Source organism: uncultured Ralstonia sp. (assembly GCA_913056305.1).
Classification (GTDB): domain Bacteria; phylum Pseudomonadota; class Gammaproteobacteria; order Burkholderiales; family Burkholderiaceae; genus Ralstonia.
Genome location: CAJXMR010000011.1, coordinates 1 through 55,519, shown reverse-complemented (window position 1 = coordinate 55,519; position 55,519 = coordinate 1). Strand labels below are relative to the sequence as shown.

The following is a 55,519-nucleotide window of genomic DNA, read 5'->3' as shown; positions in this document are numbered from 1 at the left end:
ACGTCGAGCGCCGCGCCGCCGGCCGACTGCGCCTGCACGCGCCGGTCATACATCGACTCGCCATAGGCCGGCGGCACGATGAAGCGGCCCGCGTTGGTCGCCTTGATCCGGTAGACGAACTCGCGCACGTCGCCGCTGGCGCTACCGTAGATCACCACGCGGTCTTCGCGCACGTCCGCGTACTGCGGCTGCCAGGTCGACCCCGGCAGCCCCACGGGCGAACGCCACGGTGCCGGTGCCGCGTTGGCGGCGGCATCCTGACCAGCCTGCGCATCGCCGTCCGCCGCGTCAGTAACGGGCGGCGGCGTGGTGACCGGGTCGAAGCCACCCGGCAGCAGATCGACGATCGCCACGTTGCCGAGGGTCTTGTTGTCGGTCGCGCGGATCTTCAGGTGCACGTCGATTTCCTGGCCGAGCGTGACCTTGTCGAGCGGTTTGCCACTCGCATCGGTGTACTCGCGGATGATCTCCAGCCCGTTCTTGATCGCCTGCGTGGGCGCGGTGCGGTCATAGCCGGTCTGGCTCGTGATCTGCCATGCGGGCAGGCTGCTGCCGTTGACGAAGCGCAGCTGCGATGCTGCCGCACTCCACGTGCCAGAGCGCATCACGCTGCCCTGCGCCGACGAGATGTCCTTCGCGCTGTCGTCCGCGCGCACCTCCTCGATCGCCAGCTTGTCCAGCCCGGCGGCGTTCTGCGAGGCATAGGCGTCGAGCGCCAGGATCGTCATGGCCGACGACAGCGTGTTGAACCGGTTGTGCTGAATCGGCCCGGCCAGGTTGTCCAGCACACGTGGCGGCAGCGCCTGCGCGCGGTCCGGGAAGTGCTTGGCCAGCAGGTACAGCACGCTGGCATCACGCGTGAGCGGATCAAAGTAATAGCCATAGCTATACGGCTCATCTCGCGACGGCTTGCGCTCCAGCACCTCCTGCGGTCCGGCGATCAGCCGGGCGGCTTCCTTGTCCTGTTTGAGCAGCTGGTACGACGCCGCCAGCCAGCCCGCGGCCAGGTCGCTCTTCCAGTCGTTCGGGAAGGCGTCCTGCAAGCGCTTCTGCACAGCTGCCAGGCTGTTGGTCGTGACATTGCCCTGGCGCGTCAGCAGGTATACCGCGTAGGCGCGCTGCCGCAGTTGGTCGAGCGTGCCGAGACGCTCGTTGGCGGCAAGCTGCTGCAGGTACTGGGTGCCTGCGTCCAGCATTTCCTTCGGCACCGCGATGCCACGCTCGCGCGCATCGATCAGCACGTGCATGGCATACGCCGACACGAACGGATCGGCATCCGGCGTCGCCGTCCACACGCCGAAGCCGCCCTGCCCGTTCTGCCGCGCGCGCAACACATCGAGGAACTGCCCAATGGCTGCTGCGTTCGCGCCCTTGTCGTCGACAGGCTGTGATTGCAGCGCATTGCGCAGCGACGGCGTCGACATCCACTTGGCCGCAAACAGGCGCGGCACGCTCGCGCTGACCAGCTGCTCACTGCAGTAGTGCTGGTAGTTGACGAGGTAGGACGCCAGCCCCTGCGACAGCACCAGCGGCCCGGTCGACATGCTCGCCTCGCGTGCCGCATAGGCGTCGTACATCTTGCGCAGGTTCGGCAGTTTCTCCTTCTTGTCGGCATCGATGCGCGACACGTCGAGCTGCGTGCGGAAGGCCGCCGCTGGGCGGATCGACACGTCGACCGCCTGCTGCGCCGCCTTGCCGCCCGCGCGTGCACTGAAGCTCAGGTTGCCCGAGCCCAGCGTGTCGGTGGCCTTCACGCGGAACAGCGCCACGCCTTCATGCATCGCGGCAAGCGTCAGGTTCTGCGTGGCCGGGCCGACCACCTGCAGCTGCGGCCCGACCTTCAGCGCCACGGCAATCGGCATCGGCTTGTCGCCGGCGCCGGCCACGTTGTTGGCCACGCCCACGCTGACCTCGGCCTCATCGCCCGGCGCCAGCGTGGTCGGCACGTTCGGCGACAGCACGAAATCGCCGCGCACGGTGGTCGCGCCCTCGTAGGTGCCGACCAGATCGGGCGACACCGAGACCGCCATCACCCGCAGCTTGCCGTTGAAGTAATCCGGCACGGTGTAGCTCAGGCGTTTGTCTCCGTTCACCTCGACGATGCCCGACCAGTAGACCACCGGCTTGTCGCGCTTGCGCTTGAACGGGTTGAGCTGCCGGCCGATCGCGTCGTCGGCGTCACCGCCCGGGGCGGCCATCGACATCAGCTTCTCGAAGTCCGGCAGGATCAGGTCGAGGATCTGCGAGGTGCCGACTTCCAGCATGCGCTTGCGGAAGAAGTACTTGAGCGGATCGCCCAGCTTGTAGTGCGCCACCTGCAGGATGCCCTCGTCCACGGCAAACACCACGACCTTGCCCGGCCGCGTCGAGTGCACGTCGAAGTTGACCGTCTCGCCTGGCTTGACCAGCGCCGGCGCATCGACCTTCAGCACATTGCGCCGCGCATCCATGTTGACCGAGAACGGCACCACGCCGTAGCTCAGCGGGCTCATGAAGATCTCGTCGGACGACGGATCGCGGATGTATTGCACGTTGATGTAGCCGTTGCCCTCGAAGCCGGCGGGCACGGTGATGCGCTGCACGGAGCTGGTCGTATCGGCATGGAACCACGCCTGCGCATAGACCTTGTCGCGTTCGATCGTGATCAGGCCGCTGCCCGCATACGGCGCGCGAATGGCCACCTCCACCGACTCGCCCGGCTTGTAGTCGTGCTTGCTCAGGCTGATCTGCAGCTCGGTGTTGCGATCGAGCGAGCGCGATACGTTGGCCTCGCCCGTCACCAGGTACTGGATGCGGTTCACCTCGGTGCGGTCGGCGTTGCGGATCACCAGCGCGTAGTTGCCCGGCTTGTCGGTACGCAGCGCGTAGTCGAGCCCGGCGGCGGGAATCGCCAGCGGCTTCTCGTCGATCGGCACTTCCTTGAGCCGCGAGTCGTACTTGTAGGCGCCGGAGTCCTGCTTGGTCAGCACCGACACATAGCGCAGCTCGACCAGTTGCGCGCGCAGGTCCTTCAGGTCGATGGCCTTGGCATTCGGGTCGATGGCGACGAGCTTGACCGTGCGCGGGCTGCCGCGCTTCACATAGCCCAGGTCGTCGACCGACTTGTAGCCGACCAGCCATGCGTTGTTCGATACCAGCCCCTGCGCGTTGGCGGCCACACTGCGCCCTCCTTCGGGCTCGAACGCCTTGCTCTGGAAGTACAGCTGATACGTGGCATCGGCGTACTTCTTCAGGTCGAGGTCGAATTCGGCATGCCCCTTATCATCGGTCTTGCCGTCCTGCAGCTGGGTCGTATAGCCCTCCTTGGCGCGCCGCGCGTCGAAGAACTGGTAGCCCGGCCAGCTGCGGAACGACGGCCAGGCCGGCCGCAGCGTGAGCGATGCGGTCACGCGCCGGTTGGCCGCCGGCGTGCCGAACAGGTTCTGCGCATCAACGATGCCCTTGAGCTGATCCGGCTTGACCCAGCCCTCGGCCACCTGCGCCGACAGCTTGGCCTCGACCTTCATGCGGTCGGGCAGGAACTCCTTGATCTGCACGGTGGTGCTGCCGATCGGTGCATCGACGGCCAGGCCGTTCTTGGTGATGTACAGGTTGACCGCCCAGGTGCCTGTGGGCGCCGTCTCGGACGGGGTGTAGTCGAGCTCCGTGAAACCCGAGGCGTCGACCGTCACCGGCTGCCGCTTCACGGTCATGCCGCGCGGGTCGACGATTTCCGCCTGCAGCGGAACGCCGGCCGGGCTGCGCGCCCAGCTCGCGGCACGCACGATCAGGCCGATGTGGAATTGGTCGCCCGGCCGGTAGATGCCCCGGTCGGAGAACAGGTAGGCCGACAGTTGGCCCTGGTTCGTTGCATTGCGCTCGCCGCCGACATCGAAGCGCGAGAAGTCGAGCTGCCGGTCATGGCTGGCGATCGGCAGGAACGACAGGTCGTCGCCCTTCTTGACGATGTACAGCTTGGGACGCTTCTCGCGCTCCAGGCCCTTGAAGGTCGGGAAGTGGACGACGCCGTCGGCGCTGGTCGTCTGCGTGTAGAGCGCCTGGCCATTGACCGCCAGCACCGACACCGTCGCACCGGCCACCGGACGCCCGGTGCGGATCGACTGCACGAACACGTCCTGACTGCCGTCCAGCGCGCGCTTGACCAGCATGCCGAGGTCCGTCACGACGATCAGGCGCGTGTCGGTCGGCACCTGGCCGTCGCCGCCGCTGTTGTTGCTGTCGCCATCGTTGTTGCCGGCTTCGGCATCGGCGCTGTTATCGGCGTCACCGCTGGACTGCGCATCGCCATCGACCGACTTCTTCTCCTTGGCGGGGTCATAGCCCGACAGATGCAGCAGAAAGACGCCGCGCTTGCCGTTCTTCAGGTATTGGCCCAGGTCGATGCCTTCGTAGTGCGCCTTGCCCGCTTCCGTTTCCGGGAAGGCGAGCTTCTGCTCGAAGCGCTCGACAATGTGGTCTTCGCCAAAGTTGTAGGCCAGCTCGGGCCGCGCATAGCTGCCCTGGTTGAAGCTCACCAGGTGCTGCAGCTGGTCGGGCATGACCCGGCCGATCTCCAGCTTCATCCCCGGCAGGTTCCGCGACACCACCGAGATGCGCTTGCTGCCGCTCATCGAGAGCAGCGAGCCGTCGGCCATGAAACGCAGCAGCTTCGGATAATCCGGCACATCGAATACCTGCTGCACCGGCTTGCCGAGCAGGTAGCCGCCGAATGACTTCAGACCGGCCTCGACCCGCACATAGATGCGCTGCCCCGGCTGCGCGCGGTACTTGAAGCTCTGTAGCGGGGCATACTCGCCCTCCGTCGCGGTCAGCTCCAGGTTGAGCGGCTGCGATTGGCGCAGCACGTCTTCGCTGATGTCACTCACGGCCCATTGGTACTGCTGCTCGTAGTCCGGCCAGCCGGCACTGGCCTTGTGCTTGGGCAGTACCCAGGCCTTCGCGAGGCCAGCGAGATCGCTACCGCGCACCGCGCCGCTCATCTCCGCCAGCAGCACCTGCTCGGGTTCATAGCGGTCGTTGTCGACCAGCGTTGGCGAGAGCTGGTTGACCGTCAGGCTGTACAGGCCCGGCACGCGCACGGAGGCCTCCAGCGGCGCCTTGGTGCCATCGCCGCCACGGGCGCTGCGCACGCCGCTGTCCAGCGTCAGCCGCGCCGACAGATCGTCGCGAGGAACATCGAGCTGCTGCGAGTGCACCCACGCGTTGAGCTTGGCCGCGTCGTAGGTCACGCTGAAGCGCAGCGGCGTGGTCGACTTGCCGTCGCGACCGACCATCACCAGCGCGATGCGCTTCTCGAACTGCGCGGCGTCGACCGGGTAGTTGAACTTGATCGGGAAGATCGTCTTCTTGGCCGCGGCGTTCTGCGGGTCCTGGTAGAACTCGCTGGCGCCGAACTGCACGTCAAATGCCGGCACGTTGAAGTCGAGATGGTTGTCCGCCAGCAGCACGTGCGGCGCAAAGACCTGCGCTACGTCGAAGTTCACCTCGACGTGCGCGCCGATTGGCCAGTCGGCGGCGGGCGTGAAGCGCAGGGTGCGGTCATTGACCCACGTCCACTCGCCCTTGAGGGCCGGCTGCATCGAAATGCCGTTGCCGGCCGGCTTGCCGACCTGCTCGATCGGCGCCGCCGAGCGCGAGAAGTCGATCTCCAACGGATGGATGGTGACCTTGGGCTTGCCCTCGTCGTCCGCATAGCTCGTGAGGGCGGGCGCCCTGACCTTGAAGGTGATGCGCTCGGGCTCGACCGGCTTGGGGCGGTGCTGATACCAGTGCCAGCCGAAGGCGCCGGCCACGGCCAGTGCAATAGCGGCCACCACGCCGCCACCGAGATGCCATGGCCGGCGCCGTGCCACGGCCGCCGTTGCGGGGATCCATGCAGGCGCCGACCAGGCAATGCTGCCGAATATGGGGCGCAAACTCCGCGCAATCAAAGACAGCAGGAAACCAATGACCCGGACGGGCAACCGCAGCAGAAAACGCAGCAAGTCCATTGTTATTATTCCTTAGCAGAACGTTGCCACGTTCAGGCACGCCCCTGTGTCTTCAGTTTGTCGCGTCTTGGCATCCCCTATTTCCTGGGGTCCAAGTGCACGCAAAATTATCCATCAGCCGCCGGGAAAATATTCGACGGCCTATGCGTGCGGCAAGAAAAACAACGTTTTGGCAACACGCGTCGCTCGTCGGCGCCCTTACCCCGCAGCCCCTCCATATTGGGTATATCCAGGCGCCTCCAATTCATGCATATCGAAAGGGCCAGCACCACTCACGTGTGCGCCCCGGTCAAATATGTCATCGCGCGTTATCAATGATTCAAACCATTCCCGACACCCTTCTTACATGGTTTTGATGAACAAAGAAAACCCACACAAAGCGAGCTTTCTCCAATGCCGTGGAGAAGAACATGACGCCCACTCAATCATCATTAGATCGCCAAAACCAGCGTAGCTAAAGGAATTTGCCATAGTCGACCGGACGCTTACCGTCGCTTTAACGTGACTTGCACAGAGTTTTTACTGATGTTGGCAATGGGTGAATTGCGAGGCGATGAACTGGCACTATCCGTGTATCGCCTCCGGAAATACACGAGCGCCGAGGAAATCCACGAAGACGCGCAGCTTGGGCGACAGCGGACCGCCTGAAGGCCAGAGTACACGCAGGGTGACCTGGCGCCGCGCGTCGAGAAAATCGTCCAGCACGCAACGCAGGTGGCCTTCGCGCAGCGCTTCGCGGACGGCGAACTCAGGCAGGTAGGCGATGCCGCGGCCGCGCAGTGCGAAACACAGGCGCGTCTCGATGTTGTTGCAACTCATCGAGGTCGGTAGTTCCGGCACAGCGCCGGTTTCCGTGCGAAGCGGCCAGACTTCCAGCTTGCCCGTGTGCGCGAACCGATAGTGCAGGCAGTGATGAATCGCCAGGTCCGCGGGCCGCTGGGGCACGCCATGACGCTCGAAATACGTCGGCGCACCGACCAGATATTGGCGAAAAGTACCGAGCCGACGCGCGGCAAGGCGCGAATCGGCCGGCTCGCCCGTGCGCACCACGGCGTCAAAGCCTTCATCAATCACGTCCACCAGGCGGTCGCTGAACTCCAGGTCGAGCTCGATCTCGGGGTAGGCCGCCATGAAGTCGGATAGCACCGGCAGGACCAAATTGCTGACCACGGGCAGGCTGACCTTCAGGCGGCCGCGGGGCGCCTGGGTCCTTTGCAACAGCGCCTGCTCCATGGCGTCCACCTCACCCAGGATTCGGCGGCTGCGCTCCAACAGCATCGCGCCCTCGCTAGTCAGCGTGATGCTGCGCGTGCTGCGATGAAAAAGGCGCACGCCCAGGCGTTGCTCCAGGCGGGCGATGCTCTTGCCTACGGCGGAGGCGGAGATCCCGAAATGGCGCCCAGTCGCCACGAAGCTACGGCTCTCCGCCGCCTGCACGAAGACGGCATAGCTGTTCAAACTCTCCACGGCGGCCCCTCAATTAAGGACATTAATGTCCGCATAACCAAGAACTATAGCTTCTTTTCTCCTCGGTACAGGCCTGCTTAACATTCGGCTCATCCCTTTACGGAGTGCCGTCATGTCCCTAGCAGACGCCGTTTCCCCGCAGCGAACCCGATTCCCGCGCGCCTTGCCACAGAGCCTGGACTCGGTGATCGACCAAGCCTTGGCTGAACGCCGGCTGGTCGGCGCGGTGATCCTGATCGCTCAGGATGGCGAACGGATTTACCACCGCGCCGCTGGACTGGCCGATCGGGAAGCCGGCCGCCCGATGCACAAAGATGCCCTCTTCCGCCTGGCCTCGGTCTCCAAGCCCATCGTCTCGGCAGCAGCCCTGACGCTGATCGCCCAAGGCCGCCTGCGGCTGGACGACCGGGTCGACCAGTGGCTTCCCGCCTTCCGCCCGCGCCTGCCCGACGGCACGGTGCCGGACATCACGATCCGGCACCTGATGACGCATACGGCGGGCCTCAGTTATCGCTTTTTCCAACCAGAAGGCGGGTTCTACGCGCGCGCGGGCGTGTCTGACGGCATGGACCGCGTGCAGTTCGGCCTGGATGAGAACCTGCGCCGCATCGCGGAGGCGCCGCTACTGTATGCGCCGGGCACGGCTTGGGCCTACTCGATCGCCACGGATGTGCTGGGCGCCGTGATCGAACGGGTCGCAGAGGCGCGCCTGGATCAGGCCGTGCGCACCCTCGTGACCGCACCGCTGGGCATGGACGACACCGCCTTCGTGGCAGTCGATCCGCAGCGCTTGACGGCAGCCTATGCCAACGCACAACCGGCGCCGCGACGCCTGGCGGACGCGGACCACATCCCCTTCGTCGACCGCACGGCAGGCTTCCGGCTCGCTCCCCATCGCGCGCTGGATGCTGCCGCTTTCCCCTCCGGCGGCGCGGGCATGGTCGGCAGCGCGGGGGATCTGCTGCGTCTATTGGAAATCCTGCGTACGGGCGGCGCGCCACTGCTGCCGGCGAGCTTGGTCGACGAGATGGCACGCAACCAGATCGGGGATCATGCGATGGCTTACTGGCCCGGGTGTGGCTTCGGCCTGGGCTTTACCGTGCTGAAGGATCCGGTGGCGGCCGCATCGCCGGAGTCGGTGGGGACGTGGCGCATGGGCGGCACCTATGGGCATGCCTGGTTTGTCGACCCCGCACGCAAGCTCAGTGTCGTGGCCCTGACCAATACCGCGCTGGAAGGCATGTCCGGCGCGTTCGTGACGCAACTGCGCGATGCCGTTTATGCCGGGCTGGCGGAGGCGCAGCGATGAACGCCGGGCGCGCGCTGTTCCTCATCGCGTTGAGGCGGTTCTGCCTCTACACCAACGAATTTGGCGTGGTCGGTGGCTGGGTGTTTGCAGCGCTGGCGATGGTACTGATCGCGACCAAGGTGCTTTGCTTTGGGCGCCGAGGCAGGGCTGCGTACAGCTTGGCTACAAAAGGAGGCTGACCGGCTTGCCCCTGCACGCTGCCTATTGTTGCCGGAACCAAGCAGAAAAAAAAAGCCCGCTAGGACGCGGGCTTTCAGGAAGTTGGCGCCACCGGATGCCGGTGGCTGCCAGAGGCGGAATTATTCCCACTCGATCATCAATGAGCCTCGCAAACCCGCGTGGTTAAAGGGATTGGGCCTGATCGACATGGGGCACTACCGTCGCTTTTACCGTCAAGGGCGACCATCTTTTGCTGGCGCGGGAGATGGAGCGCTTTGCGCGGGAGCTGGGTTTTCGACACCATCATCAATCAGCTCTCAGGATACCGGAGAAATCCCCAACCGTCAGCCGACGTAAGCGCAGGCAGGCGAGCACCATCCGGTCGCTGGGACTTGGAGCGCGTCTAGGGATGCTCCCCCGATTGCTCGGCGTCCCAAAAGTGCCGCATCGCTTCGAAGGCTTTTCTCTCAACGTCCTGCATTCGTGCCAAAGCATCAGGCTCGGGTACGGGCCGGAAGCTTGACGACAACTGTTCAACGTCGCGTCGAGCGGCTAGCCAAGCCTGCAGCAGAGGCTGCCACTGCCGATCCCAGTGGCCGAAGGGCCGCGAGTCAGGCGATGACACTTTGCGTAGCGCCTGGTGCATCACGGCACCGGCGGTCCGCGTCGGGTCGTCCCATTTGGCCGGAACGCTCCAGCCGGCGTCGCGGACGCCACTGGCGCTTCGGAGGTCAGGGCCCACCATGGGAACAGGTGCGCCCACGACAGTTCCGAATCCGAAGAGCTTGTGATCGATGCGATCGCCTTCCTCAAGTGGGCAGTTCGAACTACTCATTCGGGTCTCCTCTCTTCATGCAATTTCATTGGCTTTGTGTGGACACTGCTCAAACCATAAACGCCGGTTGAGCGATAACGACCGGGCTGACCACGTCGCGAATCTCACTAAGTCCCGCAATAAGCAGGTCGTATTGCTCTGTGCGTCGTCCTTGGTCCCAGATGATCGGAAGCACTTTGCGATAGGGGCTGCCCCGCTTCAGGTAAAGGCTGACGTCTTCACCAATCTGCGAAATCAGGTCCTGCGGCGTGCTGCTTTTTCGCCAATACTTGACCTCGATCACCAGGTGCAGCGACGGGACTACTAAGTCTGCCCGCGGTTTCTTTTGCCCCACCGACGCAAGCCACTCTTCATCACGCAGATCGGGCAACACTGGCGAAAGCACCGCGCACAGAAGATTCTGAAAGTGATATTCGTTTTCAACCGCCCACTTTTGCGCGGTCGAGTTCGGCGTCTTCTTCTGTTCGTCCCAGGTCCACCGACGCAACCCGGATGGGAGCCGGCGAAGCAGCAGTCCGACATCGTCTAGGCTCGGTGCGCGCAGATCGATCTGCGCCGCGCCCTGGGCGAGATAGTGAAACGCTGCCAGATCCAAGGCCGCCTGTTCAGGGTCGTCATAAACAACCGACTTGATGCGGCTAAGCAACTGCGACGCAAAGTCGTTATCGACCGCCGGCGAAGCATCCGCCAAGCGACGTGCGACGTAAATAGCTGCGCCCGCGGTGGCGGGCACCACCGCCAGCTCGCCCTTCAATCCCACCTCGGACCGCGTCTTGATCATGGACAGCAGTTCATGGCGCCAGCCGACTTCCGCCGGCAACAGCGGCTGCAGCTTTGCATAGAGCGACGCGAACCATGCGCCGAATTTCGACCACCGCACATCATCGGATGTGGCCAACAAACCCACCAGAACGCCGGTATGCGCTAACGGCTGCATCAGACTGACGAGAGCCGTTTGGGAATCGCCTCTACGCCCCATCAGCCAGTCCACGCCCTGCGCGAATGAGTCGCGGCATGCATCACTCAACGTCGGATCGATGCTCAGCAGGAACCCCAAAGCCGCCACGGCATGAATCGACCGACCACCGCCGGAAATCTCTTCGCACAGGTCCCGCGCCATCGCGGCGCTCTGCTGGGTGGACAACCCTTCGGCGAGCACCCAGTGATAAAAGGCAATCGACAGCGGGCCCGCAGTCGTCAGTGTCTCGGCCTGCCCCGCTACTGCGCGCAGCGCTTCGTGCAGCATCGGGTTGCCGGCGCTCATAGAAACCACCGCGTTGTGCCGATCTTGCCGAGCATCACACTCGGACTCCACCGGCTACCCAAACGGTCAAGCCGCCCTAAGAGACCCGCGACAAGGTCGGAGTAGTAGATGGTGACCGGCATCGCCGCCGGCAGGAAGCTGCGCCAGGAATGGTTCGAAAACCAATAGACCTGTTTGGTGAGATAGATGATGTCCGTGAACGTCGAATCGCGATGCAGGCTTAGCAGTAGCGGTTTGGGTAGGCCATCCGTCGGGCGCTTGAGCTGCTGCGGCCCCGTCAACGTCAACAAGGTCTCATTGTGTCCGACTTCCGCAAAAAGACCTCGAACCGGCGTCTTCTCTCCCCTGCCCTTGGTCCCGATGGAATCATCGTCAAACAGCAGATACGGATGGTCCTGTTTGACGTGCAGGAAGGCGAACTGCAGATCGAATTCAGAGAACTCCTTCAACGCCGCCTTGACCGATTCCACCTCGGTATTGCGCATTGGCTTGAACGCATGAACGATCACGCGTACCGAATCGCCCCTGATCCAGTTCATCTCGTTGCGCACGCGCTGAAGGGTGGCCTGCAATGATTCGGTCAGGGCCTCTCCGTACTTCGACATGGGAACAGCGTTCGACAGATTCGATAGCAGATAGCCGCCGTCACCGCGAAAGACGCTGGTAATGCCGACAATGCGTTCTTTCCTTGAAAAGCGGGATTCGCCAATCGCTGCGCTGCCTAGGCCGATGACCACCTCGTGCGCGATACCCTTATCCGACTTGATCAACCAGGGAATGCCGCCGAGCTTGGCATAGACCGCAAGGGCGAGATTGCTAAGGGTGTAGGCGAGATTGAGCGGCGCCATCGAGAACGTCTCGAACGCGACGAACTGCGTGGGGATCTGATTGGAGAGAAACGCCGCCTTGGCCACCAGATACGGATTCTTCGGCGGCGCCAATTGGCGTGAGTCTCGCTCGGTCTGCACCAAGGCCAGATGCCAGGGCGCGCCCTCGGCGCCCATCCGGACCGCCTTGGAAGCAGCCGCATGATAGGCGTCGGCCGTGAAGGCGTCGGCCTCCACAAACGTCAGGTTGATGTCCTGCAGTCCGTAGATGCCGAGAAACCCTCGCCCAAATGGCAGTGACTTGCCGTCGACCGTTAGGCCATCCCGAAACTTCCGAAGGAACAGTTCAAATTGACCACGCCGCGCGCGGTCGCAGATCACGCAGACATTAGGCCGCGTGGGCGTGAAGACGTGGCGACTGTAGGGACCGAACTTGCTTAGACCGACCGCAGCCCGCGACTCCGACTTGAGCGTCCCGGCGTCGAAAACATAGGTCGGCGTCGTGCCCTCGGTGAAACGGGGGAAGTTCTGCGCATCTTTCTCGCTCAGCAGGTTGCCGATGCCAACGCTGAGACCTTCTTGCAGCTCGATCTCGCCGAGGCCGCGGAGCCAGTCCGAAATCCGGGCAATGTGCTCCATGCGCGCACGCCCTCTGCTGTTCTCGAACACGATCTCATCGATCTTGCCCTGCACCCTGCCCGACGTATTCCGCATGAAGTGCTGCAGCAGGTGCCGAAGATTCTCAGGTGAGGCCTCCAGGTACAGCTCGTCGAGTGGAAGCAACTCCTCTACATTCTGAAACCGCTCGGACAGGCGCGCGTGGCCGTCCGTGAGCGCGCCGACTCGACCCACCAGCCGGCGATAGGGCAGCATGCGCACATCTTCGACCGGCACCAGGCGCTCGACCGTCAACCCATCCAGCCGAACGCCTTGCGCATGCAACACGGCAAGGCTGGTTGCGCAAGTCTTCTGAATCTCGATGTCCCACAAGAGACCGAGTGGTTCTGCGTCCGGTAGCTTTAACGAGCGGATCGCGATCAAGACCCGCGATTGCAGATGAAGATGCCGGTCGGCTTCGATGAAGCCCGTCGGCAAGGTGCGCCCTATGGTGGTAATCGGGTTATAGCGCGCCACCGGTCGCCGATTGGAACTGAGCAAGGTCACGAGACGCTGCTCAAGCAGCGGCCGGATGAGCGAAGCATGCTCAACCACCGAAACAATCTTTTCTTCGCCGATGGGCGACGCATTCAAAGTAAGCGGCAGCGCCACGATGTGATCTGATCGACGGGTCACGGCGTAGTGCGCGCGGTGCTCGTCGCGCAGATTCCGGAACTGCTGCGCGTCCTCAAAGGGCAACGCCTGCAGCCGAATGGCATCACCGCGCACTCGCAGCGGCGTGAAATTGAGCTGCAGCTGTCGTCCCATAGGCCCTCACATCCTCTTGTTTCGCCGGATCAGCATCCGAATTTTTAGAATTGATTTCTCGATGAACCACATCCAGCGCATCCGCAAGGACGGCTTCCCGAAGCCGTTGTCGATGCCACCAATAAGCGCCTCGATGATCTGGCGGTTCTTGCCGGGATAGATGCCGTTGTCGTGCAACATGACCAGCAGGGGCTCGATCGAGATGGCGCTCGAATAGCCGGTCTCCGCGTCCTTGCCATCCATCACGAGCGCTTCGACAAGCACCCCCAGCAAAAAGCCATATTCACTCAATACGGGGCCACCGCTAAAACCACCCCTCGCCGGACACGAGATGATGAAATGCGGGTGCGGCCCACTGTATTTGTCCATCACCGCGTTGACCTCTCCTTCCGACGCCAGGAGCACGGCCTGCTGCGAAAACGGAATCGGCGGATAGCCCATGAGCAGCACTTTTGAGAGCACCAACTCGTCGCCGATCCAGTCGTCCAGATGCCCACCGATCTCGATATGGTCAGTTTGCACAAAGCCTTTCGGTGAACCATGAATCGTCGTCATGTCCAGGTAGTGCGACAGATCCAGATCGGTCTTCATCAGGGCCAGGTCGATGCGATCGTCCTTGTTGAAGATCACCGACTGCACGGTCAATGGCACCGACGCATGCTCGGACACCACTTCCTGCACGACACCATCGCGCAGCACATGGGCCGCCGTGACCAGCCAACCGTCACCGATATGGAAGGCGGTGCCGGTACTCAAATCGCCCACCGGCGTCTGCACCGTGATGCGCACCAAGGCTGGCTTGTAACTTTGGAATAGCGCCCGCAGGTCCATGACCGTCAGCCTGGTTACGGGATCAAGGTCAGCAGAACCTGCTGAGCGACGCCACTGGTGGCGCCGGGGAACCACCCCGGTGCGGCCACGGTGAAGCCGCCGGCCACGACCGGCTGATACGGATCGGTCTTGATGTCGATCTCGTAGTAACGCAACTGATTGCCAAACTTCCCCAGCGCAACGCCCGTCACGGAGGCGGCACCGGCTTTGCGCAAGAAGGCCGCGGCAACGCCAAACGACACACCGTAGGTCGTGCAATCGTCCACAACGATCACGTGCTTTCCGACCAATCGTCCGCTCTGTTTGTAGAAAGGGTTCAGGTGGATGGTCGAAATTTGGCCGGTCGGATCGGTTCGATCACCGCCACCACCCGCCGAGCGCTTCGGCGAAGGGGTGTGCCGAATGAATAGCGGCTCTCCCCGCTTGGAGAAGCGAACGCGGGAAACCGTCGTTCGCAAGCGATGCGTGAAATCGCTAAGGATCTCGTCATCGTCGTTAGCACTCTTCGACGACGGATAGACGCCCCATACCAGTCCATCCAGTTCGTTCACTTTTTCCATGAGCAGCGAACGCGAGGTGACGGCCAGCAAAGCGTTCAGTCGCGCGCCACCGCCTTTGACGGTGGCGGTCAGCCGCTGCGCGAACAGTTGCTGCGTGACACCTTTGCCAAGGCCGGACAAGTCGCTAAGCGCACGCACCCGATAGCGGCCAGCGTCGCCTGCATACCACCACTGCCCCGACCAGCCGGCCGTCAGGTTGATGATCTCTTGCAGCTGCGCGGCGCTGTCCACGCGAATGCCCAGTGAGGCGACCTGCTGTGCTGCCGACCATCCGGCTGCCACGAGGATCGCACCGCCGTTCTTCCCCATCTGGACGTCTTCGTCCTTTGCCGCGAGAACCAGCGCATCGAAGGGATTGAGCGCAAACTTCTTGGCGTTCTGCGACACGATCTCGCCCGATTGCCGCCCTCGACTTTGCAGGAACTGAACGCCACTGGTGCCAAACGTCCCGTTAAACCAGGCCGGTTCCGCATGATTGGAAATCAAGCCCACCGGATTGCCCGCCGCCTTGGCGTTGATCAACACCTGGGCGAGTTGCGGGTCGGGTTGGCCATTACGCAGGACGGCGTCCGGAGAGGTCATGACGATCAGCATGTGGCGTGTCCCTTGTCCTGTTCTTAGATGCTGTCAAAATCCAAGTCCACCGACTTGGGCGCTCGCCGCGCGAGGAACAGCCCGACGATGCGTGCCTCGGGAAATCGCCGCTCCAGCACTTGCTTCACCGCCTTGAAATGGCAGCCTGTGGTGAGCACGTCGTCTACGACAAAAATGGTCTGGGGGGCCGGCTCGGCCAAGCTCTCGTCGAGTTGATAGTTGGCGACCAGTTCGTCCGGCGTCGGGCGCGTGTCCGACAGATGGGCCGCCGCCGCCGATTCGCGCTGGACGACCAGTTCACGGATGTCGGTGTGACGCCCCCGGCAGACGGCCTGCAGCAATTGCAGCATGCGATCGTCGTATAGCGGATCGCTCTTCACCTTCGACGGCGGGATCGGGACGAAGGTGATTTCGGCGTCAGCCTTGATCGCGGCACGAAAGATTGCCGCTGCCTGCAGGATCGCGCGCTCTTTGTATTGCCACTGCGCGGTTCCACGCTTGTCCACGGACTTCTTGAAGTTGAGGATCAGCTGGTTGGTTTCGCTGTAGGCATGCCCCTCGCCCGCAGTGTATTCACCTGCGTAGTAGCAAATGTCCTGTGCGTCCAGATAGTGATGATCCGGAAGTGTCAGGGCATCGATTTTGAGTACGCGCTTAGCCAAGAGCTGCCCTGATGTCGTCGATGCCGGTGACGCGAATGGCCCCTTGACTCTGGAACTTGGCCGGCCATGTCAGCTTCGGATTGCGAAAGCAGTTGTCCAGAATGAACAGCTTGCGCCCCTGCTGCAGCGCCGCGCGTGCTTGCGCCAGCGTGCCGGACGTATCGCTGGCTTCGACGATGACCGTTGCCTGCGCGAGCGCTGACATCGTGGCATTGCGCTCAGGGAAGAACAGGCGATTGCTACGGTAGTCCTGGGTCGAGTAGCGCCAGATCGGCACCTGGCTCACCAGCAGGAATTTCTCGGCAATCAAGTCTTGCAGCGCCCGGTTCTCGGGTGGGTAATACTCGGTAATCGGTGTGCCGATCACGGCAATCGTGCTGCCGCCGTTGTCAATGGCCGTCGTGTGTGCCGCGGTATCCACGCCTTTGGCCAAACCGGAGACGATGGTGTAGCCGTCTTGGACCAGCAGCTTCACCAACTTGCGGGTTCGGCGCAAGCCGTCGTCGGACACGCTGCGCGAGCCAACGATGGCGATCCGCTTAGGCGAGTCGATCAGATCCCACCAGCCTCGGTAGTACAACAGTTCGACGGGATGCGCGGCATCGCGCAACCGATCGGGGTAGTCTTCTGCGCCATGCAAACGCACACCAAAGTCGTGAATCTTCGTGTGCGCAATCTGGTCTTGCACCCGCTGTAGCGCCGTGTCAATTTCCTCTTCCGAGACCAGCTCGGAGGGCATCGCATTCGGGCTATCGCGGAAGCAGTCAGCGATCGTCTTGAACGTCGCTTTTTGATGCGCCCACAACGCCTCGTACGCCGCCATCTCCCGCGACGGTGAAATCGGTTTGTTGCTCAGTACTGCGTCAATGTCATTCATCGCTTGACTGATCTCCATAGACGCGCCGATCAACGCTTCGGCGAAAATCGAAACGGCACGACGTTGCTGTCCGTGGCAACCGGTGCGTCCGCGCCACTGGGCACTGAACGCAACCGAGCCAGCTGCACAACCTTGGGCTTGCCCTGGAAGTACCCTTCCGATAAGCCAGCCAGCATCTCGATGTCATGGGCCGCCAGGCCAATGTGCCTGGGGATCGAGTCGATCGGCATCACGTTTTCCTCGACGAGCAGATCGATCGTTCGACGCAGCAGGCGCGGCCGCTCGGGTGGCCTATCGCCGTCGCCCGGCTCGGACTTCGCGCCCCAACGGGCGGACCGACGTTTGAACAGCGACTGGGCCGCTTCTTCATCCAGAATCTTCAGCGCACGCAAACGCATCACGATCGCAGCGACGGACACACCCCATCTGCGTTTGAGCAAGAGAAGATCGTCCAGCGTCACCGGCGTGCGGACTTCATTTGCAAACGTTTCGGCCGGTAGCAGGAATGCGCCCGCAAAGCGATGGGCTTGCTGTTCCAGTTGCTTATGACGGTCACGCTCGGTCGGCCGGGGAATGAACCGATGCAGGATCAGGTGGCCAAGTTCGTGCGCCAAGTCGAAACGGCTTCGATAGCCGTTATCCTTGTCGGCCGAGAGCAATACCAGCGGGCGCCCCAGCGCATCGCTCCATGCCGACAGGCCCTCGATCTGCGAAATGCCCGTTTCCTCGCGGATCAGGACGACGCCAGCGCCTTCAATGGCCAGCGCCAGGTCGGGCACCGCCGTACGGCCGATACGCCACAGATCGCGGCATTCGCTCGCCGCCAGTTCAATCTCGTCAGGCGTGATCTCATCGGGCTCCTTGAACTGCCGGGTCGGCAAATTCAGCGCCGGGTAGTCCACGAACTCGGACAACGCGAGCGCGACGTCCTGCGCCCACTCCATGCGCGCTTCCAGCATCGCGCGCGCCGCCACGTGGGCGGACGCGTTACTGCGAAACAGCGGCAGCGACACCTTGGCCGAGGGCGCCCGCGTGAACCATTCGGGCGTGACGTTGACCACGCCGGCAAGGCGCTCCAGGGTTTCCCGTTCGGGCGCCTGATTGCCCGACCGCCATTTGCTGACCGTCGCGGGCGACACGCCGACCAGCGAGGCAAGTTGCGCTTGGCTCAAACGCCTCGCGGCAAGAATCTGACTGAGGCGCTCGCTTTCAAAGCCTTGAATACCACCGCGGCTCATGACGCGCTGCCATCGTTGCCCTGCTTCTTGATCTTCTTGAGCTTGGGCTTGGCCAGGTCGTCCTGCGCCGCCGGCTTTTGTTCGTACCGCTGCAGGAACGCATTCAGTGGTTCCTTGAACAGCCAGCCGCGCATCTCGCGGTCCGGCACCGCAATCTGGATCGACACGGGCGACTCTGGCTGGATATGCAGCGAGCCCGAGAAGCACGCCACGAAAAACGCGACCGCATCGGCAGGCGCGGTGTATTGATCGAACAGTTCCGGTTGCACCAACGGCTCAATGGCCTTGTTCGCATAGGACATCTGGCGGCGCGTGTGGCTACGTCGGCCGTTGATCCAGAAGCCGTCCGGGATGTTGAACCTGGCCAGTGTGAACACCCCGGCCCGGCCGCTGACGATGCCGTTACCGCGAATGGCGGTTGGCGAAGCCTCGCCCATTTCCAGTGCCCGATGAAACGCCTCGTTCATGTGGAAATGCCGCAGTTGACCCACGACGTGGGGCAAGTGGCCTTCGTCCATGCCTTTGGATGCGGCGTGCGCGCGCTGGGCGCCGACGGTCAAGGCTTCCTCGACGGCCATCACCAGCTCGCGCGGCAGGCTGCGCTGCAACAGGTCGGGAATTGTGTCTACGGGCGGCTGGGCCATTCGTCCTCCAAAGGTCTGATTTCGCTTTTCGGCATTTTACCACGAAAAAGTTTCGTTTAGAACAGAAAACTACGGGAATGCTTGCTTCCATGGCAAGTACAGAAGCCCTCATCTCTTGAAAAGTGTCAGAAATTCCTTCATACTTCTACCAGTTAGGAGATTCCCACCATGCAAACCCTCGCCAAACAGGTACTAGAGCACGCCGCCGGATTGCCGGAGGGCACACCCTTGGTCGCCAAGGAACTGCTCCATTTGGGAAACCGGGCGGCGATGGACCAGGTGCTGTCTCGACTCGTGCAGCGCGGCGCCCTGCTGCGCGCCGGTCGCGGCATCTATGTCCTGCCGGTGGAGAGCCGTTTTGGCTCCCGCGCCCCCTCGGCCTCCAAAATGGTCGAGGGGCTGGCCCACCAGCGCGGCGAAACCATCGTGTCGCATGGTGCGGCGGCGGCCAACGCGCTGGGCCTGACCACGCAAGTGCCCGTGCGCTCCGTCTACCTGACCTCCGGCCCCAGCCGCCGGTTGAAGCTGGGGGCCCAGACCGTCGAATTCCGGCACGCGCCGGTGTGGCAGTTGATTTTTCCTGGCCGCGCTGCCGGCGATGTCGTGCGGGCATTGGCCTGGCTGGGGCCCGAGCGCGCCGGTGAAGCGCTGCGCACGCTGCGCGCCAAACTGCCGGCGGCCGAGATGAAGGAAGTCGCATCGGCACGTGCGCGCCTGCCGACATGGATGGCAAAGGAAGTGAGCGCGCTGGTGTCGCATGGCTAAGTTCTTCGACCTGTCTGCCGATGAGCGTCTGGAAGCGCTGGCCCAGGCGGCCAACGCTTCCGGCCGCCCTCCCCACCTGCTGGAGAAGGATGTCTGGGTGGTATGGGCTCTGGGCCATCTCTTCGCTGCGCCCTACGCGTCGCATCTCATCTTCAAGGGCGGCACCTCGCTGTCGAAGGCCTACGGCGTCATCCAGCGTTTTTCCGAGGACGTGGATCTCACCTATGACATCCGCGCCATCGCCGGCGATCTGATCGGCGAGGCAGGCACGCCCCTTCCCGCCAGCAAGAGCCAGGAAAAGAAATGGAGCAAGGAGATTCGCACCCGGCTGGCTGAATGGGTGACGGACGAGGTCGTCCTGCGGCTTCAGCAGGACCTGCAGCAGCAGGGTCTGCCGGCCCAGGCCCGCGCCGAAGGCGACAAGGTGTTCATCGACTACACGCCGTTGGCTTCAGGAACGGGCTATGTGCCGCCGGCGGTCATGCTCGAATTCGGCGCGCGCTCCACCGGGGAGCCTTGCGAACCGCGCGCGGTCCGTTGCGACGCCGCCGCGCACCTCGAAGGCGTGGAATTCCCCGAAGCGACGCCGCAGGTGATGCGTGCCGAGCGGACCTTCTGGGAGAAGGCCACCGCGATCCACGTGTTTTGCGCGCAAGGTGTCTTTCGCGGTGGTGAGCGCTTTGCACGTCACTGGCACGACGTAACGCGTTTGGACGCCGCCGGCTTCGCTGACGCGGCGATCGCCGACAGGGCGCTCGCGAAGGCGGTGGCCGATCACAAGAGCATCTTCTTCGCGGAAAAAAGCCCGGACGGCGCATCGATCGACTACTACGCCGCCGTCTCGGGCGGGCTGTGCCTAGTGCCCAACGACGAGGCCTTGGCCAAGTTGGCCGCCGACTACCAACACATGGTCGACGACGGGCTGTTCCTCGATGAGGTCGAATCGTTCGACGCCCTGCTCCAGCAATGCCAGGCTATTCAGCAGAAGGCGAATGCCGTTGGAGCGAATGGGGACCTGGAGAGCCAACCGTCTGCGTGAGTCCTGGGCGAAGCAAAGCGAGCACCTGGCGGGAAGGCGCAGAGCCAGGACGTTGAGTTGGTCGCGAGGTTGTGCATTGCGTTTCGCAGCGCGCGCATCTGATCATGAATGGGGCTACGCAATTTGCGCAGTCGCGAACACATTAGGAATTCGTCAATTCAACAGGGGGCGTAATGCTGCAGCGAATGACACCAAAAGACTATTCGGAGTTCTGGGAGCGTGAATCGTCCCAATTCTCCAGTGACAATATCTATGCACATCTCAGCCAGATTGTTCCCACCGAAGCGACCTTGGAAGTGGGTTGCGGCGCAGGATGGAGTACGTTGAGTCTTGCGACAAATCGGCCTGTCTTGGCGATCGACAACAACGCCTATTTGATTGGCCTCGCTCGATCCCGATTGAACACCCACGGAGTGACTGCGCAGATCATCCAGTCTGACTTGTTCGAGCCGTCCGAGGACCTGCTCAAGGCGATCGAGGCATTCCAGCCGAAGGTCGTGGTCGGATGGTTCATCGGCTCCCATCCTGACGACAATGACAAGCGTACTCCGGCCGACCTGCGCATCGACGAAAAGCCCAAGGTCTACCGAGAAAATGTCGAGGATCGACTAGTTGCGCTGCCGCTCTGCCCTCCATCCGTGGAGTGGGTCCACACCGTGCAACGCGGTGCCGCTCCACCCGGGGTTAGCGAGGCTCAAATCAAGGATGAGTTGGCGAAAGAATACGAAACGTACATGTTCAACAACTCAGGATTTACCGTGACGGACGTACAGGTGCTGGACTGGAATCAAGGGGCAACCCCATTCCCCTATGTTCAGACCGTGAGACCGGACCTGCCCGCCGGCAAGCCCAAGCCCGTGATCATCTCCATCCTGGCTCGTCGAATGGCCAACGTGTAGGGTTCGCCGCCCCCGCCTCAACGTAAAAGCGCGATTGAGGGTGTGCAGTGGATTTCCCCTTCGGTTTCAGCGCATATTTGATAGGACGGGCATATTTACAGTGCAGTAAATATGCCCTTTACGCGCCGCCACAGGCCGGCGCGTCGCGGTAGCGACGATTGCTCGAACTAACAGCTAGGACGCACCCCCTTTGACACCCCTCCCCCGTTTGAACTCGCGATCCCCTGCGATAAACGCTTCCAGCATGTGAGGAATCAGCGTGGTCGCATCGACCGCTTCGCCGTATGCCTGCGCATGCAGTGCGGCGTAGCGGTCCAGATCGGCCTTCAGCGCGGCAGGACACGCGAAGGTCAGCTTGACGCTTTCGGTTTTCGGCAGCGGCCCCAGTCGCAGCTTGCGGGTCGTGCTCATTGCGAAGCCCTCCGATTAAAGAACAGCGGCTGGTACGGCCGCAGTACCAGGTCGCGGTTAACGATGATGCGCACCGGCAAGCCCGGTCGTTCGGTCAGTGTGGGCTGGATGTTGAGGTTGCGTCGGGTCATCTCCTGCCCGGCCTGATTCACGCTGTCCTGCAGGCTGTCTCGCCCGGCGACGATGATGCGATCACCATTGCGGTTCTCCGGCGCGGCCAACTCGGCGCCGACGCCCAGCAGCGTCGTCAGCGCCGCGCCTGCAACGATGCGATCCCAATGCCAATCGACGCCATCCTCCAGGCCGGCGTAGCCGGCCGGGTCGGTGCCGGCAAGGTTGTCCAGCGTCAGGGAAGACGTGTCCGGCAGGATGATGCGATTCCACACTACTTGCACGCGGCTTTGCCCGTAGGCGACCTGGCTGTTGTACTTGCCAAAGATGCGCGACCCCTGCGGGATCAGCAGATAGCGGCCGGTCGCGGTGTCGTACACCGGCTCCGTCACTGTGCCAATCACGTCGCCCGGCAAGTCCGACTTGATGCCTGTCACCAGCGCCGCCGCGATCACTGTCCCCGCCATCACCTGATACGGCGAGGTCGGCATTTGCAGGTTGCCGGAATTACGGGTTTCGATGGTTCCGGCTTTCTGGAACGCCTCTTTCTGGTCTTGCCGGTTCTGCACAGCGGTTGGGTCGGCAGGCTGCGCCGCTGTCGAGGCCGGCCCCGCGGCCTGCGGATCGAAGCCCGCCAAGCCAGATGTCGGACCGGCAGCAGCCACCTGCGCCGGTGCGGTTGCGGCGTGCTGGTTGCTGGAGCGGAAGAACACCGTCGATCCCGCAGCCGCTTCCGCCTCCTTGCGCCGTGCGTCACGCTCGGCCGCGCCGGGGTCTTGGCCGGGCGGCGTGTAGCTGGCCACCGCCGGTTGTGACTTCACGATTGCCGGCCCCAGGTCGCCGGGCAACGGCGGCCCCAGCTCTGGCACCTTGGGCGGTAGCTTGGAGTAGTCGGCGGGAAGCTGGTCCAGTCCTTCGGAGCGCGAGACGCGATCCACGTTGTAAAGCTCGGCCGGTTCGTTGCCGCCGCGCCGATGCGCCGGCTGCAACGACCACATGGTTGCGCCCAGCACAGCGACGCCGAGGCCGCCGGTCAGCATCGCCAGCGTGCGGCGATTGAGCCGCGTTACCGGGCGCGGCTGCGCACGCAGCGCCACGTTCTCAGGCGCGACCTTTGGCGCAGCGTCGGGAATGGGCACGTCCGGGGTGTCGTCCTGGCTCATGGTCATTTCCCCTTCGTACCGTCCGTGCGCTCGATGCGCACCACGTCGCCCTTATCGCCGCCCAGGCGCAGTTCGGCTGCGCCGAACAGCCGGTCCACGATGTAGTACGGGGCACGGAAGCGGTAGTTCACCAGTTGCCCGTCACCCTGCGCGCCGATGACGAACAGCGGAGGCAGCTCGCCTTGCGCGATGCCAGGAGGGAACTGGATGTAGACCTTCTCGCCGTCGTCGAAAGCGCGCAGCGGCTTCCAAGGCGGATTGCTGCCGCTGACCGCGTAGCGAAAGCGGATCTTCTCCAGCGATAGGCCAGTATCGACCGGCGCTGCCGCTTGCGCGGCCTGATCCTGACGCTGCAAGGCAAGCATCTGGTCTTTCGGATACTCCCATGACACTGACGCCATCCACGCCTTGTCAGTCGATGTCAGCTCGATCAGGTAAGTGCGCCGGCTGGTGGTGATGACCAGATTCGTCTTGAGGCCCGAGCGGATCGGCTTGACCAACACGCTGACACGCAGCGAGTTGCCGGCGCCGCTGGACGTGTCGCCGACAATCCAGCGTACCGTATCGCCGGCGGCGACCGTCACCAACTCCTCGCCGGGTTGGAGCGAAATCACCGTGACGCGCCCCGGCGCCGCATAGACCTGGTACAGCGCGCCATCGGTGAAGGGCCAGACCTGGATCGCATTGACATAGCCCTCGCGCGTGGGTGCCATGCGCGCTTCGGCGTTCGCACGCGATACGCGCAAGGTTTCGTCGGCAGGCTCCGGCGCTGGCTTGGCCTCATCCACTTCCGGCAGCGGCTTCATCTGCGCCGGCATCGGCAACACCTTCGGCACCGCCACCACTTCAACAGGCTTCGGCGGTTCGGGCAGCGGTTGTGCCTGCACCGGCTCGTCGAGAGAAATGCGCGGTGGTGGCTTGCCCTGCGAGGCGCAGCCCGACAGGGCCGCCAAGGTCAGCACGAAAGCGTAAAAGCGGAAAGACTGGTTCATGGCTTGGCTCCTTCGGACGCATCGAGTTCACGGCTCCACGACAGGCCGTTGACGTAGATACCCAGCGGGTTCTTGCGCAGGCGTTGCTCGGTGCGCGGGGTTTGCAGGACGATGGAGACCACTGCGTTCCAGCGTTCGGCACCGGCCGGCGCGCCGTTGACAAATCGCTGCTCGGTCCAGCGCACATTGAACGACGAGTCGCTGGCACGAACGACGCTGGTGATCTGCACCGTCACCGACTCCTTGCCGACGCGCGCAAACGGGTCATTGGTGCGCGCGTAGTCGTTGAGCACGGCCGCGCCTCGGTCGGTGGTGTAGTCGTAGGCGTCGAGCCAGTTCTGCCGCACCACGATCGGGTCGATGGACAGCGAGCGAACCAGCGTGATGAAGTGCGCGAGGTGGTAGGCGATCTGCGCATCGGCCGGCCGGTACGGCGTGGCGGCTTCGCCGACCGCGCGCACCTGACCGGACTTGTCCACCTCCACTACATAGGGCGTCACGATGGATTGCGCCGAACGCCACACCAGACCGCCGGCCATCAGCAGCGCGAGCACGAGGCAGCCGAAGGCCATCAGCCGCCAGTTCTTCGCCTGCACACGGGCCGAGCCGATGCGCTCGTCCCACGCCTGCGCGGCGGATTGATACGGAGTGGCAGGCTGCGGCGTATCGGCATAGCGCACCTGCGGTCGCTTGAATCGCATAGGTCGTTCTCCTCAAGAATCGGAATCGCCCAGGCTTGGGCCTTGCGCCGAGCCACCGCCGTCTCCGCCGCGCAGCGTGTGCGCGGCGGTGGTCGCGGCATGGGCGATTTGCCGGCGACGATGCAGGCGCTTGGCCCAAGCAGGTTGCTTTTGATCGGCAGCAGCCGAGGACGGGCCGGTTTCGGATGCGCTCGCTTCGGCAGACCCGCCAGCAGCCGCGCCACCCTCGCCACGGAATGCACCGGCAACTCGCTCGCCGAATGCGCGTGCGCCGGCGGCGACTTTCTGCCCGGCGGCCTGTGCGCCAGTCCTTGCGACGTTGCCTACACCGGCGGCAGCGCCCTTTAAGCCACCACCCGCAGCAGCGGAACCGGCCTGGAACGCCGACCGCGCGCTGCTGGCAGTTGAGGCGGCGGCACGCGCGCCGCTACCAATCGCGCCAGCGGCGGCGGGTGCCATGCGCGCCCCGGCCGCGACCGCACCACCAACGCCAGTGGCCGCCGCACCGATGGCAACGGCAGTTCCCGCCGCGCCCAAGGCCGCACCAGCCATCGCACCAGCGCCGAGTTGTGGGCCGCCAGAAATCAACCCTGTGGCGATGCCCGGCCCGAAGATGCCGAGCGCCAGCATGGCGAGCGAGGCCAGCATCACGACCAGCGCGTGGTCGATAGAAGGTTCGTCGGGCGTAACCTGGAACTCGGCGAACAAGCCCGTGCCAATGCCGACAATGACCGCCAGCACCAATACCTTGATGCCCGACGACACCACGTTGCCGAGCACCTTTTCCGCGAGGAACGCGGTCTTGTTCCAGAGGGCGAACGGCACCAGCACGAAGCCGGCGAGCGTGGTCAGCTTGAACTCGATCAGCGTGATGAAAAGCTGCACCGCCAGCACGAAGAAGCAGACGATGACGGTGAACCACGCGAGGAACATCACGACGATGGGCGTGATGTTGATGAACACCTCGGGGAAGCCGGCCATCTCGCTGATCTGGTCGAGGATCGGCGCCGCCGCGTCGATGCCGGTCTTGGCGAGATGCCCCGGTTGCAGGAACGTCTCCATGCTCACGGCCGAGCCAGTGGCCGTCAGGCCCAGGCCGGCGAACGAGCGGAACACGATGCCGGCCAGCATGTTGAAGTTGCCGATGATGTAGGCGAAGGCGCCGACGTAGAGCACCTTGCGGATGAGCTTCGCCATCACGTCTTCGCCCTGGCCGGTGGCGTGACCGAGCGCCCAATACAGCCCGGCAAGCGTCATGTCGATCGCCACCAGCGTCGCGGTCAGGAACGCAACCTCGCCACGCAGCAGGCCGAAGCCGGAGTCGATGTAGTTGGAAAAGACGTTGAGGAAGTGGTCGATGATTGAGACGTCGTTCATGGCTCTGCCTCCAACGGCGCGTCTGGCCCGTCGAAGCTGGCCGGGATCGGCGGCAGGTCGGCCAGCGTTTGGTATTCATCGGGCCCGGCGCGCCCGGAGAGGAAGCGGCGCAGGTCGGCTTGTGCGACCTGCGCGCAGAACGCGCCGCCATGCTCGCCACGCCGGCACTGCGCAAGCAGCGTGTGCAGCCGAGTTGGGTCGGTGGCCAGTGCATCGACCGACAGCGCGTGTGGCCGGTCGCAGCCAGCGAGCAGGCACGTGATGGCGAACAGGACGGACGCGCGTTTCATGGCTGTGCCCGTCAGTTGCCGTAGAAGGTCACGGGCTGCGGCGTATACGCCGTGCCGGTGCCGAGGAAGCGCCGCGTCACCTCGCGGCCGCGCTCGACGGCGGCGGCCTGGCGTGCCAGTTCCAGCGACGTGGCGCGCCCCTGCGTAAGCTGAAGCTGCTGCGTCTGGATGGACTGCTTGGCCTGCAAGGCGAGAAGCTGATTCGTCGCTTGCATGGCCTGCAAGGCGCCCGTGGCCGACTGGCTCTGGCCGACGAGATCGGTCAGCGTGCTTTCGTCTGCGGTCACGTTCTGCGACACCTGCGCTTGCATCCGCATCGAGGTCTGCAAGCCTTCGAGCGTGTTCTGCCAACGCTGATGCGCGTCCTGGTACATCTGGTTGCCGCTGACGGTGGCGGCGTACTGCTCCGGGTACAGGCGCGCGAACTGTTGATCCATGCTCTGCACCTGGAACGCCAACCCTTGCGCCTGCGCGATGAGCTGCTGGGTGGTCGCCAGGTTCGTGCGCAACTGGCTGACCACGTTGAACGGCAGACTCTCCAGGTTGCGCGCTTGATTTATCAGCGACTGCGCTTGATTCTGGAGTTCCCTGACCTGGTTGTTGATCTGCTCCAGCGTACGCGCGGCGGTCATCGTGTTCTGCACGAGGTTGGTCGCGTCGATGACGGCCCATTGCGCGTGCGCAGCAGGCATGGCGCCGACGAACGCAGCGACAGCGAGGGCGAGAAGGCGAATCTTCATGGCGAAATCTCCTGTGGTTGTGAAGCGAGGAAGGACGCGGCGGATGGCGCGGACGGCAGCAGGTCGGCCGCCCAATCGAGGCCGCGGTGGCGCAGCCAGGCGCCGGCGAAGCCCGGTGCTCCGGCGTCGTTCAGCACGCGGTCGATGGCGCGCTGGTCTTGGGGTGTCGAAGCGCCTGCGAACGCGAGCGCGACCGGCCCCAGGTCGAGGTCGAACAGGCGATTGCCTGCGCGGGATTGGTAGTAGTAGTCGCGCTTGGGCTGCGCGGTGGCGACGATCTCGATTTGCCGGCTGTTGAGGCCGAAGCCTTCGTAGATCGTGCGAATCTGCGGCTCGGTGGCCTGCGGGTTCGCGAGGAAGATCCGGCTGGCGCAACTCTCGATGATTGCGGGCGCGATGCTCGAATCCTTGATGTCGGCGAGCGACTGCGTGGCGAAGATGACGCTGACGTTCTTCTTGCGCAGCGTCTTGAGCCACTGGCGGATGCGCGCTGCAAACACCGGGTCATCCAGGAACAGCCAGGACTCGTCGAGGATCAGCAGCGTCGGTGCGCCGTCGAAACGCTCCTCGAAGCGCGCGAACAGATAGCCCAGCACGGCCAGCACTGCGGCCTTGCTGTGCATCAGTTCTTCCATCTCGAAGCACTGCACGTCGGCCGCGCCCAGCCGGTCGTGATCGGCGTCGAGCAGCTTGCCGTGCGCACCGCCAAGCACATACGGCGCAAGCGCCTGGCGCAGCGCGTTCGACTGCAACAGTACCGACAGGCCCGTGAGCGTGCGCTGTTCGACCGGCGCGCCGGCAAGGCTGCCGAGCGCCGACCAAATGGCCGCCTTCTCGTCGGGGCCGACGGCGACGCCTTCATGTTGCAGGCGACCTTCAACCCATTCGGCGGCCCAGGTGCGGTAGCTCTCTTGGTCGATGCGCGCGAGCGGTTGGAACGCGATCGCGCCATCGGCACCCAGGTCATAGTATTCGCCGCCCAGGCCCAGCGCGGTCGCCCGCATCGAGCGTCCCATGTCGAAGGCGAAGATGCGGGAGCCGGGATAGCGGCGGAATTGCATCGCCAGCGTGGCGAGCAGGACGGACTTGCCCATGCCGGTCGGGCCGGCGACCAGCGTGTGGCCCACGTCGCCGATGTGTGTCACCAGCCGAAACGGCGTGGCGCCTTCGGTGCGGGTGACGATCAGCGGCGGGCCGTCAAGGTGGTCGTTCTTCTCCGGTCCAGCCCACACCGCTGATACCGGCATCAGGTGCGCGAGGTTCAGCGTCGAGACGATGGGCTGGCGCACGTTGGCGTAGGTATTGCCCGGCACCGACGACAGCCACGCCTCCACGGAATTGAGGGTTTCGGGGATGGTCACGAAGCCCCGACCCTGAATCACGCGCTCCACCATGCGCAGTTTCTCGTCGGCCGTGTCGGCATCGGCATCGAGCACCGTCACGGTCGCCGTGACGTAGCCGAAGGCGACTTGATCGCTGCCCAGCTCCTGCAGGGCCGCATCGGCGTCGGCCGCCTTGTTGCTCGCGTCGGTATCGACCAGCGGGCTCTCTTGCTGGAAGATCGTTTCGCGCAGCAGCGCCAGGACGTTCTTGCGCTTGGCGAACCACTGGCGTCGCAGGCGGACCAGCTCCTTCTCGGCCTCTGCCTTATCCATGCAGAGAAAGCGCGTGCTCCAGCGATACGCGAAGCCAAGCCGGTTGAGGTCGTCCAGAATCCCCGGCCAGGTCGAGGTCGGAAAGCCGCGCACCGTCACGACGCGCAGGTGCGCATCTCCAAGCATCGGCGCGAGGCCGCCGATCAGCGGCGCGTCCGCCAGCAATGCGTCGAGGTGGAACGGCACGTCCGGCACGCCGATGCGGTAGCGCCGCGTCGAGACAGTCGCGTGCAGGTAAGTCAGTGTTTCGGCGTCGTCGAGCCAGTCGATTTCGGGCATCACGCCATCGAGCAGGTCGAAGATGCGCCCGGTTTCCGCGACGAATGCAGTCAGGCGTTCGCGCCAATCCACACCTGCGCTTGGCGTGTTCTCGTACAGCAGCTTGGCGGCACGAGCCCGAGATTCCTCCGGCGGCAGGTATTGCAGCGTGAGGTGATAGCCGCTCTCGAAGTGGTTGCCGGATTCCTCGAAGGTTGCGCGCCGTTCCTCGTCCACCAGCCACGACAGCGGCTCGGGGAAATCCGAATGCGGATAGTCCGCTGCCGGCCGGCGCTCGGCTTCGACGAACAGCGCCCAGCCGACACCGAGACGGCGCAGTGCATTGTTCAAGCGCGCGGTCGTGGCGACCAGCTCGCCTTGTGTCGCGCTATCGAGGTCAGGCCCGCGAAAACGTGCAGTGCGCTGAAAGCTGCCATCCTTGTTCAGCACGACGCCGGGCGCGACCAGCCCGGCCCACGGCAGCCAATCGGCGAGCAAAGCCGGACGCTGGCGGTATTCGGCGAGGTTGAGCATCGTGGCGTCCTCCGTCACACGTCCAGCAGTGGCTTGTGCTTGAGGTGCTTGGCGAACACCTGCATGAACTGCGGATCGACGCGCGCGCCCCACACCGCCAGCGAATGACCGACGATCCAGAGCACGACGCCGGGAATCCAGAGTTGCAGGCCCAGGCCCACGGCGGCGGCCAGCGTGCCGTTGGCGATCGCCACGGTGCGCGGTGCGCCGCCCAGCAGGATTGGCTCGGTCAGCGAGCGATGCAGCGGCACCTCGAAGCCCGGCAAGTCGCTGGCCGTGCTCATACGACGGCCCCGCCGGAGAAGCTGAAGAACGACAGGAAGAACGAGGATGCGGCGAAGGCGATCGACAGACCGAAGACGATCTGGATCAGCTTGCGGAAGCCGCCGCTGGTGTCGCCGAATGCGAGGGCCAGGCCCGTGGCGATGATGATGATGACCGCGACGATGCGCGCAACCGGCCCCTGGATGGATTCGAGGATGGATTGCAGCGGTGCCTCCCAGGGCATCGAGGAACCGGCGGCCTTCGCCGTGCCCGCCGTCATCAGCGAGATGGCGGCCAGCAGCAGGCCGTGATGCGCCGGGCCGGCGAGGCGACGCAGGCGCGCGAGGTACGAAGCCGGATTTACGGAAAAGCGGAAAGCAGGGGCGTGCATCTGCGTCATGGCAGTTCTCCAGAGGGGTTGAGGGATGAGGAAGACAGCGGCAGTTCTGGAAGCGGCGCCTCCAGCGCATCCGCCAAGCGGTAGCCCACGCCGTCGAAGCCGACGACGCGGGCGATGCTTTCGATACGACGGCGCCGGCCGCGGCCGGCGATGTGGATGACGACATTGACCGCCTCGGCGACCAGCGCCCGCGGCGGATTCACGGCGACTTCGAGAATCAATTGCTCCAGGCGCAGCAGTGCGCCGAGCGCGGAACCGGCGTGGATGGTGGCGATGCCGCCCGGATGGCCTGTGCCCCACACCTTGATGAGATCCAGGGCCTCGCCGCCGCGCACCTCGCCGACGATCACGCGATCGGGACGCAGGCGCATCGTGGCGCGCACCAGCTCGGTCATCGACACGACGCCGGCGCGGGTGCGCAGCGGCACGTGATCGCGCGCAGTGCATTGCAGTTCGATGGTGTCTTCGAGCACCAACACGCGGTCGCCCGTTGCGGCGATTTCCGCGAGCAAGGCATTGGCGAGCGTTGTCTTGCCGGTGCTGGTGCCGCCGGCGATCAGGATGTTCTGCCGCTCGCGCACTGCGCGGCGCAGGAACTCGGCCTGCTCGGCGGTCATCATCCCGTCGGTGACGTAGCGATCCAGCGGGATCACGCCAACCGCGCGCTTGCGCAGTGCGAAGGCCGGCCCCGGCGCCGCAGGCGGCAGGATGCCCTCGAAGCGTTCGCCCGTTTCCGGCAGTTCGGCGGTGAGCAGCGGCTGGCTGCGATGCACCTCTGCGCCGACGTGCGCCGCGACCAGACGGATGATGCGCTCGCCGTCTTCCTCGGACAGCTCCGCGCCCATTGGTGCACGGCCCGACGACAGGCGATCGATCCAGAGCGTGTGGTCTGGATTGAGCATGATTTCAACCACGTCAGGGTCTTCGAGCGCGGCGGCGATCAGCGGCCCCATCGCCGTGCGCAACATGCGGATGCGCCGGTCGAGCGACGTAGTGGCGAAGGACTGCGGTTGCGCGCTCATGAGTCGCGCTCCTGGTCCTCGCCCAGCGCCGCCGCGCCATCCAGCCGTGCGGCATCGGGGTTCAGTTCCTCCACCACTTCACGCACGAGGCTGCGTCCGCGCATCAGGCGGCGGCCGAGCTGTTCGACGAACTGCTCGAACCGCGCTTTGCCTTGCGCGCGTGCGGCCTCCTGATGGGCTTCGGGAACCGGCGTACTGACGGTCAGGAAGTAGCGCACGAACAGTGCCAGCGTCTCGATCTCGATGTTCTGGTCGCGCTCCAGCCGCTCGAACTGGCGCGTCAGCCGATCGAGCCGCTTGGCGATGGCGGCCTCGCGCTGGTCGCCCGCGTCGGGCGACAGCCAGGACGCCAGCGCTGCCGCGACGATGGATGACTTGGACACGCCTTTCTTGGCGGCCAGCTCGTCGAGGCGCTTTGCGTGCTCGTGCGGAATGAACAGGTTGAGGCGGTACTGGCTCATAGCTCGATCCCGTCGTGTTGGTCAAGGGAAGCCAGCCGGGCCGTGCGCTGCATGGCCGGGTCGAGCTGGCGAGGAAGCGGCAACGGCGCGTCGTCGTCATCGAGCAGCGCCAAGTCGTTGGCCACCAGCTCCTGTTCGGGGCGGTATTCGGCGACCTCGGACAGCTCCGGCTGACGGCGCGGGCCGCCGTCGTCCGTGGTGCCGGCGTCGCCGCCGGCCAGGCCGACGGCTGAGGGAGCAACCGGAACAACAGGGATAGCCAGCCCGCTCCAGTCGTCAGGACGAACCGGTGGCGCATCGACGTAGCGGCCGTTCGCAAGTGCCGGCGGCGATAGCACGCGGCGCTTGAAGTTGGCGTCGGCGTAGTAGCGGAGCTTCTTGGCCCTGATCGGCGCGACGCTGGACACCATCACCACGGCATCGTCCGGTGGAAGCTGCATCACCTCGCCGGGCGTCAGCAGCGGGCGCGCCGTCTCTTGGCGCGACACCATCAGGTGCCCCAACCACGGCGCGAGCCGATGGCCGGCATAGTTGCGCTGTGCGCGCAGCTCGGTCGCCGTGCCGAGCGTTTCGGAGATGCGCTTGGCGGTGCGTTCGTCGTTGGTGGCGAACGTCACGCGCACATGGCAGTTGTCGAGGATCGAATGGTTCTGGCCGTAGGCTTTGTCGATCTGGTTGAGCGACTGCGCGATGAGGAAGCTGCGGATGCCGTAGCCGGCCATGAACGCCAGCGCCGTCTCGAAAAAGTCGAGCCGGCCCAGCGCCGGGAACTCGTCGAGCATCAGCAGCAACTTGTGGCGACGTGCGATGCCGTCGCTGCCGTCGAGCGATTCGGTCAGGCGTCTGCCGATCTGGTTGAGGATCAGGCGCACCAGCGGCTTGGTGCGGCTGATGTCCGAAGGCGGCACGACCAGGTACAGCGAAACGGGATGGTCGGCGGCGATCAGATCGGCGATGCGCCAGTCGCAGCGAGAGGTGACTTCGGCCACCGTAGGATCGCGGTACAGGCCGAGGAACGACATGGCGGTGGACAGCACGCCCGACCGCTCGTTGTCCGACTTGTTCAATACCTCGCGCGCGGCGGATGCGACAACGGGATGCGGCACGTCGCCCAGGTGGCGCGTCGTCATCATTCGATGCAGCGTCAGCTCGAACGGGCAAGCCGGGTCGGAGAGGAAGTTGGCGACGCCGCGCAGCGTCTTGTCCTCGCCGGCGTAGAGCACATGCAGGATGGCGCCGACCAGCAGCGCGTGCGAAGTCTTCTCCCAATGGTTGCGGCGTTCGAGTGCGCCTTCGGGATCGACCAGGATGTCCGCGATGTTCTGCACATCGCGCACCTCATGCGCGCCGCGCCGGACTTCCAGCAGCGGGTTGTACGCGGCCGATTTCGGATCGGTCGGGTTGAACAACAGGCAGTGCGAGAAGCGCGAGCGCCAGCCGGCCGTGATGTGCCAGTTCTCGCCCTTGATGTCGTGAATGACGGCTGACGCCGGCCAGCTCAACAGCGTCGGCACCACCAGGCCGACACCCTTGCCGGAGCGTGTCGGCGCGAAAGTCAGGACGTGTTCCGGGCCCTCATGCCGTAGGTATTGGCCGCGATGCAGGCCGAGGAAGACACCGGCCGGCTTGTCGAGGCCGGCTTTGCGAATGTCGGCAACTTCGGCCCAACGTGCCGAGCCGTAAGTCGTGACCAGCTTCGACTGTCGCGAGCGCCACACCGACATAGCGATGGCGACCACGACGGCGACCAGGCCGCTGCCGCCCGCGATCGCGCCACCGGTGTCGAAGATGCGCGGCGCATAGGCATCGTAGGAGAACCACCACTCGAACAACCGCCAAGGGTGATAGACCGGCTTGCCGAAGAAATCGAACCAGGGCGAGCCAAGGCGTAGCTGATAGCCCAGGGCGGCGGCTGTCCACTGCGTGGCGGTCCACACGCCTGCAATCACGATGCCGAACACGACACCGACTTGCCCGAACAGCACGCCTTGACCTTGCATCCTGGCCTCCGCTTTCTCCTCGTTGACACGCAGCACAAAGGCGTGCCGCACACGTGAGGATCGGAGTCATGTCAGGGGCGGTCAAAGACCGTTATCGGAAGAAATGTCGAGAAAAAAGCAAGATTTCGCGTCGCGGCGAATCGAGGAAAAATGCCGCGAGCAACGGCGTGTTGCAACGTATCTCGTTAGGAAGGCGAAATTTCGTGCGAGTCCGTGGCAATCAGAACTTGGGGGCTTCCTTCGGCGGGTTGTAGGGCGTCTTGCCATCCCCCAGGAAGCGGCGGTTCGTCGCTTCAGCCACGCGATTGCATAGTTCGTCGCCTAGCTTGGCACGATCCGATTTGCACTGCGCGCGCAGCTCCTTGAGTCTTTCGGGATTGGCTACCAGCGACTCCACTGTTTCGGTTGGCTCGGGCTTGCCGCAGGAGGCCAGCACGACGGCGAGTATCAACAGCATGCTCTTGTTCATGTCTCTGGTTCCTCCGAAGGATCAGATTGGGGTGGTGTGGAAGGCTTCTGTCCACCGGACGATTCGACAGTGCTGACTCTCTCGATGAAACGAGCCAGCGGCTGCGAAGGCTCGCCGTCCAGACGCAGCAGATAGGTGGTGAGCATGGGTGTGCGGCCGGCCAGCGGACGTGCCACTACGCCCGGCTCGCGGCTGGCCGCGATCTGCGAGGCGCCAGCCAATCCCAAGGCAAAGCCCGCCGATACCAACGCCATCATTAGGTCGATAGTTGTGACTCGCTCGGCAATCAGTGGCTCCTGCTCCACTCGGCGCAGCGCGCGATCTACCTGGCGTGCATGACCCTCGCAGGCCAGAGGATCGCCGAGTACCAGCGGATAGTGCAGCACCTCTTCCAACGGAATACGTTTGTACTTCAAGAGTGGATGTCGAGCAGGCACCGCCACCATCAGAGGATCGTCCCAAACGGGTTCCGCGATGACTCCATCGCCAACCTCGTCCGATTGCGCGAACCCTACGTCGTACAGATCGTCGTGAAGGCCCTTGATTTGCTGCGTAAGCGGAACCTCGGACAAGCGAATCTCGATTTCGGGCTCTTCCTGCCTGCACAACGCCAGGAATGTAGAAAACCGCGACGGCGTGATGCCGTCCGACAGCGCGACCCGCAACTGGCCATGAAAGCCGTTGGCGGCGGCTTTCACACTGTCGCGGGCCTGCTGTAAAGCGGTGAACACTCGCGGCACATGTTCTTGAAACAGCTTTCCTGCGCGAGTCAGCCGTGTGCTGCGCGTCGTGCGAACAAACAACTTGACGCCCAGGTCTTCTTCCAGCTCTTTGATCGCCCTCGAAAGAGGCGACTGTTCGATATGCAGTCGTTCGGCGGCGCGAGCGAAATGGAGTTCTTCGGCTACCGCGAGGAAGCAACGTAGGTGTCGAATCTCCATCTATCGCCTCCCTGTCATTGGCGCCTAGATCACTTCATCGGCTACATCGATCAAGTGGTGGCTTTCGTTGATGCGTTGGATGGTGAAAGTCTCTCCATCAATGGAAATTTCATTGATGCAGCACGGCTCCTGCTTGATCCGCCAATAGCGGGACAAGGACAAGCCGAGGGTGTGCGTCAGGATCACCCGGTTGATGCTGTCGTGACCGACCAGAACCACAGCCTGGCCCTTGTGCTTCTTCAACACCCGTTGCAGCACGCTGATGCCGCGCGCCAGGACCTGAGCGAGCGTTTCGCCGCCGGGGATGGCGGCGAGGTCCGGTGCTTCGAACCATATCCGATGTTCCTCCGGCCAGCGGGCGCGCACTTCGTCATGCGTGAGACCCTGCCATTCGCCATAGTGCGTGTCGGCCAGGTCATCGAGAATTTCAGGCTTGGCGCCTGTTGCCTCGCCTATCTCCGCGCCAGTGCGCACGCAACGGCCCAGCGGACTGGTGTAGATCGCATCAGGCTTCCATGTTTGGGCTACGCGCCGGCCGAGAGCCTTGGCCTGTCGCTCCCCCAGCTCGGACAATGGAATTTCGGCCCGTCCACGGAAACGTTCGGGGGCTATCCAATCCACGTGGCCGTGGCGTGTCAGGATGATGGTCGTCATAAGGTCTTCTCCATGTAGCAAAAAAATCAGTCACCGCACGAACGCGGCATGTCCGGCATAGACGGCGGCCTTGCCCAGCACTTCTTCGATGCGCATGAGCTGGTTGTACTTTTCGACGCGCTCGCCGCGACATGGCGCGCCCGTTTTGAGATGGCCTGTGCCCAGCGCCACGGTGAGGTCGGCAATGAAGCTGTCCACGGTCTCGCCGCTGCGGTGCGACACCATTGCACCCCAGCCAGCCAGATAGGCCGTATCCACTGCGGCACGGGTTTCGGTGAGCGTGCCGATCTGGTTGGGCTTGATGAGCACCGCATTGGCTACGTCCTCCCGGATGCCGCGCTCGATGCGTTCTACGTTGGTGACGAACAGATCATCACCAACCAGTTCAATCCTGCTTCCCAGCGCCTGATTCAGCAGCTTCCAGCCAGTCCAGTCGTCTTCCGCCAGTCCGTCTTCCAGCACGGCGATGGGATACCTGGCGATCCAGTCGGCATACAGCTCCACCATCTGCTCCGCTGTGACATGGTGGTCTTCGCTGCGCAGGTGGTACAGACCGTTCTCGTAGAAGCCGCTGGATGCAGGATCGAGCGCAATCACCACATCCTCGCCGGGCGTGTATCCGGCACTCTCGATGGCCGCCAGGATCAGCTCTACCGCGTCGCTGTTGTGCTTCAAGGCGGGAGCAAAACCGCCTTCATCGCCGACTGCCGTGGAGTAGCCACGTTCTTTCAACGTGGCGTGTAGGCGATGGTAAATCTCTGCACCCCAGCGCACGCCTTCGGCGAAGGTTGCCGCGCCAACCGGAGCGATCATGAATTCTTGGAAGTCCGTACCCTGCCAGTTGGCATGCACGCCGCCGTTGAGGATGTTGAACATCGGCACCGGCATACGGCAGGCTTGCGCGCCGCCCAGGTACTGGAACAGCGGCAGCCCGGCCGTCTGTGCTGCAGCCCGCGCGACGGCCAGGCTGACGCCCAGGATGGCGTTGGCCCCGAGCCGGGCCTTATTCGGCGTGCCGTCGAACGCGATCAGGGCATGGTCGATGGCGGCTTGATCCTTTGCGTCCAGGCCATGCAAGACGGCTCCAATCGCCTTGTTGACGTGGGCGACGGCCCTGCACACGCCTTTGCCTGCATAGCGGTACGGGTCGTCGTCGCGCAACTCGACCGCCTCATGGATGCCAGTCGATGCACCCGAAGGCACGGCTGCCCGGCCGGTCGCGCCGCCAGCAAGCCGCACATCCACCTCGATGGTGGGATTGCCGCGTGAATCCAGAATTTCGCGGGCGTGTATCGTCTGGATCGCAGACTCCATAGCTGACTCCGATGCAAGAAGGCGGAAGGACATTACGCAGGGTGCCGGGGCATCGGGAGCAATGCCGCAGCCCCTGCTCAACATGAGGTGTTCTCAATGGCCGGAACCGTTCCCGTCCAGTTCCGCACCCGATAGGCAGGCGGTGGTGTTGTCCGCCACGCTGGCACGGCACGCCGCCTCATCCGGCATGCGGTCGTACATCAAACCGCCTTCGACGAAGCTGACGTGGTACCAAGCTGACTCTTTCAAGCGCGGCTGAATACCGGCAAGCCACAGCAGAGCAGCCGCCCACAGGATCAGGCCGGCCAGCAGGTTGTTGTTGTCCCTGAACCAGTCGGACAACGTGGGTTCCGGTCGAAGATTGCGAACGGTCAACATGGTGAGTCTCCTTATGGTTGGGGCAAAAACTTTCGGCTGATATACGTTTACGTCACGGCCTTGCCCACGCGCCCGTACTCGACAGGCACTTTTACGTAGGTCAGGTTGATGTCTTCCTGGGCGAGCGCGTCCATCAGGCGCTGGCATGCCGCCTCGTCCACCGAGACGGTGATGGCGAGCGGCTGGTCCGCCAGCTCGAAGAAATGCGCGGAATGGAAGCGCCCGGCGTGGTCGAAGCCTTCCGCGGCGCCGACCAACGTGCCGCCGGCGGCGCCCTGTTCCTTGGCGAATTTCAGCAGCCACTCGCCAATGGGCGTGTGCCGGTGCCTGCGGTCTTGTCCCGTGAAGAACGTGAGTTGATAGCCTTTCATAGCAGCTCCTTGGGTCATGGTTGGCGAATGAGGGAAACCGTGGCCATGCCAAGCACCGTCATCGCGAGCGAGCCGCCCACGTGCAGTGCCAGCATGCCGGCCGACCACCCCAGGCGGCCGTCGCGCAGCAGCGTCAGCAGTTCGGCCGAGAACGTCGAGAAGGTGGATAAGCCGCCGGCCAGGCCGGTGATAACGAACAGCCGCCAGGCCGGCGACAGGTTCGGCGCCGAGCCGAAATAGGCGATGGCGGCACCCACGATGTAGGCCGCGATCAGGTTGGACGCCAGGGTGCCCATTGGGATGTGCGGCGCAAGCGCGTTCATGCTCAAGCTCAGGCCGTAGCGCATCAGCGCACCGATCACCGACCCGATGCTCACCGCGAGGATTGCGTAGGCGCCGGCCATCGTTAGCTGGCCTTGCTGGCATGTGTCGCATGCGCGGCGCGGTGGCGACCCAGCGGCAATTCGCACAGGAACAGCACGACATGCACCTTGCGCAGTTCCTCGGCGTGCTCGTGCATGAACTCGCGCAGGCGCTCCTCGGTATCCAGCAGCTCCAGGCATTGCGGATGCCGCATGCCGGTCAATTCGGGATGGTGGTGCGACATGCGTTCGCCCGGCAGGTAGCCGGAGCTGACCTGATGCAGCATGGCCTGCACGATGTTGGCCTGCTTGGCGACCGTCAGCAGATGATGCGCCAGCGCCGGCGCGCTCAAGTGATGCCAGAAGCGCGTGACCTTGGCTTTGGTGGCGATCGGAAAATACAGCCGCAAGGCGGCGATATGCTGCTGACTGGCTTTTGAGGTCATTGGGCGTTTTCCTTGGTCGTGACGGATGTTTCGGCCTTGTTCTCCGGCGGCGGCGGGTCTTCTTTCGCCGACTCGTCCTTCTGTTTGCGGAAATGCGCGAGGTCGGCAATGCGCAGTTCTTCGGGAACGGCGTTGCGGTGCTTGCTGTGCTTGCTGTGGCCCACGCGCTGCGCGCGGTAGATGCCCGTGTGGCCGGAGAACAGATAGGCCGTGATGCAGCCGACGGCGGCCAGCGGGCCGATTTCCGCGCCGAACAGTTCCATCGCCATGAGCGTGGTGGCAATGGGCGTATTGGCAGCGCCCGCGAACACGGCGACGAAGCCGATGCCGGCCAGCATGGGAAACGGCAATTGCAGCAGCGGGGCCAGGACGTTGCCCAGCGTCGCGCCGATGTAGAACAGCGGCGTGACTTCGCCACCCTTGAATCCCGTGCCCAGCGAGACGACCGTGAACGCCATCTTGCCGAGGAAGTCCCAGGGCGCCATCGGCTCCTGGAAGGAGCGCACGATGTCAGGGATGCCCAGGCCTATGTAGCTGTAGGCATCGAGCGCCCACACCGCCGTGGCGATGACGATGCCGCCAGCAGCGGGCCGAAGCGGCGCGTAGTGAATCAGGCGTTTGACCCACGCGCTCAATTTGTGGGCGGCCGTGGCGAACAACATGCCCACGAGGCCGAACACGATCCCGGCCGCGACCACCGCCATCACGCTCCAGAAACTGATGGGCAAGATTTCGCCCATCACGTAGTGCGTGTGGTGGACGCCCCAGGCCAAGCAGACCTGATCGGCGACGATGCCGGCCACGACGCACGGGAACAGCGCGTCGTAGCGCATGCGCCCAATGGCGAGGATTTCAAGACCGAACACGGCGCCGGCCAGCGGCGTGCCGAACACGGACGCGAAGCCGGCGCTGATGCCGGCCATCAACAGGATGCGCCGGTCCTCGTGCTTCATGCGAAACAGGTGGGTGAGCTGGTCGGCCAGCGCGCCGCCCATCTGCACGGCGGTTCCCTCGCGGCCTACCGAGGCACCGAACAGATGGGAAACGACGGTGCCGCCCAGCACCAGCGGAACCATGCGCAGCGGCACGACCTTCTTGGGGTCGTGGATCTCGTCAATGATGAGGTTGTTGCCGCCATCGACGGTCTTGCCCATCAGGTGGTAGATCCACCCGACAGCGAAGCCGGCTACCGGCAGCAGCCAGATGACCCAGCGGTGCGCTTCGCGCCACGCGGTGGCGCGATCCAGGGACACGAGAAAGAAGGCGGAAGCGGTGCCTGCCAGGAAGGCAACCAGGCTGGCGATGACAAGCCACTTGCCGATGTAGGGCAGCAGCTCAAGTTGTTCGGGACGGAATCGGCGCATTGGTCATGTCTGCTCGAAATAAATCGGGCTGACCAACGGCAAGGGATGTGAACGCGAGCGCCTACAGCCCCCGACCGTGGTCAGGTGTCTGTAGGCGTCATCAGCAGCTAAGAAATCGCTGCGGTTAAAGGAGGAACGCCATCTCCTACCACGTAATTTACCGCATCCCCGTTGGCGCGTCCACATTGATTTCATCCGACGTGTGTATCCAGAACAACAGGCATGCCTTATTGAAACAATTGATTTGTTACGGTGGTTTCACTATGATTGTTCGCATGAAAATTCAAAACTGGCTGTTGCTCACGTACAAGGTGCCCGCCGAACCCGCCAAGAAGCGCATCGCTATCTGGCGAAGGCTCAAGGGCATGGGAGCCATCTATTTGCAGAACGGCGTCTGCCTGCTGCCCAAGACCGACGACCACACTCGCCGCCTCAAGATCATCGAGAACGAAATCGACGAAATTGCCGGGGAGTCGGTGCTGCTGGAGACCGTCGCGCTGGACAAGTCCCAGGAGGAAAAAGTCGTGGCGCGCTTCAAGGCCGATCGCGATGAGCAATACACCGAATTCATCGCCAAATGCGACGACTTCGACGCGGAGATTGCCAAGGAGACGGCGGCCAGCCACTTCACCTACGCAGAACTCGAAGAAAACGACGCCGACCTCAAGAAGCTCCAGACGTGGTTGGAGAAGATTCGCAAGCTCGACTTCTACGGCGCTACGCGGGCCGTCGAGGCGCAGCAGCGCCTGCAGCGCTGCGAGGCGCTGCTCGACGCCTATGCCCAGCGGGTCTTCGAGTCACACGACGAAAACCGCTGAAAGGAGCCGCAATGAAACTGACCGTCCTGACCTACAACACCCTGTTCGCCGGCCGCGATGGCGCCAACGACGCACGTGCCCAGGCGCAAATCGACCTTATCAACCAGGTGCGGCCCGATGTGTTTCTGATGCAGGAAGCCAAGGGCTTCGATGCCAATGGCGGCGCGTGGCTGTATGCCACGGAAGATCGCATCGGCATGCGCGGCTTTCTCGCCATCGCGCCGCGTACCGGCCAGAACGTCGCCATCTTCATCCGCGAGCCGCTGCGCCCGCTCGCCTTCGACGCGGATGGCGCGCACTTCCACCACGCGCTGGCAACGCTCAAGGTGGCCGTGCCGGGCAGCAGCGAACCGATCACCTTCATCAGCGCGCACCTGTGCCCCAACGGCCCCGAGGTACGACGCCGCGAAGCGGCTTACCTGGCGGTGCAGGCCGCCCCGGACCGGCTCACGCTGGTCACTGGTGACTTCAATTCGGCCTCGCCTCACGATCCCGAGCCGGAAGGTTTCGACGCGCTGCCGGCGCAGCATCGCGCCCGCTACCTGGCCGACGATCTGCAAAGCGCCGACCGTAGCGTGCTGGCGCATCTGGAGGCGGCGGGGTGGGTCGATCTAGGCTACCGGCTGGACCCGGCCAAGGTGGCAACCGTGCCCACGGCCGGCTTCACGGGCACCGAGTTTGCGACGATGCGCTGCGACTACCTGTTGGCCTCCGCTTCGCTCGCCCAGGCGGCGCGGCATTACGAGGTGATCCGCACGCCGGCCACGGATGGCGCCTCGGACCACTACCCCGTCCTCGCACGCTTCGAGTTACAGCAATGACCTCGGAGCCCGCCCATGCTGCCCCCGACACTGGCCGCGCGCCTGCGCCTGCGGCCGCTTAACGACCAACATCACGAATTGCCCTCCATGCAGAATGAACTACAAGAAGCGGCTCCCGAAGCCCCCGCCACGACGAAGGGCTGGTTCAATCGCACCGTCGCTGGCGCGGGACTGACCAGCGCCCTGGGCGACTTCTGCTACGAAACAACAACGGTCATCCTGCCGGGCTTCCTGGCCGTGCTGGGCATCCCGGCGGCGGCGCTGGGCATCATCGAAGGCATTGCCGATGCCGTCGCCAGCTTCACCAAGATGGTCTCCGGCTATATCGCGGACAAGCTCGGCCACCGCAAGAGCCTCGTGCTGGTCGGCTATACGCTGACGCCGGTGGGGCAGGTCTTCATCGCGCTGGCGGCGGGCTGGCCGCTGCTGCTGCTTGGACGGCTGGTGTCGTGGTTCGGCAAGGGACTGCGCGGCCCCTTGCGCGACGCCATCGTGATCCAAGCCGTCAGCCCGCAGACGCGAGGCCGTGCCTTCGGCTTCCACCGCGCGGTGGACACCATCGGCGCGGTCATCGGCCCCTTGCTGGGCGTGGCCGTGCTGGGCTGGGCGCAGTCCCTGCATTGGGACGATGCGGCCGGGCCGTTCCGCTTCGTCCTCTGGCTGTCGGTGATTCCGGGCGTGCTGGCCGTGCTGGCATTCCTGGCCCTGGTCAAAGACCCAGAGCATTCGCCCAATCCGGGCCTGCGGCTGTGGAGCACGCTGCGCGGCCTGCCGGGACGCTTCAAGCGCTACCTAGGCGCGGTGGGAATATTCGGCCTGGGCGACTTCTCGCACAGCCTGCTGATTCTCGGGGCGACGCAATTGCTCACGTCGTCGCTCGGCGTCGTACAGGCCGCGCAGGTTGCCGGGCTGCTGTACGTTGGCCGCAACGTGGTTCAGGTGGTGGCCTCCTATCCCATCGGCGCATGGGCCGACCGTATCGGCTCGCTGCCGCTGCTCGTGGTGGGATACGCGCTCGGCGCACTGACAGCCGTGTTGATGGTCCTGGCCTTCTGGTTCCATACCGCAAGCGTGCCGCTGCTCGCCGGGGTCTTCGTTGCCGCCGGGCTGTATGTCGCGGTGCAAGAGGCCCTGGAATCCACCGTGACGGCCGACATGGTGGGTCCCGAAACGCTGGCGACCAGCTACGGCGCGCTGGGCACGGTCAATGGCGGTGCGAAATTCCTTTCCAGCGCGACGGTCGGTTTGCTCTGGACGGCTGTTTCGCCAGTGTTCGGGTTCGGTCTCGCTGCTGCCTTGATGGGCGCCGGCACGTTGGCCTTGTGGCGCATCCAGCGAGGCGGCGCAGCCTCCTGACGGATCGCTGGCTCTCCGACTTTCGTGGAGTCAAGGCGATGGTCGCCGGGACACGGGATTAGCCCACGGCGGGGCCTCGTTGCCTCCCCAGCTCCCAAGACACGGCGCCGCCGCGCACGTTCGCGGCAAGCTGATGGCCCAGGCGATGTTCGATCACCGGCTTCCACGGCACCAGTGAGAAGCCCATGCCGTCATCGAGCATCGCGTAGCGCCCACTGGCGAGCACAACCGAACGCCGGTAGATGCCAACCACGCGCTGCCCGTCCGTGAGGGGGCGATGCGCCAGGCCGCTTTCGGCGGCAATGTCCTTCGCGGCCTGCACCAGCTCGCGCCCGCGCAGCGTCGCCAGCAGGTTGCGCGCGAGGACGACGCGCTGCCCGCGCTGCTCGGCCAAGCCCTGTTCAGTCAGAAAGTCGGCGCGCTGGCGTAGCGCGTCCTTCACCTCGGCCCCAAAGCCCAGGTCGCCCAAGCCCTTGCCGCCTCCGATCAACTGCTGATCGAGCCAGGTGGCGCCGACGACACGCGCTTGGCGCTCGATGGGTAGGTGCGATTTCAGTTCCACCGCCACGCCGCCGCCAAGGCGCTGCGCGTCGTACTGGCGGCCCTGCTCGGTGAGGTCGTCGGGCACTCGCCAGACGCCTTCGGCCTCGCGCTCCACGATGCCGGCGCGGCGCAGGGCTTCGAGCCGGCGCACGTGTGCGGCCACCACCTCACGCGGATCGCGGTCGGGCGTAGCCTGTCCTTGGGCAAGCGCAAGATGGTGGTCGGTCCGGTACACGCCACCAACGGACAGTGCGGCGATGTTGCGGTCGGCAACGCGCACGTTGGCCGCCCTTTTCACCTCTATCACGGCCCCGGTCGGGTACTGCTCCAACTCCGAGCGCGGCGGCAAAGCGACGTAATGCGCCTTGCCGTCCGTGCCATCGACGATCAGATAGCCCTTGTCGTACAACTCGTCCGCCAGCCCCTTGCCAGCGACGCGACCGACGATGGCGCGGCCAGCCTCGCCAGGTTGGAACACGACCAGCTCGCGCTGCTTGCCACTCATAGCCCGCTGCATCGTGCGGATGATGTCGCCGCGCTCGCCCATTGCCCGCAAGGCCGGCTCGGCCTCGGCGTGGACGGCCCACACGCCGGGCTGTTGCTCGCTCGCCAGGCCCATGCGTTGCAAGCGTTGCAAACGGCCGATCAGCATTTGTCGCTGGCGTTGCAGCCGGGGTTCTGCGAAGCGTTCGATATGCACCAAGCCGTCGTCGCCGGCCTCGCGCTGCAAGGTGCGATCCAGACCTGTCCATCGCTCCTGTTCGACTTCGCGCAGCATAGCCTGCTGCATCTCCAGCTCGGTGCGCGGCCCCAGCCATTCGGTCGCCAGCTCCGACGCACGCCGACGCATCCCTTCGGCGATGTAGTCACGCGAAATGATGAGGTCTTTGCCGGTGTCGTCCTTGCCGCGCAGAACGACGTGCGTGTGTGGGTTGTCGGTGTTCCAGTGATCGACGGCCACCCATTCCAGCCGCGTGCCCAGGTCGGCCTCCATGCGCGCCATCAGGTGCCGCGTGTAGGTTCGCAGGTCGTCGAGCTGTTCGGCGTCCTCCGGCGAAACGATGAACCGGAACTGGTGGCGGTCGTCGGCACCACGTTCCTTGAACACTTCGAGGTCGGCGGCATCGGTCGTCGGCCCGTAGGCATGGCCTGGGCCGCCTTGGCGATCAACGCCTTCGCGCTCGATGTAGCGCAGGTGCGCAGCAGTGGAGCGCGGCCCCGCCTGTGCCAGATTGACCAGCCTCGCCTTGATCGTCACGCGCCGGGCGTTTGCCCCAAGTCCACGACCAGCAAAGCGAGCGGCGACGTGGCCGCGCCCTAACCGGGAACCGGGTCGCTGGCCGACCTTGCCAGCCGCCTTGCCGAGCTTGGCGCCGGCCTTGTTGGTCTGGCGCAGTACCTTGTTGATGAAGGCGTCGCCACGCTGCTTCGGCGCACCAGGCCGAACGCGGAATCGGTCGTCGTCACGGCTGCTCATGGTGCGGTTACATCCAAGGCCGTCGCAGTCCAGCGGACGAAGCACGCGGTTTCGCCAACGGCGATGCGGCGTTGCGCACCTTCGCGGCACGCTGCCGCCCCCTGGCGCGTGCCGCGCCACCCCCATGTGCAGACAAGGTTTCCAAGCGGCCACGTGCCGCGACCTTTTATCTTGCCTTCCGCCTTTGCCCTGCGCTGTCGCTCCGGGCGTCGGCGGCCCGGCGGCGCTGCGCTGCTTGCAGCCAGCGCGCCGGCGAACGCGCCCACGGCCACCGGCCGGGCGCGTTCGAGGCAAGACGCCTGCACGTGTGAAAGCGATGCCGGATGCTGCGCAACGTGCGACGCGGATGCGCTCGCACGACATGCGCGACGACACGGCAAAGGGCGGCAGGACGACACGCCGGATGGCACGATGAAGCGCAGCGAATCGGCAGCCATCATCAGCGTGTCTCCAACCAGACCGGATGCGCGAGGCCGAGCACGGCCGATGCGCGCACCGGCCCGAAGTAACGGCTGTCGAACGACGCGGGATTGGTCACGCTCAGCAGGAACAGCTCGCCCGGTTCGAGGCGGCGGCACTGCTGCCAGGATGGCAGCGGCCGGCCCATGCGGTCGGCAGGCAATGCGGCGGCCACTGGCACGCCGTCGATGCGCACGCTGCGACCGACAATACACACCTCCTGCGGCGCGACGGCACCAACGCGCTTGAGCAACGGAATGCGCGTCGGCAGGTAGCCGCGCTGCGCAGCCAGCGCAGCGGCTTCGGCCGGCAAGGGCACCAGCACGATGCTGTCCACGGACAACGGACGTGACAACAAGGCGGTATGCGGGTCGAACGGTTCGATGCGATACCAGCCGACCGCCACGCTGTCGGACGGGTTGTAGGTCAGGCGCGGCAGCGGCGACACGAAGGATGCCCATGCCAGCGCAGCGAAGCCGCCGATGGACAGGCTCGCCAGCACGAGGCGAGCGCGCAGACGCGAGCGACGACGCGGCGCTGTTCCAGTGGTGTTTGCGGACGTGGGAAGCGTCGTCATGGCAGCGCCCTCCCGGCGAGCCAGGCGGCGTGCCGCTCGGCGGTGTACTCTGGCAGCGGCAAGCGTGCCGCGAGCCGGTTGCCGAGCGTGCGCCAATACGCCGGCAAAGCGGCGTTCGGCGCAATGCCCAGCGCCTCGATGGCGTCGAGCTGTGCCAACACGGCGCGCACGGTGGGTTCACCTTCGGCGTGCAGCAGCAGGCGCGCACTGGGCAGCACGCCGGGAATGCGCTGTGCCGCGTCCAGTGGTGTGCAAGCCTGCATCACCATGAGCTGCCAGCGCACGGTTCCGTAGTCGTTGGCGTGCCAGCGGATGCGGCAGAACATCGCGCCAGGCAGGAACACCGCGACGCGACGCCAGCGGTCCAGCCGGACGATGCGCGCCGGCTCGCCGAAGCGCAGATACAAGTCGATGCGTTGCTCGACGTAGGCGAGCGAAACGCGGGTCAGCGGCGCGGCGCCGGCCTGGCCGGCGAGCACTGCGGGCGATGGCGGCGGGGCAGCCGTGGCCGCCAGAGCGGATGCGTTCATGAGGTCTTCTCCGGGAACTCGCGTTCGAGCAGCGCGCGCAGCAGTTCGGCGACAGTCACGCCCTGCGTGAACGCCGATACCTTGATACGGGCGCGCATCGCAGGCGTGATGTCGAGGGTCAGGCGCGCGGTGTAGAGGTCGCCTTTCTGGACGCCGTCAGCGTCGCCCTGGCGAATCCACGCCTCGGCGTGTGGATTCGCCGGCGGACGCGCGCCGATAGCGATGCGCTTGCCGTTGCGCTCGCTCATGCTGGCCACCGCAGCAGCTCGTCGGTGAGCGCGGCGATCTCGCGCGCAGCGGCGCTATCAGGCGCCATTTCGCGTGCAAGCCGGCCAGCGGTCACGCTGTCGGCAAAGACGATGCGCTGATGCACTTCCGAGCGCAGCGCCGGCAGCGGCTGCTCGGCGAGCGCGCTGCGCGCCTCGCGTCCGATGACGGTGGTGCTGACGCGACGGTTGACGACGAAGGCCGCGCGCAGCGCGGGCCGGAACACTTGCGCCTCGCGGATCAGCGACACCATCTCGGCCGACGCCCACAAGTCGTAGGGACTCGGTTGTACGGGGATCAGCACACGCTCGGCCGCCAGCAGCGCGGAGCGCGCCAAGGCGGCAATGCGTGGCGGGCCGTCGATGACCACGTGATCGGCGCGGCGGGCCAGCTCCGGCGCTTCCTGGTGCAGCGTCTCGCGGGCGAGGCCCACGGCGCTGAACAAGCGCGGCAAGCCTTGCTGGCTTCTGCGCTGCGTCCAGTCCAGCGCAGAACCTTGCGGGTCGGCATCGAGCAAGATGACGTGCTGGCCGCGCATTGCCAGTTCGCCGGCGATGTGTGTGGCAAGCGTGGTCTTGCCAACCCCGCCTTTCTGGTTGAGCAACGCGACGATCATGGCGCGGCCCTCCGTGTGTGAAGGCCAGGCTTTCGCAGTTGCCCGCAGTGCCGTCTCGCGGTTTTCCACCGAAACGGCGCGCTCTTATTAAAAGTTAGAGTATTTGAGTTAGGGAAGTTAGAGCACGCCGAAACCCGCGCCACTATTAGCTTTCCGGCGATTTCGCACGCCTGATAGCACGATAGGGACACGCCTGATAGCACGATACCCGGCACGCCTGATAGCACGAGGCCGTTCACAAGTTTTCCCCGAGTTATCCCCGTGCCGTGGGCGGCACGGGTCGAAAGGTCAACAGTTCCTCGCCGGTATCCAGCGTTCGCTCGATGCCGAGCACATAGCCGGGCAGCGACTGCCGCGCGACCAGCGCGCGCAGGTCGCAAGCGAAGTCGTAGGGCTTCGCCGTGCTGCCCGATTTGCGGTGCAGGTGCCGGAAGTCGAACTGCCAGCCGCCCGGCTGTTTGCCGCCGTGCTTGCGCACCAGGCGGTACAGCCACCGCTCGATGCCGCCGGTGAGCCGGAAATACGCCGGGTCGATGGTCAGCACCAGCGCGGCGTCGAGCACGCCGGCAAAGAACCAGTCCGGCAGGATCAGCTCGATGCCCAGCGGCGTGCCGCTGGCATCGGCCAGTTCCTTCCATTCGTTGATCCACGAAAAGCGGTGCAGGCGCCGGCCTGTTGTCTCGCGGATGGACGTGGCCACCGTGGTCGATTGCAGGCGATCCAGCGCGGCCTTGAGGCGCTGGTAGTCGCGCAGCGACTTGCCGCGCCCGATGAAGCGCAGGATCTCGTAGGGCGTCGCGCGCATCAGCCGCGACGGGCGCAGGCCCGCGTCCTTCGCTTCCACGATCTGCGAGGCCGCCCATATCAGCACGTCCGCATCCCAAATCGTGGCGATGCCGTGCTCCTGCGTGCCCTCTACGCGGATCGTCACGTTGCCCGCGCGGAAGTCGATGGGTTTGACCCGCTTGGACTTGCCGAGCGAGAAGAACGGATAGGCCATCAAGTCCTGGCTGTCGCGCGGCGCCATGTCGCCGGGCAAGGCGCGGAACAGGTCGAGCTGTTCGCGCTCCTGCAACGACCGCTGCCGGAACGGCAGCGCGGAGCTGGACATGGTGATGGCCTGCCGCGCGCCGCCGATCAGCGCGCACGGCTGTCGGCCGAGTGGTGCTCGGCGTACTCGGGATCGGAAGTCGTCTCGAAGCTGCGGTCGGCGGCCCAGGCATCGAGGTCGGCCACGGCGTACATGACGCGCCGGCCGAACTTGCGAAAGCGCGGACCACCACCGATCACGCGCTGCTTTTCCAGCGTGCGCGGCGACAGGCGCAGGTATTCGGCGGCTTCGTCGTTGGTGAGATAGCGTTGGGGCTGCGCGGCAGCGGTCGAGACAGTGGCGGCAGGCCGCAAAGGAGCGGGACGCATGGTGTGAACCTCCATAGCTTTCAAAGCTCCGGCCACACAGCGCAACCGGATGGAGGCAGTCTCAGAAAACCAAGCTGTCCTGCTCAGGGCCGTTTTGCGTCGTCCTCAAAACGACCCTTCTCAAGCGGCGGAAGCTGTGCTAGGCGGCGATAGCCGCCGCGCATCAGCGCATCGCCGCGCCGTACCAAGCGGCGTACCTTGGAGCGCAGGCCGCCGTCGCTGTACCAATCGGCTGCGGCATCGCCGCCGAACAAGCCTTCGGCCACCTCGCGCAAGGACGCACCCGCTAGGGTTGCGTCGAGCGCCTGCAAGGTGTGTAGCTCAAGCAGCGCGGCGGGTGCCGGCCTGGGCTTCGCAGAAGCCAGGGCCGCGCCGAGCGCATGGTTGCGCGCAGGTGCGGCGGCGCCGCCGCGGCGGGCATAGGCGACAGCCATCCCGTCTTCCAGGCCGGGCGCCAGCGCGAAGCGCAGGCAATGACCTGGGCTGTGCGCCATCAGCGCCAGCCCTTTGCCGTCATGGAGCAGTTGCTTGTGCCCGGCAATGCGCCAAAACGTGAACGCGGGAGCATACTGCGGCGGATCGGCGTCGGGATAGAGCTGCACCACGGCCACATGGCCGGGCAACCAGGCTGGATGCGCGTCGCGCGCATCCAACGCCGGATCTTCCAGCAGGCGCAAGCCCCAGCGATGCGCCGCCTGCTGCGCGGCTTTCGGCCGGCGATGATGGCGCAGCCAGTCGAGCCGGTAATCGGGGTTTCTGCGCAGATATTCCCAGGCCGTCCCAAGGTCGTCCAAGTGCAGCACGTACAGATACGCGGCAGTCGGATACCAGTGCTCGGCGCTGCGATCGACCATGACGCAACCTCCCTGCGAACAGGACTGGCCGCGACGGAAGAACTACGTGCTACATCGGTGTCATCAGAACGAAATGGGTTAAGGGAATAGTTGGGCTGTCAAGTCCGACTGGCTCCGATGCGTTGCGGTATTCGTCTCAATGCTGCGGCGGCAGCGTCCCTCCCGTGGGACGCCGTACAGGCCAGCCTGCCGCAGTCCGCGTCAGGCATCATGTCCGTTTGGATCAGACTGGCGCGGCTACGCCGCAAGAATCTCGATTGAGACCTGCCCGGTATGACACCAGACTGAAAAAGTCACAGTAGGCTGTGTTCAGTCCGGGATAGCCCCGTCGCGCTCGGCCAGCCGGGTGTATTCCGACAGCGTGCGCGTGGGCCGGAAGTAGCGGTCGCGCATCACGGGCTGCTGATGCGGCCCGACGATGCCAGCCAGCTCGGACAGCTTGACGGTTCCTTGCGCCGGCATTCCGATTCCCAGGTCGATGAGGCCCCAGGCGGTGTCGCCATCGGCGGGATCGAGTGCGGCCAGCAGCCAGGTCACATGCGCGTCCGGCGTGAACAGCCGCACCACGGGCACCGGGTCGATGGCCTGGCCAGCGGCACGAGCCTCGCCGTTGGCGAGCAGTTGCGCGCGCTCCGGGACGGTGGCGAGTGGCTGGGGCATGGTTGGCAATCCCACAAATCCAATGATGCACGGATGCGGTTTCACGCCCAAGCGCAGAACCGCCAAACCGGATTTACGCCTTCGTGTGCAAGCACGGATGCGCTTGCGTGGCTTTGCTGGAACCAGCAAATGCGGATTTCCGTAAAGGCACGAAAACGTAGAACACCAAATGAACACTATAGATTGTAGCCCTATAGGGCGCAATGGGCTGTCATCTTGGTTTTTCGAGGGAAACCATAGGTGGCGGCTGGGAACTCATTGGCGAAGGCGTTGAAGACAGTCAGGAAGGCGCGTGGCTTGAGCCAGGAAGCCTTCTCTGACGTGTCCAGCCGCACCTATATGAGCACCCTCGAACGCGACCTGAAAAGCCCGACCCTGCATAAGCTGGCCGAGCTGTGCGAGGTGATGGAGATCCACCCGCTCACGCTGCTGACGCTGGCCTACGCGGGCGACAGCACGCACAAGGCCGACGAGCTGCTGGCGCAGGTGCGCCGGGAGCTGGAGGCGGTGCTGAAGGAGCGCGGCGCGGCGAAGCCGCGCGCGTGACGTGGTGATGTGCTGCGAACAGCAGCACAGCGCCCCGCCGCGATGGGCGGGGCGCTGCGGCGGTCACGCCGCCTGGGGCTTGCTGCGCGACCAGATCAGGTCGTGCGTACCGTCCTCGCCTTCGATCAGGCGGGCATAGACCGGAGCCGGGAACGAAGGATCGTCGAGGGTCACGGACTTGTATTCCCGCCCGGCCTCGCTGGTCTTGTTCCACGCCGCGCCGATGTCGTGGCCGGCGGCCTGGAGGCGGAAGTCGGGGGCGTTCTCGCTGCTGCCCTTGTCGTTGGGAACCAGCTTGACCTTGACGTTGAGCGTCAGGGTGCGCAGCGTGCCGGTGAAGCCGTCTTTGTCTGCGGTGAAGGTGCCGATGTTGGCCATGATGATTTCTCCTTTCGGTTGAACAAGGTTCGCGCCCATCGCGTCCTTGTTGTGATCCGGCCGGCGGGGGACGGGCTGGCTGCACCGCTTGCGGTCGAAACGCAGTGGAGAGCCGGGAGGCGAAAAGAATTTGCTGCGCGAGGAAGCCGCGCAGCGGCGGGGAAATTGTTTTCGCCGGACGGTTGCAGCCATGAAGCCCGAGGCGCAGCCGCGCCCCCGCCAGGATTCACAACGAGACAAGGACGCCTTGGGCCGAACCGCTCCGAAAGGAGATGGGGCCGACTCGGCATCCCCGCCCGAAGGCTTCTCCGGCTCGCCCGCTGACGCGGGCCAGGTCAACCCCGCAACGACAGGCGAGAACGCCCCCGCCATACCTTGCGGCGCCGGTCTTGAGGCGTGGCGTGGAAGCTCCATAGCGATACCGGGCGGGTTGTCCGTGAACCGTCCTTCGTGACGTGATGGGCGAGAACCGCCAGCGTTGAGGACGGCACGCATTCGTACAACCTGCCGCAGTAAGCGCCAGCGTGTTCGCCAGCGCCTCGTCCATCGTGGCGGGGCGTTGGCCGGGTCGATCCGGCATCGCCGGTTCGGCGGTATTTGAGGGGCGCCAAGCTCGCGCGGCGGGGATGTCCGACGCAGTGCTGGAACACATGCGCACGCGCTACCGTGTCGATGCACATTGGCTCCCCAACCGACAATCCGCGCAAACCTTGGCGGACCAGGCTACTGCGTGGGGCCGCATGGCGGGACCGGCCGACAGCAAGACGTGGGTGGGGTTGCCGTTGGCCGTGCACCGGCGCTGCGACAAGCCGATGCACGGACTGGCCAACCGCATCGCCTACGACGGTGCGATGGTGTACGGCACCATCGCACCGCGAGCCGACAAGGAAACCCCCGCCCGACTGCCTACGGGGTGGATTCACGCCAGTGGAACATCCGACGGGAACTGGGTGCCGGCTGAAGGAAAAGCCCTGCGGGCGCTGCTGGCCTTGCTTCATGAGGACGGAGTGAATGCAGCCGACATTTCGGTCATCACGCCCTTCAAGAATGTCCTGGAGAACCTCAAACGCTTGCTCGGCGACACGATGGTTTCCGGAACCATCCACACCATGCAGGGAAAGGAAGCGCCGGTTGTCATCATGGTGTTGGGCGGAAATACCGACGGTCCCGGCGCACGCGACTGGGCGGTCTCGGAGCCCAACCTGCTGAACGTGGCGGCAACGCGGGCGAAGCGGCGCTTCTATGTGATCGGCGACCGCAACGACTGGCAGAACCGCGCTCTGTTTTGTGATGTCATGGATCTCTTGCCGCTCCAGCGTCTTCCCGAACATGAAGCCGTGGCGATGACTCAACCTCAATAATTGTGCAGGCTGAGACCGTGCATGCACAGGTCATACTGGCGGCAAGCCTTGACTTCCCTGCAACTACCGAGTGTGCCGCCCGGCCACCTCCTGACACTGGCCCTGGACGGGCCAGTGCCCGAAGGCATTGCGCAATGCAGCAATGCCTTCGACACCGGGCGCGGCCACCGCCGCGCCCGGATTTTTGAAGCTCACCGCGCCTAGGGCGAAACGACCTAGGCGCGGTGCTGACGATGGTTATTCCTTTGTCTCAATGATCCACCACACGGCCCGCGCTAAGGCACGGCCCGTGATGGGATGAATGTCGGTGAGATCGGCTCGGGCCATCCAGCCCGAGGGCGGACGGTAACCGCGCACATCGCCCTCGCCGTGCCAGCGGCGGGCGCGTACCGTGCCGGGCGCGTAGACCGCCGCCATGCGCGGGCCACTGGTGATGTTGATGGTGGGCATGGTTCGGCTCCCTGCGGCAAAGCGCTCCGGCCTTGGCCCGGGCGCTTGCCTGCGGCATGGGTCAGGCGGCCAATGCCTCGGCAGGTTCATGCATCACGGTGGCTATTCTGGGCAATTAAAGTCGTAAACACCCACCCAGCATCCATGCGGCTGTTCGCAATGCCCAGCCAGGCCGCTGCCTATCTAAAGTCGTAAACACCAGCGTGGACTGCCCTCTCAATGAATGAGGTAGCTGAGGCCGGAGATGGTGCGGCCTCACGACTTCAGCTCATACCATGCGACGCCGCTCCCATCCACGGTGCACCCTACGGCGCTTTCCGCGATGAAGTAATTCATACAGGCCACGGCCTCGCCCGTGGCGAGACTCAGTTGCTGCCCGTCCTGCTCATCGATGGCACGGTGGAACAAGGCGGGGAACACGTCCACGATGCGCTGCGGCCCGCCCGTCAGCGACTGGCGCAGCCGTTCCAGCGCCCGCTCCTGACCGGCGCGCAGCGAGCCCAGGCGTTCGTGCAGCCCGTAGAAGGGTTCATTGTGCGAGGGCAGCACCAGCACATCGGCGGGCACTTCCCGCGCCAGCTTGTCCAGCGACTCGAACCACTCCTTGAGCGGATTGGCCTGCGGCTCGGTGGCGAACACCGACACGTTCGACGAGATGCGCGGCAGCACCTGGTCGCCCGCAACCAGCAGTTTCAGGCCGGGGCAGTACAGGCAGGCATGCTCCGGCGAATGGCCGCCGGTGGTGATGACCCGCCAGGCGTGCGCGCCCAACTGCAGCAGGTCGCCATCCTGCAGGCGCCGGAAGCTCTCGGGCAGCGCATGGATGTGCTTGCCGAAGCTGCCGAAGCGGCTGCGGTAGCCCTCGATGGCTGCCTCCGACCAGCCCGCGCGGCGGTGGAACAGCACGCCGTCGGGCGGCGCCTCGCGGTTCGTGTCGGCGTGCATCACGCGGCAGCTCAGGTATTCCAGGCGGCTCATGTGCAGCGGCACGCCAGCGCGGCGCGTGAACCAGCCTGCCAGCCCGATGTGGTCGGGGTGCATGTGCGTGGTGTACACGCCCTGCAGCGGTCGCGCCAGCGGCCCCTCACCCATCAGCGCCAGCCAGTCGGCCACGGTGGTGGGGTTGTTCAGGCCGGTGTCCACCAGCACCCAGCCATCGTGCGTGTCGATGGCCCAGACGTTGATGTGGTCGAGCCGGAACGGCATGGACAGCCGGATCCAGCGCACGCCGGGGGCGACCTCGACCGTGTGGTGCGACGCCGGGGGCTCGAAGGGGTAGGTCAGCGCGGGGGTGTCTGGCTTCGTCATCGCATCAGGTTATATGCCAGTGAGCCCGCCCGTGCACAGCAGGGTCTGGCCGCTCACGTAGTCGGACTCGGGAATGCAGAACAGGTAGGCCGCGCCGGCGGCCTCCTCGGGCGTGCCGGCCCGGCCCAGCGGAATGTTCCGCTCCATCGCTGCCATCAGGTCCGGGTTCACGCCCACCTTGATCTCGCGTCCCTCGACCTGGATGGCGGCGTCGGAATCGGCGGTGGCCTCGGTCATGCGGGTGCGGATGAGGCCGTAGGCCACGCAATTGACCGTGGTGTTCAGGCGCCCCCACTCCTTGGCCAGCGCCATGGTCAGGCCCACGATGCCCGCCTTGGCGGCGGAGTAGTTGACCTGCCCCGCATTGCCGAAGACGCCCGAGACCGAGGAGACGTTGACCACCTTGCGCACCACACGGCGGCCGGCCTCGGCGTCGGCCCGGCTCAGCGCGCGGACCACCGGCTGCGCCGCGCGCAGGATGCGGAACGGCGCGGTCAGGTGCACGTCGATCATCGCGTCCCACTGCGCGTCGCTCATCTTCTGGATGACGTTGTCCCAGGTGTAGCCCGCGTTGTTGATGAGGATGTCCAGCCCGCCAAACGCGCCGGTGGCCGTGCCGATCAGCCGGTCGGCGAAACCGGCTTCGGCCACGCTGCCGCAGCAGGCCACCGCCTCGCCGCCCAGCGCGATGATCTCCTCGCGCACGGCCATGGCGGGTTCGTCGTCGAGGTCGTTGAGGACGAGCCGGGCCCCTTCGCCCGCGAGCTTGAGGGCCATCGCCCGGCCAATACCCCGGCCCGAGCCGGTGACCACGGCCACCTTGCCGCGCAGTTTTTCCGACATGGTGTGCTCCTCCTGTTTACCGGGCGGGTGCCGCCTCGGCGTCGTAGGCGCCGGCGCTGCCTTGCTGGCGCAGGACGGCGCGCTGGATCTTGCCGGTCGCCGTCTTGGGCAGGCTGTCCATCTGGCGCAGGTAGCGCGGCTTGGCGAAGCGTGGCAGTTGGGCGCTGGCCTGG

Annotated in this window: 56 protein-coding genes and 1 riboswitch (2 of these 57 running past the window's edge); of the genes, 10 read left to right on the top strand and 46 right to left on the bottom strand. The window is 64.8% G+C overall.

What is annotated here, in order from left to right; translation table 11 throughout:
• Nucleotides 1-49, bottom strand: the 5' portion of a protein-coding gene (gene pbpC / locus QZ609_RS03775) for a penicillin-binding protein 1C (RefSeq protein ID WP_295491260.1). Its footprint begins 2,399 nt before the window's first position; the window shows 49 of its 2,448 coding nt (coding positions 1-49); it begins with the start codon at nt 47-49; its stop codon lies off the left edge, out of view.
• On the bottom strand, nt 1-5,813 hold the 5' portion of the coding sequence (locus QZ609_RS03770) for an alpha-2-macroglobulin (protein ID WP_295491258.1). Its footprint begins 16 nt before the window's first position; the window shows 5,813 of its 5,829 coding nt (coding positions 1-5,813); it begins with the start codon at nt 5,811-5,813; its stop codon lies beyond the left edge, outside the window. Before QZ609_RS03770 ends, pbpC begins: the two co-directional genes overlap by 65 nt.
• 741 nt (nt 5,814-6,554) lie before the next feature.
• The gene (locus QZ609_RS03765; protein ID WP_295491256.1) at nt 6,555-7,457 is read right to left on the bottom strand and encodes a LysR family transcriptional regulator; all 903 of its coding nucleotides are present in this window, start codon (nt 7,455-7,457) and stop codon (nt 6,555-6,557) included.
• Between the two features lie 112 nt (nt 7,458-7,569).
• On the opposite strand from QZ609_RS03765, the gene QZ609_RS03760 reads away from it, so the two are divergent.
• Together QZ609_RS03760 and QZ609_RS03755 are read left to right on the top strand one after the other, a co-directional pair.
• Nucleotides 7,570-8,766, top strand: a complete 1,197-nt coding sequence (locus QZ609_RS03760; RefSeq protein ID WP_295491254.1) for a serine hydrolase — start codon at nt 7,570-7,572, stop codon at nt 8,764-8,766.
• A complete protein-coding gene (locus tag QZ609_RS03755) occupies nt 8,763-8,945 on the top strand; it encodes a hypothetical protein (protein ID WP_295491252.1) in 183 nt (60 codons plus the stop codon). The genes QZ609_RS03760 and QZ609_RS03755 overlap by 4 nt, the downstream gene beginning before the upstream one ends.
• Nucleotides 8,946-9,809: 864 nt before the next feature.
• Here QZ609_RS03755 and QZ609_RS03750 read toward each other — a convergent pair.
• From QZ609_RS03750 to QZ609_RS03715, 8 genes are read right to left on the bottom strand one after another with little or no spacing between them, the layout of a single operon-like run.
• A complete protein-coding gene (locus QZ609_RS03750; protein ID WP_017515576.1) occupies nt 9,810-11,024 on the bottom strand; it encodes a hypothetical protein in 1,215 nt (404 codons plus the stop codon).
• The gene (locus QZ609_RS03745; RefSeq protein WP_024569774.1) at nt 11,021-13,276 is read right to left on the bottom strand and encodes a Piwi domain-containing protein; all 2,256 of its coding nucleotides are present in this window, start codon (nt 13,274-13,276) and stop codon (nt 11,021-11,023) included. Before QZ609_RS03745 ends, QZ609_RS03750 begins: the two co-directional genes overlap by 4 nt.
• Nucleotides 13,277-13,282: 6 nt before the next feature.
• Nucleotides 13,283-14,107 (bottom strand): serine protease, encoded by an 825-nt coding sequence (locus QZ609_RS03740; RefSeq protein WP_017514905.1) that lies wholly within the window; start codon nt 14,105-14,107, stop codon nt 13,283-13,285.
• A gap of 14 nt (nt 14,108-14,121) precedes the next feature.
• Nucleotides 14,122-15,261, bottom strand: a complete 1,140-nt coding sequence (locus QZ609_RS03735; RefSeq protein ID WP_024569775.1) for a phosphoribosyltransferase — start codon at nt 15,259-15,261, stop codon at nt 14,122-14,124.
• A gap of 23 nt (nt 15,262-15,284) precedes the next feature.
• Nucleotides 15,285-15,923, bottom strand: coding sequence for a hypothetical protein (locus QZ609_RS03730; RefSeq protein WP_029700171.1), 639 nt, complete (start codon nt 15,921-15,923; stop codon nt 15,285-15,287).
• A complete protein-coding gene (locus QZ609_RS03725; RefSeq protein ID WP_017514517.1) occupies nt 15,916-16,800 on the bottom strand; it encodes a DNA-processing protein DprA in 885 nt (294 codons plus the stop codon). Before QZ609_RS03725 ends, QZ609_RS03730 begins: the two co-directional genes overlap by 8 nt.
• 29 nt (nt 16,801-16,829) lie before the next feature.
• The gene (locus QZ609_RS03720; protein WP_017514518.1) at nt 16,830-18,038 is read right to left on the bottom strand and encodes an XRE family transcriptional regulator; all 1,209 of its coding nucleotides are present in this window, start codon (nt 18,036-18,038) and stop codon (nt 16,830-16,832) included.
• On the bottom strand, nt 18,035-18,682 hold the full coding sequence (locus QZ609_RS03715) for a hypothetical protein (RefSeq protein ID WP_017514519.1): 648 nt from the start codon (nt 18,680-18,682) through the stop codon (nt 18,035-18,037). The genes QZ609_RS03720 and QZ609_RS03715 overlap by 4 nt, the downstream gene beginning before the upstream one ends.
• Nucleotides 18,683-18,850: 168 nt before the next feature.
• On the opposite strand from QZ609_RS03715, the gene QZ609_RS03710 reads away from it, so the two are divergent.
• The 3 genes from QZ609_RS03710 to QZ609_RS03700 all read left to right on the top strand — a co-directional run bounded on the left by QZ609_RS03710 (nt 18,851) and on the right by QZ609_RS03700 (nt 21,385).
• Entirely contained in the window at nt 18,851-19,447 is a 597-nt protein-coding gene (locus tag QZ609_RS03710; protein WP_017514520.1) for a DUF6088 family protein, read from the top strand.
• On the top strand, nt 19,440-20,486 hold the full coding sequence (locus tag QZ609_RS03705) for a nucleotidyl transferase AbiEii/AbiGii toxin family protein (protein ID WP_024569777.1): 1,047 nt from the start codon (nt 19,440-19,442) through the stop codon (nt 20,484-20,486). Before QZ609_RS03710 ends, QZ609_RS03705 begins: the two co-directional genes overlap by 8 nt.
• A gap of 173 nt (nt 20,487-20,659) precedes the next feature.
• Nucleotides 20,660-21,385: a class I SAM-dependent methyltransferase gene (locus QZ609_RS03700; RefSeq protein ID WP_024569778.1), complete on the top strand. Its 726-nt coding sequence runs from the start codon at nt 20,660-20,662 to the stop codon at nt 21,383-21,385.
• A 174-nt stretch (nt 21,386-21,559) separates the two neighbouring features.
• Here QZ609_RS03700 and QZ609_RS03695 read toward each other — a convergent pair whose 3' ends face one another.
• From QZ609_RS03695 to QZ609_RS03590, 22 genes are all read right to left on the bottom strand, one after another.
• Nucleotides 21,560-21,796 (bottom strand): DUF2274 domain-containing protein, encoded by a 237-nt coding sequence (locus QZ609_RS03695; protein WP_024569779.1) that lies wholly within the window; start codon nt 21,794-21,796, stop codon nt 21,560-21,562.
• Nucleotides 21,793-23,070, bottom strand: coding sequence for a TrbI/VirB10 family protein (locus QZ609_RS03690; protein ID WP_017514535.1), 1,278 nt, complete (start codon nt 23,068-23,070; stop codon nt 21,793-21,795). Before QZ609_RS03690 ends, QZ609_RS03695 begins: the two co-directional genes overlap by 4 nt.
• Before the next feature lie 2 nt (nt 23,071-23,072).
• Complete coding sequence (gene trbG, locus QZ609_RS03685) at nt 23,073-24,062, bottom strand: P-type conjugative transfer protein TrbG (RefSeq protein WP_017514534.1); 990 nt, start codon at nt 24,060-24,062, stop codon at nt 23,073-23,075.
• Nucleotides 24,059-24,763: a conjugal transfer protein TrbF gene (gene trbF, locus QZ609_RS03680; protein ID WP_005413072.1), complete on the bottom strand. Its 705-nt coding sequence runs from the start codon at nt 24,761-24,763 to the stop codon at nt 24,059-24,061. The genes trbG and trbF overlap by 4 nt, the downstream gene beginning before the upstream one ends.
• A gap of 12 nt (nt 24,764-24,775) precedes the next feature.
• Nucleotides 24,776-26,140: a P-type conjugative transfer protein TrbL gene (gene trbL / locus QZ609_RS03675; RefSeq protein ID WP_024569780.1), complete on the bottom strand. Its 1,365-nt coding sequence runs from the start codon at nt 26,138-26,140 to the stop codon at nt 24,776-24,778.
• On the bottom strand, nt 26,137-26,430 hold the full coding sequence (locus tag QZ609_RS03670; protein ID WP_017515260.1) for a hypothetical protein: 294 nt from the start codon (nt 26,428-26,430) through the stop codon (nt 26,137-26,139). The genes trbL and QZ609_RS03670 overlap by 4 nt, the downstream gene beginning before the upstream one ends.
• Before the next feature lie 11 nt (nt 26,431-26,441).
• Nucleotides 26,442-27,170, bottom strand: a complete 729-nt coding sequence (gene trbJ / locus QZ609_RS03665; protein ID WP_064496229.1) for a P-type conjugative transfer protein TrbJ — start codon at nt 27,168-27,170, stop codon at nt 26,442-26,444.
• Nucleotides 27,167-29,617 carry a conjugal transfer protein TrbE gene (trbE, locus tag QZ609_RS03660; RefSeq protein ID WP_024569781.1) on the bottom strand — a complete coding sequence of 817 codons (2,451 nt, stop codon included), beginning with the start codon at nt 29,615-29,617 and terminating at the stop codon, nt 27,167-27,169. Before trbE ends, trbJ begins: the two co-directional genes overlap by 4 nt.
• Before the next feature lie 14 nt (nt 29,618-29,631).
• A complete protein-coding gene (locus tag QZ609_RS03655) occupies nt 29,632-29,901 on the bottom strand; it encodes a VirB3 family type IV secretion system protein (protein WP_024569782.1) in 270 nt (89 codons plus the stop codon).
• Nucleotides 29,898-30,281 carry a TrbC/VirB2 family protein gene (locus QZ609_RS03650; protein ID WP_017515337.1) on the bottom strand — a complete coding sequence of 128 codons (384 nt, stop codon included), beginning with the start codon at nt 30,279-30,281 and terminating at the stop codon, nt 29,898-29,900. Before QZ609_RS03650 ends, QZ609_RS03655 begins: the two co-directional genes overlap by 4 nt.
• Nucleotides 30,278-31,303, bottom strand: a complete 1,026-nt coding sequence (gene trbB / locus QZ609_RS03645; RefSeq protein ID WP_017515336.1) for a P-type conjugative transfer ATPase TrbB — start codon at nt 31,301-31,303, stop codon at nt 30,278-30,280. The genes QZ609_RS03650 and trbB overlap by 4 nt, the downstream gene beginning before the upstream one ends.
• Nucleotides 31,300-31,764 (bottom strand): ribbon-helix-helix protein, CopG family, encoded by a 465-nt coding sequence (locus QZ609_RS03640; RefSeq protein ID WP_017515335.1) that lies wholly within the window; start codon nt 31,762-31,764, stop codon nt 31,300-31,302. Before QZ609_RS03640 ends, trbB begins: the two co-directional genes overlap by 4 nt.
• Nucleotides 31,761-33,764 carry a conjugal transfer protein TraG gene (locus QZ609_RS03635; RefSeq protein ID WP_024569783.1) on the bottom strand — a complete coding sequence of 668 codons (2,004 nt, stop codon included), beginning with the start codon at nt 33,762-33,764 and terminating at the stop codon, nt 31,761-31,763. Before QZ609_RS03635 ends, QZ609_RS03640 begins: the two co-directional genes overlap by 4 nt.
• Before the next feature lie 220 nt (nt 33,765-33,984).
• Entirely contained in the window at nt 33,985-34,233 is a 249-nt protein-coding gene (locus QZ609_RS03630; RefSeq protein WP_017514232.1) for an EexN family lipoprotein, read from the bottom strand.
• On the bottom strand, nt 34,230-35,174 hold the full coding sequence (locus QZ609_RS03625; RefSeq protein WP_017514233.1) for a LysR family transcriptional regulator: 945 nt from the start codon (nt 35,172-35,174) through the stop codon (nt 34,230-34,232). The genes QZ609_RS03630 and QZ609_RS03625 overlap by 4 nt, the downstream gene beginning before the upstream one ends.
• Before the next feature lie 24 nt (nt 35,175-35,198).
• Nucleotides 35,199-35,828, bottom strand: a complete 630-nt coding sequence (locus tag QZ609_RS03620; protein ID WP_024569784.1) for a histidine phosphatase family protein — start codon at nt 35,826-35,828, stop codon at nt 35,199-35,201.
• A gap of 30 nt (nt 35,829-35,858) precedes the next feature.
• The gene (gene eno, locus QZ609_RS03615; protein ID WP_017514235.1) at nt 35,859-37,142 is read right to left on the bottom strand and encodes a phosphopyruvate hydratase; all 1,284 of its coding nucleotides are present in this window, start codon (nt 37,140-37,142) and stop codon (nt 35,859-35,861) included.
• A 93-nt stretch (nt 37,143-37,235) separates the two neighbouring features.
• Nucleotides 37,236-37,520, bottom strand: coding sequence for a hypothetical protein (locus QZ609_RS03610; RefSeq protein WP_017514236.1), 285 nt, complete (start codon nt 37,518-37,520; stop codon nt 37,236-37,238).
• A 47-nt stretch (nt 37,521-37,567) separates the two neighbouring features.
• Complete coding sequence (locus QZ609_RS03605; RefSeq protein ID WP_017514237.1) at nt 37,568-37,891, bottom strand: DUF190 domain-containing protein; 324 nt, start codon at nt 37,889-37,891, stop codon at nt 37,568-37,570.
• 14 nt (nt 37,892-37,905) lie between these two features.
• Nucleotides 37,906-38,295 carry a fluoride efflux transporter CrcB gene (gene crcB, locus QZ609_RS03600; RefSeq protein WP_017514238.1) on the bottom strand — a complete coding sequence of 130 codons (390 nt, stop codon included), beginning with the start codon at nt 38,293-38,295 and terminating at the stop codon, nt 37,906-37,908.
• Nucleotides 38,296-38,297: 2 nt separating this feature from the next.
• Entirely contained in the window at nt 38,298-38,699 is a 402-nt protein-coding gene (locus QZ609_RS03595; protein ID WP_024569785.1) for a DUF190 domain-containing protein, read from the bottom strand.
• The gene (locus tag QZ609_RS03590; RefSeq protein WP_024569786.1) at nt 38,696-40,063 is read right to left on the bottom strand and encodes a voltage-gated chloride channel family protein; all 1,368 of its coding nucleotides are present in this window, start codon (nt 40,061-40,063) and stop codon (nt 38,696-38,698) included. Before QZ609_RS03590 ends, QZ609_RS03595 begins: the two co-directional genes overlap by 4 nt.
• An 84-nt stretch (nt 40,064-40,147) precedes the next feature.
• Nucleotides 40,148-40,218: riboswitch (Fluoride riboswitch) on the bottom strand.
• Nucleotides 40,219-40,293: 75 nt separating this feature from the next.
• On the opposite strand from QZ609_RS03590, the gene QZ609_RS03585 reads away from it, so the two are divergent.
• Genes QZ609_RS03585 through QZ609_RS03575 form a run of 3 tightly spaced genes read left to right on the top strand, consistent with a single transcriptional unit; the run spans nt 40,294 to nt 43,058 of the window.
• The gene (locus QZ609_RS03585) at nt 40,294-40,881 is read left to right on the top strand and encodes a Chromate resistance protein ChrB (RefSeq protein WP_196746975.1); all 588 of its coding nucleotides are present in this window, start codon (nt 40,294-40,296) and stop codon (nt 40,879-40,881) included.
• Between the two features lie 11 nt (nt 40,882-40,892).
• The gene (locus tag QZ609_RS03580) at nt 40,893-41,702 is read left to right on the top strand and encodes an endonuclease/exonuclease/phosphatase family protein (protein WP_024569788.1); all 810 of its coding nucleotides are present in this window, start codon (nt 40,893-40,895) and stop codon (nt 41,700-41,702) included.
• A 15-nt stretch (nt 41,703-41,717) separates the two neighbouring features.
• A complete protein-coding gene (locus QZ609_RS03575; protein ID WP_231582294.1) occupies nt 41,718-43,058 on the top strand; it encodes an MFS transporter in 1,341 nt (446 codons plus the stop codon).
• 58 nt (nt 43,059-43,116) lie between these two features.
• On the opposite strand, the gene QZ609_RS03570 is transcribed toward QZ609_RS03575, so the two are convergent.
• The 9 genes from QZ609_RS03570 to QZ609_RS03530 all read right to left on the bottom strand — a co-directional run bounded on the left by QZ609_RS03570 (nt 43,117) and on the right by QZ609_RS03530 (nt 50,460).
• Nucleotides 43,117-45,078: a relaxase/mobilization nuclease and DUF3363 domain-containing protein gene (locus tag QZ609_RS03570; protein ID WP_024569790.1), complete on the bottom strand. Its 1,962-nt coding sequence runs from the start codon at nt 45,076-45,078 to the stop codon at nt 43,117-43,119.
• A 439-nt stretch (nt 45,079-45,517) separates the two neighbouring features.
• Nucleotides 45,518-46,114 (bottom strand): S26 family signal peptidase, encoded by a 597-nt coding sequence (locus QZ609_RS03565; RefSeq protein WP_017513914.1) that lies wholly within the window; start codon nt 46,112-46,114, stop codon nt 45,518-45,520.
• Complete coding sequence (locus QZ609_RS03560; RefSeq protein ID WP_064496230.1) at nt 46,111-46,644, bottom strand: DUF2840 domain-containing protein; 534 nt, start codon at nt 46,642-46,644, stop codon at nt 46,111-46,113. The genes QZ609_RS03565 and QZ609_RS03560 overlap by 4 nt, the downstream gene beginning before the upstream one ends.
• Nucleotides 46,641-46,892 carry a hypothetical protein gene (locus tag QZ609_RS03555; protein WP_029700173.1) on the bottom strand — a complete coding sequence of 84 codons (252 nt, stop codon included), beginning with the start codon at nt 46,890-46,892 and terminating at the stop codon, nt 46,641-46,643. Before QZ609_RS03555 ends, QZ609_RS03560 begins: the two co-directional genes overlap by 4 nt.
• Nucleotides 46,889-47,527 (bottom strand): ParA family partition ATPase, encoded by a 639-nt coding sequence (gene parA, locus QZ609_RS03550; protein ID WP_017513917.1) that lies wholly within the window; start codon nt 47,525-47,527, stop codon nt 46,889-46,891. The genes QZ609_RS03555 and parA overlap by 4 nt, the downstream gene beginning before the upstream one ends.
• A gap of 253 nt (nt 47,528-47,780) precedes the next feature.
• Nucleotides 47,781-48,638: a replication initiator protein A gene (locus tag QZ609_RS03545; protein ID WP_295491193.1), complete on the bottom strand. Its 858-nt coding sequence runs from the start codon at nt 48,636-48,638 to the stop codon at nt 47,781-47,783.
• A 26-nt stretch (nt 48,639-48,664) separates the two neighbouring features.
• The gene (locus QZ609_RS03540) at nt 48,665-48,946 is read right to left on the bottom strand and encodes a helix-turn-helix domain-containing protein (protein ID WP_003107109.1); all 282 of its coding nucleotides are present in this window, start codon (nt 48,944-48,946) and stop codon (nt 48,665-48,667) included.
• 83 nt (nt 48,947-49,029) lie between these two features.
• Nucleotides 49,030-49,800, bottom strand: a complete 771-nt coding sequence (locus tag QZ609_RS03535; protein ID WP_023114173.1) for a DUF2285 domain-containing protein — start codon at nt 49,798-49,800, stop codon at nt 49,030-49,032.
• A gap of 309 nt (nt 49,801-50,109) precedes the next feature.
• A complete protein-coding gene (locus QZ609_RS03530) occupies nt 50,110-50,460 on the bottom strand; it encodes a DUF2958 domain-containing protein (protein ID WP_023103962.1) in 351 nt (116 codons plus the stop codon).
• A gap of 240 nt (nt 50,461-50,700) precedes the next feature.
• Here QZ609_RS03530 and QZ609_RS03525 point away from each other — a divergent pair, with 240 nt between their 5' ends.
• On the top strand, nt 50,701-51,006 hold the full coding sequence (locus tag QZ609_RS03525) for a helix-turn-helix transcriptional regulator (RefSeq protein WP_023125155.1): 306 nt from the start codon (nt 50,701-50,703) through the stop codon (nt 51,004-51,006).
• Nucleotides 51,007-51,069: 63 nt separating this feature from the next.
• Here QZ609_RS03525 and QZ609_RS03520 read toward each other — a convergent pair whose 3' ends face one another.
• Nucleotides 51,070-51,384, bottom strand: a complete 315-nt coding sequence (locus tag QZ609_RS03520; RefSeq protein ID WP_023103964.1) for a DUF736 domain-containing protein — start codon at nt 51,382-51,384, stop codon at nt 51,070-51,072.
• A 524-nt stretch (nt 51,385-51,908) separates the two neighbouring features.
• On the opposite strand from QZ609_RS03520, the gene QZ609_RS03515 reads away from it, so the two are divergent.
• Nucleotides 51,909-52,745, top strand: coding sequence for an AAA domain-containing protein (locus QZ609_RS03515; RefSeq protein ID WP_200874531.1), 837 nt, complete (start codon nt 51,909-51,911; stop codon nt 52,743-52,745).
• Nucleotides 52,746-52,982: 237 nt separating this feature from the next.
• Here the strand turns inward: QZ609_RS03515 and QZ609_RS03510 are convergent, their stop codons facing one another.
• The 3 genes from QZ609_RS03510 to QZ609_RS03500 all read right to left on the bottom strand — a co-directional run bounded on the left by QZ609_RS03510 (nt 52,983) and on the right by QZ609_RS03500 (nt 55,346).
• The gene (locus QZ609_RS03510) at nt 52,983-53,195 is read right to left on the bottom strand and encodes a hypothetical protein (protein ID WP_016452554.1); all 213 of its coding nucleotides are present in this window, start codon (nt 53,193-53,195) and stop codon (nt 52,983-52,985) included.
• Between the two features lie 255 nt (nt 53,196-53,450).
• Nucleotides 53,451-54,503, bottom strand: a complete 1,053-nt coding sequence (locus QZ609_RS03505; protein WP_016452555.1) for an MBL fold metallo-hydrolase — start codon at nt 54,501-54,503, stop codon at nt 53,451-53,453.
• Between the two features lie 9 nt (nt 54,504-54,512).
• A complete protein-coding gene (locus QZ609_RS03500) occupies nt 54,513-55,346 on the bottom strand; it encodes an SDR family oxidoreductase (RefSeq protein ID WP_016452556.1) in 834 nt (277 codons plus the stop codon).
• Nucleotides 55,347-55,519 lie beyond the last annotated feature (173 nt).

Bases quoted from the DNA above. Each gene is read 5' to 3' on its own strand.
- QZ609_RS03725 (WP_017514517.1), bottom strand. From the start codon at position 16,800: ATGAATGACATTGACGCAGTACTGAGCAACAAACCGATTTCACCGTCG.
- QZ609_RS03500 (WP_016452556.1), bottom strand. From the start codon at position 55,346: ATGTCGGAAAAACTGCGCGGCAAGGTGGCCGTGGTCACCGGCTCGGGC.
- QZ609_RS03635 (WP_024569783.1), bottom strand. From the start codon at position 33,764: ATGCAAGGTCAAGGCGTGCTGTTCGGGCAAGTCGGTGTCGTGTTCGGC.
- trbG (WP_017514534.1), bottom strand. From the start codon at position 24,062: ATGAACCAGTCTTTCCGCTTTTACGCTTTCGTGCTGACCTTGGCGGCC.
- QZ609_RS03595 (WP_024569785.1), bottom strand. From the start codon at position 38,699: ATGACCTCAAAAGCCAGTCAGCAGCATATCGCCGCCTTGCGGCTGTAT.
- QZ609_RS03560 (WP_064496230.1), bottom strand. From the start codon at position 46,644: ATGAACGCATCCGCTCTGGCGGCCACGGCTGCCCCGCCGCCATCGCCC.
- QZ609_RS03670 (WP_017515260.1), bottom strand. From the start codon at position 26,430: ATGAAACGCGCGTCCGTCCTGTTCGCCATCACGTGCCTGCTCGCTGGC.
- trbL (WP_024569780.1), bottom strand. From the start codon at position 26,140: ATGAACGACGTCTCAATCATCGACCACTTCCTCAACGTCTTTTCCAAC.
- QZ609_RS03690 (WP_017514535.1), bottom strand. From the start codon at position 23,070: ATGAGCCAGGACGACACCCCGGACGTGCCCATTCCCGACGCTGCGCCA.
- QZ609_RS03740 (WP_017514905.1), bottom strand. From the start codon at position 14,107: ATGGACCTGCGGGCGCTATTCCAAAGTTACAAGCCAGCCTTGGTGCGC.
- QZ609_RS03700 (WP_024569778.1), top strand. From the start codon at position 20,660: ATGCTGCAGCGAATGACACCAAAAGACTATTCGGAGTTCTGGGAGCGT.
- QZ609_RS03630 (WP_017514232.1), bottom strand. From the start codon at position 34,233: ATGAACAAGAGCATGCTGTTGATACTCGCCGTCGTGCTGGCCTCCTGC.
- QZ609_RS03640 (WP_017515335.1), bottom strand. From the start codon at position 31,764: ATGAGCCAGTACCGCCTCAACCTGTTCATTCCGCACGAGCACGCAAAG.
- trbE (WP_024569781.1), bottom strand. From the start codon at position 29,617: ATGCTCAACCTCGCCGAATACCGCCAGCGTCCGGCTTTGCTCGCCGAT.
- QZ609_RS03710 (WP_017514520.1), top strand. From the start codon at position 18,851: ATGCAAACCCTCGCCAAACAGGTACTAGAGCACGCCGCCGGATTGCCG.
- QZ609_RS03625 (WP_017514233.1), bottom strand. From the start codon at position 35,174: ATGGAGATTCGACACCTACGTTGCTTCCTCGCGGTAGCCGAAGAACTC.
- QZ609_RS03575 (WP_231582294.1), top strand. From the start codon at position 41,718: ATGCTGCCCCCGACACTGGCCGCGCGCCTGCGCCTGCGGCCGCTTAAC.
- QZ609_RS03580 (WP_024569788.1), top strand. From the start codon at position 40,893: ATGAAACTGACCGTCCTGACCTACAACACCCTGTTCGCCGGCCGCGAT.
- QZ609_RS03570 (WP_024569790.1), bottom strand. From the start codon at position 45,078: ATGAGCAGCCGTGACGACGACCGATTCCGCGTTCGGCCTGGTGCGCCG.
- trbF (WP_005413072.1), bottom strand. From the start codon at position 24,763: ATGCGATTCAAGCGACCGCAGGTGCGCTATGCCGATACGCCGCAGCCT.
- QZ609_RS03555 (WP_029700173.1), bottom strand. From the start codon at position 46,892: ATGAGCGAGCGCAACGGCAAGCGCATCGCTATCGGCGCGCGTCCGCCG.
- QZ609_RS03695 (WP_024569779.1), bottom strand. From the start codon at position 21,796: ATGAGCACGACCCGCAAGCTGCGACTGGGGCCGCTGCCGAAAACCGAA.
- parA (WP_017513917.1), bottom strand. From the start codon at position 47,527: ATGATCGTCGCGTTGCTCAACCAGAAAGGCGGGGTTGGCAAGACCACG.
- QZ609_RS03590 (WP_024569786.1), bottom strand. From the start codon at position 40,063: ATGCGCCGATTCCGTCCCGAACAACTTGAGCTGCTGCCCTACATCGGC.
- trbJ (WP_064496229.1), bottom strand. From the start codon at position 27,170: ATGAAGATTCGCCTTCTCGCCCTCGCTGTCGCTGCGTTCGTCGGCGCC.
- QZ609_RS03655 (WP_024569782.1), bottom strand. From the start codon at position 29,901: ATGAGCACGGCCAGCGACTTGCCGGGCTTCGAGGTGCCGCTGCATCGC.
- QZ609_RS03720 (WP_017514518.1), bottom strand. From the start codon at position 18,038: ATGAGCCGCGGTGGTATTCAAGGCTTTGAAAGCGAGCGCCTCAGTCAG.
- QZ609_RS03620 (WP_024569784.1), bottom strand. From the start codon at position 35,828: ATGACGACCATCATCCTGACACGCCACGGCCACGTGGATTGGATAGCC.
- QZ609_RS03610 (WP_017514236.1), bottom strand. From the start codon at position 37,520: ATGTTGACCGTTCGCAATCTTCGACCGGAACCCACGTTGTCCGACTGG.
- QZ609_RS03520 (WP_023103964.1), bottom strand. From the start codon at position 51,384: ATGGCCAACATCGGCACCTTCACCGCAGACAAAGACGGCTTCACCGGC.
- QZ609_RS03650 (WP_017515337.1), bottom strand. From the start codon at position 30,281: ATGACGCAGATGCACGCCCCTGCTTTCCGCTTTTCCGTAAATCCGGCT.
- QZ609_RS03565 (WP_017513914.1), bottom strand. From the start codon at position 46,114: ATGACGACGCTTCCCACGTCCGCAAACACCACTGGAACAGCGCCGCGT.
- QZ609_RS03735 (WP_024569775.1), bottom strand. From the start codon at position 15,261: ATGCTGATCGTCATGACCTCTCCGGACGCCGTCCTGCGTAATGGCCAA.
- QZ609_RS03535 (WP_023114173.1), bottom strand. From the start codon at position 49,800: ATGGTCGATCGCAGCGCCGAGCACTGGTATCCGACTGCCGCGTATCTG.
- QZ609_RS03505 (WP_016452555.1), bottom strand. From the start codon at position 54,503: ATGACGAAGCCAGACACCCCCGCGCTGACCTACCCCTTCGAGCCCCCG.
- QZ609_RS03530 (WP_023103962.1), bottom strand. From the start codon at position 50,460: ATGCCCCAGCCACTCGCCACCGTCCCGGAGCGCGCGCAACTGCTCGCC.
- QZ609_RS03750 (WP_017515576.1), bottom strand. From the start codon at position 11,024: ATGAGCGCCGGCAACCCGATGCTGCACGAAGCGCTGCGCGCAGTAGCG.
- QZ609_RS03745 (WP_024569774.1), bottom strand. From the start codon at position 13,276: ATGGGACGACAGCTGCAGCTCAATTTCACGCCGCTGCGAGTGCGCGGT.
- QZ609_RS03605 (WP_017514237.1), bottom strand. From the start codon at position 37,891: ATGAAAGGCTATCAACTCACGTTCTTCACGGGACAAGACCGCAGGCAC.
- QZ609_RS03715 (WP_017514519.1), bottom strand. From the start codon at position 18,682: ATGGCCCAGCCGCCCGTAGACACAATTCCCGACCTGTTGCAGCGCAGC.
- eno (WP_017514235.1), bottom strand. From the start codon at position 37,142: ATGGAGTCTGCGATCCAGACGATACACGCCCGCGAAATTCTGGATTCA.
- QZ609_RS03760 (WP_295491254.1), top strand. From the start codon at position 7,570: ATGTCCCTAGCAGACGCCGTTTCCCCGCAGCGAACCCGATTCCCGCGC.
- QZ609_RS03540 (WP_003107109.1), bottom strand. From the start codon at position 48,946: ATGCGTCCCGCTCCTTTGCGGCCTGCCGCCACTGTCTCGACCGCTGCC.
- QZ609_RS03705 (WP_024569777.1), top strand. From the start codon at position 19,440: ATGGCTAAGTTCTTCGACCTGTCTGCCGATGAGCGTCTGGAAGCGCTG.
- QZ609_RS03545 (WP_295491193.1), bottom strand. From the start codon at position 48,638: ATGTCCAGCTCCGCGCTGCCGTTCCGGCAGCGGTCGTTGCAGGAGCGC.
- crcB (WP_017514238.1), bottom strand. From the start codon at position 38,295: ATGGCCGGCGCCTACGCAATCCTCGCGGTGAGCATCGGGTCGGTGATC.
- QZ609_RS03755 (WP_295491252.1), top strand. From the start codon at position 8,763: ATGAACGCCGGGCGCGCGCTGTTCCTCATCGCGTTGAGGCGGTTCTGC.
- trbB (WP_017515336.1), bottom strand. From the start codon at position 31,303: ATGAGCGCGCAACCGCAGTCCTTCGCCACTACGTCGCTCGACCGGCGC.
- QZ609_RS03510 (WP_016452554.1), bottom strand. From the start codon at position 53,195: ATGCCCACCATCAACATCACCAGTGGCCCGCGCATGGCGGCGGTCTAC.